General features: G+C 45.4%; 50 protein-coding genes, 1 tRNA gene and 1 pseudogene (2 of these 52 cut by a window edge). 26 read left to right on the forward strand and 26 right to left on the reverse strand.

The window, feature by feature from the left end; all coding sequences use genetic code 11:
* Positions 1-145: the 3' end of a nicotinamide phosphoribosyltransferase domain-containing protein gene (locus CUS_RS07920; RefSeq protein WP_002849341.1), read on the forward strand. It extends 1376 nt beyond the left edge of the window; only the last 145 of its 1521 coding nucleotides appear in the window; its start codon lies off the left edge, out of view; it ends in the stop codon at positions 143-145.
* Positions 146-229: 84 nt separating this feature from the next.
* Here the strand turns inward: CUS_RS07920 and CUS_RS07925 are convergent, their stop codons facing one another.
* A complete protein-coding gene (locus CUS_RS07925; RefSeq protein WP_002849460.1) occupies positions 230-1396 on the reverse strand; it encodes an MFS transporter in 1167 nt (388 codons plus the stop codon).
* Positions 1397-1409: 13 nt separating this feature from the next.
* Positions 1410-3857 carry a beta-mannosidase gene (locus CUS_RS07930; RefSeq protein WP_002849293.1) on the reverse strand — a complete coding sequence of 816 codons (2448 nt, stop codon included), beginning with the start codon at positions 3855-3857 and terminating at the stop codon, positions 1410-1412.
* A gap of 140 nt (positions 3858-3997) precedes the next feature.
* On the opposite strand from CUS_RS07930, the gene CUS_RS20635 reads away from it, so the two are divergent.
* Both CUS_RS20635 and CUS_RS07935 read left to right on the forward strand, forming a co-directional pair.
* Positions 3998-4129 (forward strand): hypothetical protein, encoded by a 132-nt coding sequence (locus CUS_RS20635; protein WP_002849405.1) that lies wholly within the window; start codon positions 3998-4000, stop codon positions 4127-4129.
* 10 nt (positions 4130-4139) lie between these two features.
* Entirely contained in the window at positions 4140-5489 is a 1350-nt protein-coding gene (locus tag CUS_RS07935; protein WP_242831546.1) for a recombinase family protein, read from the forward strand.
* A gap of 9 nt (positions 5490-5498) precedes the next feature.
* Here the strand turns inward: CUS_RS07935 and CUS_RS19160 are convergent.
* Positions 5499-5798, reverse strand: a pseudogene (locus tag CUS_RS19160) (sigma-70 family RNA polymerase sigma factor); the annotation flags it as partial.
* 279 nt (positions 5799-6077) lie between these two features.
* Here CUS_RS19160 and CUS_RS07940 point away from each other — a divergent pair.
* From CUS_RS07940 to tsf, 4 genes are all read left to right on the forward strand, one after another.
* Positions 6078-6950: a sporulation initiation factor Spo0A C-terminal domain-containing protein gene (locus CUS_RS07940; RefSeq protein WP_002849314.1), complete on the forward strand. Its 873-nt coding sequence runs from the start codon at positions 6078-6080 to the stop codon at positions 6948-6950.
* Positions 6951-7013: 63 nt separating this feature from the next.
* On the forward strand, positions 7014-7313 hold the full coding sequence (locus CUS_RS07945; protein WP_002849188.1) for a YlmC/YmxH family sporulation protein: 300 nt from the start codon (positions 7014-7016) through the stop codon (positions 7311-7313).
* 203 nt (positions 7314-7516) lie between these two features.
* Positions 7517-8245 (forward strand): 30S ribosomal protein S2, encoded by a 729-nt coding sequence (gene rpsB, locus CUS_RS07950; protein ID WP_002849321.1) that lies wholly within the window; start codon positions 7517-7519, stop codon positions 8243-8245.
* 92 nt (positions 8246-8337) lie between these two features.
* Positions 8338-9255, forward strand: coding sequence for a translation elongation factor Ts (gene tsf, locus CUS_RS07955; RefSeq protein ID WP_002849514.1), 918 nt, complete (start codon positions 8338-8340; stop codon positions 9253-9255).
* Between the two features lie 365 nt (positions 9256-9620).
* Here the strand turns inward: tsf and CUS_RS07960 are convergent, their stop codons facing one another.
* The 10 genes from CUS_RS07960 to dprA form a co-directional block, all read right to left on the reverse strand.
* Positions 9621-10082: a CPBP family intramembrane glutamic endopeptidase gene (locus CUS_RS07960; protein WP_227945405.1), complete on the reverse strand. Its 462-nt coding sequence runs from the start codon at positions 10080-10082 to the stop codon at positions 9621-9623.
* A gap of 419 nt (positions 10083-10501) precedes the next feature.
* The gene (locus CUS_RS07965; RefSeq protein ID WP_002849457.1) at positions 10502-12214 is read right to left on the reverse strand and encodes an ABC transporter substrate-binding protein; all 1713 of its coding nucleotides are present in this window, start codon (positions 12212-12214) and stop codon (positions 10502-10504) included.
* A gap of 16 nt (positions 12215-12230) precedes the next feature.
* Positions 12231-12983 (reverse strand): ABC transporter ATP-binding protein, encoded by a 753-nt coding sequence (locus CUS_RS07970; RefSeq protein ID WP_002849503.1) that lies wholly within the window; start codon positions 12981-12983, stop codon positions 12231-12233.
* Entirely contained in the window at positions 12977-13759 is a 783-nt protein-coding gene (locus CUS_RS07975; protein ID WP_002849256.1) for an ATP-binding cassette domain-containing protein, read from the reverse strand. The genes CUS_RS07970 and CUS_RS07975 overlap by 7 nt, the downstream gene beginning before the upstream one ends.
* Position 13760: 1 nt before the next feature.
* Positions 13761-14579 carry an ABC transporter permease gene (locus CUS_RS07980; RefSeq protein ID WP_002849492.1) on the reverse strand — a complete coding sequence of 273 codons (819 nt, stop codon included), beginning with the start codon at positions 14577-14579 and terminating at the stop codon, positions 13761-13763.
* Positions 14569-15513: an ABC transporter permease gene (locus CUS_RS07985; protein ID WP_002849280.1), complete on the reverse strand. Its 945-nt coding sequence runs from the start codon at positions 15511-15513 to the stop codon at positions 14569-14571. The genes CUS_RS07980 and CUS_RS07985 overlap by 11 nt, the downstream gene beginning before the upstream one ends.
* Complete coding sequence (locus CUS_RS07990; protein ID WP_002849225.1) at positions 15510-17255, reverse strand: ABC transporter ATP-binding protein; 1746 nt, start codon at positions 17253-17255, stop codon at positions 15510-15512. The genes CUS_RS07985 and CUS_RS07990 overlap by 4 nt, the downstream gene beginning before the upstream one ends.
* The gene (locus tag CUS_RS07995) at positions 17252-18973 is read right to left on the reverse strand and encodes an ABC transporter ATP-binding protein (RefSeq protein ID WP_037276925.1); all 1722 of its coding nucleotides are present in this window, start codon (positions 18971-18973) and stop codon (positions 17252-17254) included. Before CUS_RS07995 ends, CUS_RS07990 begins: the two co-directional genes overlap by 4 nt.
* 111 nt (positions 18974-19084) lie before the next feature.
* Complete coding sequence (locus CUS_RS08000; protein ID WP_002849247.1) at positions 19085-19717, reverse strand: TetR/AcrR family transcriptional regulator; 633 nt, start codon at positions 19715-19717, stop codon at positions 19085-19087.
* 480 nt (positions 19718-20197) lie between these two features.
* Positions 20198-21064, reverse strand: a complete 867-nt coding sequence (gene dprA, locus CUS_RS08005) for a DNA-processing protein DprA (RefSeq protein ID WP_002849332.1) — start codon at positions 21062-21064, stop codon at positions 20198-20200.
* Positions 21065-21228: 164 nt separating this feature from the next.
* Here dprA and CUS_RS08010 point away from each other — a divergent pair, with 164 nt between their 5' ends.
* The 11 genes from CUS_RS08010 (at position 21229) to CUS_RS08060 (ending at position 36839) form a co-directional block, all read left to right on the forward strand.
* Positions 21229-23928, forward strand: a complete 2700-nt coding sequence (locus CUS_RS08010; protein WP_037276926.1) for a glycoside hydrolase family 2 TIM barrel-domain containing protein — start codon at positions 21229-21231, stop codon at positions 23926-23928.
* Between the two features lie 238 nt (positions 23929-24166).
* Entirely contained in the window at positions 24167-25168 is a 1002-nt protein-coding gene (locus CUS_RS08015; protein WP_002849198.1) for a hypothetical protein, read from the forward strand.
* A 13-nt stretch (positions 25169-25181) separates the two neighbouring features.
* The gene (locus CUS_RS08020) at positions 25182-26015 is read left to right on the forward strand and encodes an alpha/beta hydrolase (protein WP_002849289.1); all 834 of its coding nucleotides are present in this window, start codon (positions 25182-25184) and stop codon (positions 26013-26015) included.
* A 151-nt stretch (positions 26016-26166) separates the two neighbouring features.
* The gene (locus CUS_RS08025) at positions 26167-26457 is read left to right on the forward strand and encodes a hypothetical protein (RefSeq protein ID WP_002849454.1); all 291 of its coding nucleotides are present in this window, start codon (positions 26167-26169) and stop codon (positions 26455-26457) included.
* A gap of 248 nt (positions 26458-26705) precedes the next feature.
* Positions 26706-27770: a hypothetical protein gene (locus tag CUS_RS08030; RefSeq protein ID WP_002849339.1), complete on the forward strand. Its 1065-nt coding sequence runs from the start codon at positions 26706-26708 to the stop codon at positions 27768-27770.
* Between the two features lie 156 nt (positions 27771-27926).
* Entirely contained in the window at positions 27927-29963 is a 2037-nt protein-coding gene (recJ, locus tag CUS_RS08035) for a single-stranded-DNA-specific exonuclease RecJ (protein WP_037276927.1), read from the forward strand.
* 3 nt (positions 29964-29966) lie between these two features.
* Positions 29967-32258 carry a RelA/SpoT family protein gene (locus tag CUS_RS08040; RefSeq protein ID WP_002849325.1) on the forward strand — a complete coding sequence of 764 codons (2292 nt, stop codon included), beginning with the start codon at positions 29967-29969 and terminating at the stop codon, positions 32256-32258.
* 7 nt (positions 32259-32265) lie between these two features.
* Entirely contained in the window at positions 32266-32910 is a 645-nt protein-coding gene (locus tag CUS_RS08045; protein ID WP_002849516.1) for an MBL fold metallo-hydrolase, read from the forward strand.
* Positions 32910-34388 carry a coproporphyrinogen dehydrogenase HemZ gene (gene hemZ, locus CUS_RS08050; protein ID WP_002849236.1) on the forward strand — a complete coding sequence of 493 codons (1479 nt, stop codon included), beginning with the start codon at positions 32910-32912 and terminating at the stop codon, positions 34386-34388. Before CUS_RS08045 ends, hemZ begins: the two co-directional genes overlap by 1 nt.
* Positions 34366-35730: a 23S rRNA (uracil(1939)-C(5))-methyltransferase RlmD gene (gene rlmD, locus CUS_RS08055; protein WP_002849212.1), complete on the forward strand. Its 1365-nt coding sequence runs from the start codon at positions 34366-34368 to the stop codon at positions 35728-35730. The genes hemZ and rlmD overlap by 23 nt, the downstream gene beginning before the upstream one ends.
* Positions 35731-36236: 506 nt before the next feature.
* On the forward strand, positions 36237-36839 hold the full coding sequence (locus tag CUS_RS08060; RefSeq protein WP_227945420.1) for a site-specific integrase: 603 nt from the start codon (positions 36237-36239) through the stop codon (positions 36837-36839).
* A 247-nt stretch (positions 36840-37086) separates the two neighbouring features.
* On the opposite strand, the gene CUS_RS08065 is transcribed toward CUS_RS08060, so the two are convergent.
* Positions 37087-37179: transfer RNA gene (locus CUS_RS08065), tRNA-Ser, on the reverse strand.
* Positions 37180-37518: 339 nt separating this feature from the next.
* Between CUS_RS08065 and CUS_RS08070 the strand changes: the two genes are divergently transcribed.
* From CUS_RS08070 to CUS_RS18575, 3 genes are all read left to right on the forward strand, one after another.
* Entirely contained in the window at positions 37519-37815 is a 297-nt protein-coding gene (locus CUS_RS08070) for a hypothetical protein (protein ID WP_002849433.1), read from the forward strand.
* Between the two features lie 117 nt (positions 37816-37932).
* A complete protein-coding gene (locus CUS_RS08075) occupies positions 37933-39891 on the forward strand; it encodes a fructose-bisphosphatase class III (protein ID WP_002849238.1) in 1959 nt (652 codons plus the stop codon).
* A gap of 73 nt (positions 39892-39964) precedes the next feature.
* The gene (locus CUS_RS18575) at positions 39965-40633 is read left to right on the forward strand and encodes an SGNH/GDSL hydrolase family protein (protein WP_002849438.1); all 669 of its coding nucleotides are present in this window, start codon (positions 39965-39967) and stop codon (positions 40631-40633) included.
* Positions 40634-40667: 34 nt separating this feature from the next.
* On the opposite strand, the gene CUS_RS08085 is transcribed toward CUS_RS18575, so the two are convergent.
* The 7 genes from CUS_RS08085 to CUS_RS08115 all read right to left on the reverse strand — a co-directional run bounded on the left by CUS_RS08085 (position 40668) and on the right by CUS_RS08115 (position 47727).
* Positions 40668-41345 (reverse strand): YoaK family protein, encoded by a 678-nt coding sequence (locus CUS_RS08085; protein ID WP_002849501.1) that lies wholly within the window; start codon positions 41343-41345, stop codon positions 40668-40670.
* Entirely contained in the window at positions 41342-42286 is a 945-nt protein-coding gene (gene metA / locus CUS_RS08090; protein WP_002849281.1) for a homoserine O-acetyltransferase MetA, read from the reverse strand. Before metA ends, CUS_RS08085 begins: the two co-directional genes overlap by 4 nt.
* A gap of 79 nt (positions 42287-42365) precedes the next feature.
* On the reverse strand, positions 42366-42947 hold the full coding sequence (locus CUS_RS08095; protein ID WP_002849448.1) for a GNAT family N-acetyltransferase: 582 nt from the start codon (positions 42945-42947) through the stop codon (positions 42366-42368).
* Positions 42948-42992: 45 nt separating this feature from the next.
* Positions 42993-43457: a hypothetical protein gene (locus tag CUS_RS08100; protein ID WP_002849275.1), complete on the reverse strand. Its 465-nt coding sequence runs from the start codon at positions 43455-43457 to the stop codon at positions 42993-42995.
* A gap of 137 nt (positions 43458-43594) precedes the next feature.
* Complete coding sequence (gene glyA / locus CUS_RS08105; protein ID WP_002849346.1) at positions 43595-44842, reverse strand: serine hydroxymethyltransferase; 1248 nt, start codon at positions 44840-44842, stop codon at positions 43595-43597.
* Between the two features lie 117 nt (positions 44843-44959).
* The gene (locus CUS_RS08110) at positions 44960-46231 is read right to left on the reverse strand and encodes an ABC transporter substrate-binding protein (protein ID WP_002849458.1); all 1272 of its coding nucleotides are present in this window, start codon (positions 46229-46231) and stop codon (positions 44960-44962) included.
* Positions 46228-47727, reverse strand: a complete 1500-nt coding sequence (locus tag CUS_RS08115) for a sensor domain-containing diguanylate cyclase (RefSeq protein WP_002849435.1) — start codon at positions 47725-47727, stop codon at positions 46228-46230. The genes CUS_RS08110 and CUS_RS08115 overlap by 4 nt, the downstream gene beginning before the upstream one ends.
* A 361-nt stretch (positions 47728-48088) precedes the next feature.
* Between CUS_RS08115 and CUS_RS08120 the strand changes: the two genes are divergently transcribed.
* Positions 48089-48505, forward strand: a complete 417-nt coding sequence (locus CUS_RS08120; protein ID WP_002849298.1) for a hypothetical protein — start codon at positions 48089-48091, stop codon at positions 48503-48505.
* Positions 48506-48683: 178 nt separating this feature from the next.
* Here the strand turns inward: CUS_RS08120 and CUS_RS08125 are convergent, their stop codons facing one another.
* Positions 48684-49667, reverse strand: a complete 984-nt coding sequence (locus CUS_RS08125) for a P1 family peptidase (protein ID WP_002849196.1) — start codon at positions 49665-49667, stop codon at positions 48684-48686.
* Positions 49664-50674 (reverse strand): tyrosine recombinase XerC, encoded by a 1011-nt coding sequence (locus tag CUS_RS08130; protein WP_002849283.1) that lies wholly within the window; start codon positions 50672-50674, stop codon positions 49664-49666. Before CUS_RS08130 ends, CUS_RS08125 begins: the two co-directional genes overlap by 4 nt.
* 203 nt (positions 50675-50877) lie before the next feature.
* Between CUS_RS08130 and CUS_RS08135 the strand changes: the two genes are divergently transcribed.
* The 3 genes from CUS_RS08135 (at position 50878) to CUS_RS08145 (ending at position 53541) form a co-directional block, all read left to right on the forward strand.
* The gene (locus CUS_RS08135) at positions 50878-51630 is read left to right on the forward strand and encodes an exodeoxyribonuclease III (protein ID WP_002849409.1); all 753 of its coding nucleotides are present in this window, start codon (positions 50878-50880) and stop codon (positions 51628-51630) included.
* 166 nt (positions 51631-51796) lie between these two features.
* Positions 51797-52498, forward strand: coding sequence for a metallophosphoesterase family protein (locus CUS_RS08140; protein WP_002849427.1), 702 nt, complete (start codon positions 51797-51799; stop codon positions 52496-52498).
* Between the two features lie 311 nt (positions 52499-52809).
* Complete coding sequence (locus CUS_RS08145; protein WP_002849222.1) at positions 52810-53541, forward strand: alpha/beta hydrolase; 732 nt, start codon at positions 52810-52812, stop codon at positions 53539-53541.
* 38 nt (positions 53542-53579) lie between these two features.
* Here CUS_RS08145 and CUS_RS08150 read toward each other — a convergent pair whose 3' ends face one another.
* Both CUS_RS08150 and CUS_RS08155 read right to left on the reverse strand, forming a co-directional pair.
* Positions 53580-54944, reverse strand: coding sequence for an MATE family efflux transporter (locus tag CUS_RS08150; protein ID WP_002849253.1), 1365 nt, complete (start codon positions 54942-54944; stop codon positions 53580-53582).
* Positions 54941-55504, reverse strand: coding sequence for an NUDIX hydrolase (locus CUS_RS08155; RefSeq protein ID WP_002849446.1), 564 nt, complete (start codon positions 55502-55504; stop codon positions 54941-54943). Before CUS_RS08155 ends, CUS_RS08150 begins: the two co-directional genes overlap by 4 nt.
* A gap of 288 nt (positions 55505-55792) precedes the next feature.
* On the opposite strand from CUS_RS08155, the gene CUS_RS08160 reads away from it, so the two are divergent.
* Positions 55793-56944 carry an alanyl-tRNA editing protein gene (locus CUS_RS08160; protein ID WP_002849379.1) on the forward strand — a complete coding sequence of 384 codons (1152 nt, stop codon included), beginning with the start codon at positions 55793-55795 and terminating at the stop codon, positions 56942-56944.
* A 41-nt stretch (positions 56945-56985) separates the two neighbouring features.
* Here the strand turns inward: CUS_RS08160 and CUS_RS08165 are convergent, their stop codons facing one another.
* Positions 56986-57671, reverse strand: the 3' portion of a protein-coding gene (locus CUS_RS08165; protein WP_037276928.1) for a hypothetical protein. It continues 490 nt past the right edge of the window; only the last 686 of its 1176 coding nucleotides appear in the window; its start codon lies beyond the right edge, outside the window — the gene reads right to left on this strand; the stop codon is at positions 56986-56988.

The raw sequence follows: 57671 nt of genomic DNA on the forward strand, positions 1-57671 counted from the left end.
CGGTGAACTTGCCTACAAGGACGGCTACGTTGGCAGCAATATCCCCGACGGCAACCTGCTTGAAACTGTCTTTAAGGACGGCAGGATAGTCAGGGAATTTACCCTCAGCGATATAAGAAACAGGCTCAACAACAACGCTTTCTGAATAACAAAACGGCGGTCTTTGCGGACCGCCGTTTTGCTGTATATGTTTGATGCACGCTGTTAAAATAATTTCGTGCATCTGCGCTTATGAGATCTCTTTTGACTTCTTTACCGTGAATTTCAGCACATAAAGCAGCAGGCAGAACATCACTGCGCTTATCGGCAGCACGACTATTGCCTTGCCGTATCCCGCTTTTTCTACCAGTCCACCGAAGAATGCGTTGAAGCCGATGTCGAAGAATGTTGCAATGCTTAATACCATGCCTGTTGCAGTGCCGGCTTCGGCAGGGTCGTAAAATTTGCCTATCAGCATGACAAGCATCGGGTAAATTATCGAAAATGCCACTCCCGATGCGCCCACCAGCAGCATACCGCTTTTGCCCAGCGCGATGCCTGTTGTGTAAAGTCCTGCGCCTGCCGCTGACCATATCAGCAGGCTTCTGAAAATGCCTATCCTGTCGATAAGCGGTGCGAATACCAGCCGCCCGACGGTTATCCCGCCGAAGAAAAGAGAAAGGTAGAATGCCGATATCTGCACCGTGAAACCGAGATATTCGCTGCCGTAAGATGTCAGCCAGTTCATAAGCCCGTGTTCTGCAACGAAGTAACCGCCGCATATCAGTATCAGCAGGGGACTTGCGGGTTCTTTAAGCATCTTAAAATATCCGCCGCCGCTGCTTTCAGGCTTTTCGGGGTCGGGCAGTTTCAGCGTCACCAGAAGTGCCAGACATATCAGTGCCGCTGTAAGCAGTATGGCGTTGGCGATGTGCCAGTATCTCAGCTTATCGGCAAATCGTCCGCCGACATTCTGTGAGAAGGTTATGCCTGCCCCTTGCAGAAAGTTGAAAATGCTCACCAGCATCGCAGGCGATGCAAAAAGCAGGGGAGTGATGATGTTGACCGATGTGGATATCATAGTCGAGCCGCCCATCGAGAATATCATGGCTATCAGCAGAATGTAGTAATTCTCGGTGAAAACGTAGGTCGCCAGTGCCGCAGCCCAAAGCAGCAGCACCCCGCCGATGAACCTCTTGCGCGGCATTCTGTCAGAGAGGTATCCGCCCACTGACAGAAACAGCAGATTGCCCACGTAGCTTATCATTATTATCCTGCCTGCCTGCGGTTCTGTCAGCGAAAATGAACTGCGCAGCTGCGGCAGAAATACGCCCCTCAGCGAGTCTGATGCCGCAGTTATGGTCATAATAAGCCCGCAGAACAGCACCGCAGTTATTTTTGAGTTTTTCTTTTCCATCAGCTGCCACCTGTCAGTAGTTTTGTATTTGCAGCTGTGATCTCAGCTGTTCGGCAGTCATGTTTTCGGGCAGCTGTGACTTATCTGCTGTTATGCTGACTTTCTCACTGCCGTGAATATCGAACCAGTTATCTGAAAAAATGCAGTCATAGTCTTTCAGTGACAGGCAGACGCTCTTAGCGTAATTGTCAGATGTCAGTCCTATTTCAAAGATGTCGCCTCTGTCATGTACTTCTGCATTTATCTTGCTGGGAAGGAAGATAAATTCCTTTGGTCTGACGAACAGTGTCGTGCCGCCGCTTATGACTTCGCCGTTCTTTATCAGCTTGTATTCGAGGTATTTTGTTCGTCTGTCCTCGCGTTCTGCAAGTTCGGCAGAGTAGTCTGTCATGCACATTTTCTTTGCTGACATCGCTTTGATGATGCCCCTGCATTCGCCCTTGCAGATGATACTGCCGTCATTCCCGCGCAGATTTTCAATTATAGTAAGTTCTTCATCGTTCAGCGTATCATTGGTGACATATAGCGCGGGCTTTGCAGGTTCGCTGTCATCACAGCTGAGGAGTATCGGCGCATGGAATTTCCTTGCGTAATAGTGCAGGGCTTTCCATCGCCCGAAATAGTCGATACTCGACCATGAGATGACAGGATTTGAGTCGTTTACCTGCCAGTAAGCCGAACCCATACAGCGACCTCTTGCGCGGCGCATATGTTCAACATTTGAGCGTATGCAGTCAGCCTGAACTATCTGCGAGCAGTATATCAGCCGCCTGAAATCGTATGGGTAGTTGACCATCTGTGCCAGATAGTACATTACTTTTTCGTTGCCCTGTGTACATTTCTGGTGCGCCTGCATGACATTTCCGCATAAGTCCAGGTCACCCTTGCTCTCGTCTGCAAAATACAGGCAGGTCTTTATGTCGGGCAGACTTTCAAAACCGTATTCCGAGCAGAAGCGGTAGTGGTACTGTCTGAAAGCCTCAATGGGCTTGAAATTGTGCCATACGTCCCAGTAATGCTTGTCGCCTGCTTGGGCGGAGTCGGGATCGGTACCGCCGCCGCCCGATGATGGTGAGGACGGCCAGTAGAAGGTTTCGGGGTCAAGTTCACTGAGCATAGAGGGTATGATGTCCTCGAAAAGCCGCAGATAGTCGGCTTTGCACTGCTTGTCATCAGCCCAGCCCCAGTATCTCCATGCTGATTCTATCTCGTTGTTGCCGCACCACATGCCGAGAGAAGCGTGATTTCTCAGCCTGAGGATATTGTCTTTGAACTCAGCGCGTACAGTACTTTCAAACTCAGGTGTCAGCAGGTAAGCCGAACATGCGAACATGAAGTCCTGCCAGATGATAAAGCCGTTCTCATCGCACCAGTCGTAGAAATATTCATCGGGATAATATCCGCCGCCCCATACTCTTATGAAATTATAGTTGGCAGCCTTGCAGTCATCCAGCAGTTTAACGGTACGTTCTTTTGTACAGCGGGTAACTATCTGGTCTTCGGGGATATAGTTTGCACCCATAGCGAATATCCTGACACCGTTGTTTATAAAGCAGAACTCCTTGCCCCATTCATCTTTTTCCTGTGATATGGTCAGCGTGCGCAGACCTATACGCTTCGTTACGCTGTCAAAGATATGTTCGCCGCAGTACATCTCAACTGTACAGGTGTAGAGCGGCTGTTCGCCCAGACCTCTGACCCACCATAGTTTTGGGTCATCTATCACGACCTCAGCTTTGCCCTCCTCGATCGGAAAAGTCTGTGAGATGCCGTCGGGGGAGGTGACAGTAAGCCTTGCCGATATCTTTTCCGGCGGGTCGGTTTCCAATATGTCCATATCAGCTGTACAGCAGAGGGTAACTTTGCCGCCCTCATGCTTCTGGGTGAAATAAATGCTGTTTATCCTGCCCTTGTCAAAAAAGCAGAGCGAAACGTTACGCCATATGCCCATATCAGGCAGTTTTGGACCCCAGTCCCAGCCGAACATGCAGTGTGCTTTGCGCAGATGCGGATAGCCTGCCATTGAATGTTCAACGCCGATAAGCGGGCGTTCTTTCTGCTTCTGACGGATATACTCGTTTGGCGAAAACAGTTTTACCGTCAGAATATTGCCTTTTTCTTTCAGTTTTCCGTTGGCATCGTATTCCCATATGCGGTGCATGTTGTCGGTCTTGCCCAGCAGTTCACCGTTAAGGCAGACTTCTGAAAGCGTGTCGATGCCGTCAAAGCGAAGTATCTTTCTGCCGCAGTCAAGCAGCTGGCTGTCAACATCGAAAGTTTTTTCAAATGTGCAGCCGTTGTCACAGATGTCTGTGGATATATATTCGTTCTCACGGTAATATGGGTCGGGGATAACTTTATTTTCGATAAGTGTTTTGTATAATGAGCATGGTACATCGGCGGTATAGGTCTTTTCTCCGCTCTTCAGCGACCAGCTTTTATTTAGATCAAGTCTGTACATATTCAACTTCCTTTCGGCTGATACTTTTTAGATATTATATCACTCAAAAACACTGTCGTCAATAGATGTATACGATTGCAATTCGTTAAATTTCTGATTATTTTTTGTATATCTGCCAATAATTTTTCTGAGGTGATAACATGTTAAGAATAAACAGAACAGTCGGCAGGGACGGCAAGCCTATGGCAGAGGGAAGACCCGCTGAAAGCGAAGCGCTTCGCCTGCTTTTAAATGAGATATCAGCACGTATCATAAGTACAGATGAAGAATAAGGACAAGCGCATGACAGCGCTCTATATAAGGGTATCGACCGATGCGCAGTTTGAAGAGGGTTATTCTGTTGATGCACAAAAGGAAAAGCTGGCACAGTTCTGCAAGCTGAAAGATATCGAAAACTATGGATTTTACATCGACGGCGGCTGGTCTGGAAGCAACATCGAGCGGCCTGAGATAAAACGCATGATAGATGATATACTCGCAGACAGGATATCCGCAGTGGTGGTATATAAGCTGGACAGACTTTCACGTTCGCAGAAAGACACAATATTTCTGCTGGAAGATGTGTTCATACCCCATAACTGCGCCTTTATATCGCTGAACGAGAATTTCGATACCTCGACTCCGTACGGTAAGGCTATGATAGGAATACTGTCAGTGTTTGCACAGCTTGAAAGGGAAAACATACGTGAACGTACCCGCATGGGCATGTATGAAAGAGTACGTTCGGGACTGTGGATGGGCGGCGGGCGTGTGCCTTTCGGGTATGACTATGACCGTGAGAAAAACAGGCTCGTACCAAATGAAAAGGCTGAACAGGTCAGGCAGATATATGACCTTTATCTGCAAGGCTATTCCACCACACAGCTTGCCGCCATGTTCGATGTTTCGGGCGACCAGCATATCTCTGCCATTCTTGACAGGATGACCTATCTCGGAAAGATAAGTTTTCGCGGCGAGGTCATCGAGGGCACGCACGAGCCGATAATTGATGAAGTCACATGGCTGAGGGTCCGGGAAGAGCGGAAGAAGCGCTCGAAAAACAGCGGCGGGCAGTCGGCATACCTTTTGACGGGACTGCTGGTGTGCGGAAGGTGCGGCGCTAAGATGCGATATCAGAAATGGGGCAGGGGACTTAAGATATACTGCTACTCTCAGCAAAAGAGCAAGCCCTCGCTGGTAAAAGACCCGAACTGTGACAATATCAGATATGATGCCCGCGAGGTCGAAGAACTGGTGGTGAAAGATGTCTTTGAAAAGACAAAAAATATTTCTGCCGATAAGAACGGCGCTTCTGTGAATGTGACTGCAAGGCAGGTCTTAAAACAAAAATATGATGCCGCCGCCCGCAAGATAAAGCGCCTGTATGACCTGTATGCCAATGACGAGAACGAACTTCTGCTTGAAACCATAGAGGAGAACAAAAAACAACTCGCAGAGATAGCCGAAGCCATCAAAAGGGAGGAGAAAACAAATTCAGCGGCACGCGAACTTGAGTACAGACGAAAAACACTCTATGACTTGTGCGGTCTGTGGGACGCAATGACGCTTACCGAACGTCAGCGTGCGCTGCGCACCTGCATCGACAGGATAATACTTGACGGTGAAGATATAGATATAGTATACTCTCTGTGATTTTCGACTGCCCAATGCTGTTGGCACAGCGTAGGTAGAAAACTTAACATTCAGTCCAACATCAAAATTATCGATGGCTTTTATCAGCCCTACTACACCGACCTGAAAAAGGTCATCGGGACTTTCCTTGCCCGAAGAGAACCGCTGGAGAACGCTCAGTACGAGCCGTAGGTTGCCTTTGATAAGTTCCTCTCTTGCATTTTTGTCGCCGCATGCTGTCCGCCTGAGAAGTTCCTGTTTTTCGTTTTCGGTCAGTACCCTGAGCGTACTCGTATTGACACCGCTTATCTCTACTTTGTTATACTGCATTTTTTACACTCCGTTCCTTTTTTATGGGAATATTTTTCCCGTTTTTCGGGAAAATATTCAACATTGTTCAAACAATAGTGTAAAGTGTCGGAAAAAGAAACAATTGTTATATGATATGACACTAATTGTAAAACTTTGTGCCGAAATATTGATTTTACAGTAAAAGTCTGTTATAATCAAAATGAACGTGTCAGATGGAATGGTGGTAAAAAATAACGTGGTTATCCCGCTGACACACCACAAAAACGGCGGTTTTACAGAACTTAAGGTGGTTGGCGTATGGTGCTCAATTATCCTTTTGTTTACAGCATTTTCAGCTGGTGTGCTAAAGGGATAGTCATAAATAATAATAGTAAGATAGGAGTGTCACCCGTGCTGATAAAGGAAAGACTTCTGTTCGTAAAGGATAATGAACACGAATTTGAAAACCTGATAGAAGTTATCAAAGACCGTTATGAACTGGATTTTTGCGGGTACGACTATTCGACGATCAAATGTAAGGCAATGAACATGGATTCGGATCATATCATTTGTTCTATGGAAGGGATAGAGAAGAATGATTTCTGGAATATGGTGCCAAGTCTGCCCAAATTGACAGTACTTTACAAAGAGTGCAATATAGAGCAGATAAGGTTCTTTAATGATAAGAACATAGGCTGCTATTTTACTGTGGAAAATGATAAGTCAGAAATCGAAAGACTGTTCAATATAATATGCAGCGATGTGAAGTACAGGTACAGAGATTTTTATAACAGGATCAATAATCTTATCTATACTACCTTTGTTATAAACGGCACAAAATATTTTGAAGGCTATTCGCTGATCGTCGAAGCTGTTGTGCTCATATTTTTCGGAGATAACAGATCTGTTATGTCATCGGGCGAGATATATCGCTGTGTAGGCAGCAAGGCTGAGATCTCGGAAGCTGCGGTAGAGGTCGCACTGAGAAGGTGTATTGCACATATCTGGCAGCATAAAGAAATATTCAACAGGACAGATCTTCTGACTGATATAATAGACAGTCCTGCGCCGCCAACGAATACTAAATTCCTGTATGCAGTTGCAGACAGACTTTTCTTCAAATACAGAAGTGATTTTTACCGCTATTACGAAGCTATGAAAAACGATCAGGAAAAGAGTGGTAACCGATAATGATTCCGCATATACATGGATAACGTGAGTAAACAGTCAGTCAGACTGACAGGGGGGATATCCGTGATATGTAGTTTTTCATCGCTCAGAAACAAGGAAGTAGTCAATGTAAAGACAGGTGAGAAGATCGGTTTTGCAGATGATATCGAGTTGGACACAGCCGATGGCAGGGTCATATCGATCATAATCTACGGCAGAATCAGGGCGATGGGTCTGATGGGACGAGATGATGATGTGGTCATCAGGTGCAGTGATATCAGGCTTATCGGGGAAGATACCATATTGGTCGATGCTGGTGATACAGCAAAACCCTCAAAAGAAGCAAGATATAAAGTTGATAATTTGTTAAAAACAGAGAAGTGAAAATGCTTGCATTTTTTCTCTGAATGTGATATAATATTCAGGTAATTCACACGGACGGCTTTTAGCTTTTGGTCCCTATGCGCAATGGCATCACAGGTGCTATGTGCCTTACGGCATCATGCGGGGTTTGAGCGGATATGGCTGTTCGGAGGTTATGTAAACCGTATCAACGGAAATTTTAAACCAAACAGGAGGTTACTACAATGGCAGTAGTATCAATGAAGCAGCTTCTTGAAGCAGGTGTACACTTTGGTCACCAGACAAGAAGATGGAACCCAAAAATGGCGCCCTACATTTTCACAGAGCGCAACGGCATCTACATCATCGACCTGCAGAAGACTGTAAAAAAGCTGGAAGAGGCTTATATGTTCATCAGAAACATCTCTGCTGAGGGTCAGGAAGTACTTTTCGTAGGTACCAAGAAGCAGGCTGGCGACTCTATCAAGGAAGAGGCGCTGAGAGCAAACGCACACTATGTAAACGCTAGATGGCTGGGCGGTATGATGACCAACTTCAAGACCATCGAGCAGAGGATCAAGAGACTTGAGCAGCTGCACGCTATGGAAGAAGACGGCACTTTCGATCTTCTCCCCAAGAAGGAAGTTACCAAGCTGAAACTCGAGATAGAGAAGCTGGAGAAGTTCATGGGCGGTATCAAGAACATGAAGAAGCTGCCGGGCGCACTTTTTGTTGTTGACCCAAGAAAGGAAAAGATCGCAGTAGCAGAAGCTAAGAAGCTGGGTATCCCGGTTGTAGCTATCGTTGATACCAACTGCGACCCTGACGATGTTGACTACGTTATCCCTGGTAACGATGACGCTATCAGAGCTGTTAAGCTGATCGCAGGCTGCATGGCTAACGCTATCATCGAAGGCAGACAGGGCGAGGACGCAACTGCTGAACAGGCAGAAGCTGCTGAGGACGCTGAGTAATAATGAATTCTTCAAGGCAGACAATATGTGTATTTGTCTGCCTTGTTGTGAGTATATCACGGCATAAATATTAATTAACGGAGGTTATTAAAATGGCAAACGTAACCGTTCAGGCTATAAAGGAACTTATGAGTATAACAGGCGTTGGCATGATGGACTGCAAGAGAGCACTCGTTGCTGCTGACGGCGATCAGGATAAGGCTATCGAAGCACTGAGAGAAAAGGGTCTGGCTACACAGGCTAAGAAGAGCGGTAGAGCTGCTGCTGAGGGTACTGTAGCTGCTCTTGTAAAGGATGGCGTAGGCGTTCTGGTCGAGATCAACACTGAAACTGACTTCGCTGCTAACACTGATGATTTCAAGGCTTTCGCTGCAAGTGTTGCTAACACCATCGTTGAGAAGAACCCTGCTGATGTTGACGCTCTTAAGGCTGCTACCATCAGCGGCGGCGACAAGACTGTTGACGAAGTTCTGACTGAACTGGCAGGCATGAAGATCAGAGAGAACATCGTTATCCGTCGTTTCGTTAGACTGGAAGGCACTATTGCTTCTTACGTTCACAACGGCGGCAGCATCGGCGTTCTGGTAAAGATGGACACCGATATCAAGGACGATGCTGTTCTGGCTGTTGGTAAGGATGTTGCAATGCAGTCTGCTGCACTGAACCCTGCTTATCTGAAGCGCGATCAGGTACCTGCTGAAGTTCTCGACAAGGAGAAGGAGATCATGATGGCTCAGATGGCTGAGGATCCTAAGATGGCTAACAAGCCTGAGCAGGTAAGAGCTAAGATCGTTGAAGGCAAGGTAGGCAAGTACTACAAGGAGAACTGCCTGCTGGAACAGGCTTTCGTAAAGGACGACAAGGTTTCTGTTGAAGAGTATGTTGCAGCTGAGGCTAAGAAGCTGGGCGGTAGCATCACAATTGCTGATGTTATCCGTTTCGAGAGAGGCGAAGGCATCGAGAAGAAGGAAGAGAACTTCGCTGACGAGATCGCAAGCATGATCAAGTAATTTGTCGATCACTGTAGCGATCCAACTATTTAAATTCACAAAATCCGGTCGCAAAAGCTCGGATCTATGGATTTTGTCTGAATTTTAAGGCGGATTGCTATAATATACCTTATTGCAGAAAATGGGCATGATATATTTTTGAAAATAAGGCTGTGCGACCGAAATGGTCACACAGCCTTATTTGTTGTATTATTAATCGTGGTTATCCCGCTGACACACCACAAAAACGGCGGTTTTACAGAACTTAAGGTGGTTGGCGTATATCTTTCCCCCGCCACAGGCGGGGGAAAGATATACAACGCTCAATTATCCTTTTGTTTACAGCATTTTCAGCTGGTGTGCTAAAGGGATAGTCATATTATTAATTATAACATACAGCATAACAGATCCCAGTAAGCATGCAAGATTATCGCTGTTAAAATATTTCGGCTCTTTACAAATGTCCAGCTGAAGATCAAACTCAGAGCGATCAGCTGTAAGAATACAATATTTGTCATATATGTTACAAATATGCCTTCTCTGATCCATATCGGAAAATGTATCAGCAGAAACATAACTGCATTGCCTGAAAAAACGACCCAAGTCCTGCGGTCTTTCAAAGCTGAATTCAACAACAGTCCGCGAAATACCATTTCTTCTGTTATGCCTGCGAAGATCGCGCTCAATGCGGCTTCTGCATTAAATGATCTGTTTATCACGATGGTGCCGTTCTGATAATAATTGGGGATCAGGAACCACGCTGTAAACAGTATGATAAAGATACACATCGGTATATAATCAACTGCTTTTTTGGAATTTCCGAGAAGTTCGCTTTTTTTGAAAAACATTTGATCGCTATATCTCAGAATAAGTAATAGAGCGGGAATAAACCAGAACAATATTTTACATATGATCTCTTTGATGATGTCAATGTAAACGTGATTTGTCTGTAATTCCAATTTCGGAACGATCACACATTCCAGAATTGCCCACAACACATACAACACAAGATAATAGCTTGCGGCAATGAGCCGTACATTTTGTTTCATAAATTGCCTCCTAAAAAATATCTCTATGAGCAGACTGACTGTATGCTCTTATGTTATATATTATACCATATCTCTTCTGAAAAAGCAAACATTTTACCGAAAGCGATGGCTAATGACTTATGATTCGGCAAAGAATAAAAACCTACCTGTAGAAAGAACAGCCCCGAAAAAACTTGTGAGCAGTTTTCGGGGTTTTGTTCATTTTTCTGTTTATGATATCAGTTCAGCTTTATAGCGGCTACATCAACATGGTTGGGAATGCTGTTGAATGTGTATGAAGCGACCTTATCACTGTTATATACCACATACTCGTTTCTGTAATTGAGCGGTATCACAACACTGCTCTCGTTGGCGGAGTTCAGCGCCTTTGTGTATATATCCTGTATCTTTTCATTGTCATCATAAGTATAAAGACCTTTGATAAGTTCCTTCGCTTCTGTTTCTGACATTGTGGCAAGTGCCTTAGCTACCTGCGGGTCGGTTGAGTAGATGCCGTCAGCCGCAGTGTAGTCGGTCGATGGGTACATGTTTGCTACAAATGTGTAGGGGTCATATGGGAACCAATAGCTGATGTAAGCAGTCATCTCATAATCTACCTGCGAGAATATCTTGTCAAAGAATGTCATCAGGTCGAGCGGTTCGGTCTTTATTTCGATCCCGAGTTCCTGCATTGTCTGCTGATAGTAGAGTACCACATCATCATACACACCCGTTGCAGGGTAGGTGATGGTGTAGGAAAGCTCTGTGCCGTCCTTGTCGCGGACACTGTTGCCGTCTGAGTCTTTCCAGCCGTTGTCTTCCAGCAGTTTAACCGCACCGTCAAAGTCAAATTCGGGAGTTTTGGTATTATACTTGCAGAAAGGCATATCCGACGGCATTACCGAGTCGGCAGGTGTGCGCAGTCCCGAATACATATTTTCTGCAACGGAAGATTTGTCTATCGCCATTTGTATAGCAGTGCGAACGTTAATGTCATCAAGACCTTTTACCTCGTCATTGAGTGCGATAAACTCTGTCACAAAGTTGAAGTCGGAAACTTCGCCCTTTATGCCGTCAGTCTGTGAAAGTTCAAGATAAGAAGCCGCATCAAGCGTTTCCGAACCGATGATAAAGTCCACTTCGCCCGCTCTCATTGCAGTAACCTTTGATTCGGGTATCACTTTTACGGTGAAGCTGTCAGCATCGGGGGCATCTCCCCAGTAATTCGGGTTTTTTACGAACTTGTATTCAGTCGCAGTGTCATTTACACTCTCAAACATATACGGACCGGTACCGGGTGTATGCTCCATAAGGTATTCTTCGTTTACAGAGCCGTCATCATTAAAAGCGGCAGGTGCGAGGATACCTCTGGGCATATCCATCGCAAGGTCATTCAGCACGTTGTAGTAGGGGCGTGAAAGGTGGAAAGATACAGTGTAGTCGTCATCTGCCGTGACTTCCGTTACCAGCGTGTCAAGCTGACCGTAGTTGGTGCTTGCACCAAGAGTCGGGCGCATGTTGTCAAAATACAGCTTGACTGCCTGCGCGTTGAAGTCGGTGCCGTCGTTGAATTTTACACCCTCGCGCAGTTTGAATGTGTATGTAAGTCCGTCATCGGAGGAATTCCACTCTGTAGCAAGGCATGGAACATATTCGCCGTCCTTGTATTTGACCAGCGGTTCATAGAAATTGTTGGCGTAGTAGGTATTTTCATACACCATCACACCCTGACCGAATCCCATTGAGAACGGTGCGCTCTGTGCGATGGTAATGTTCTTGCCGCCGTCAGCAGTTGTATCACTGTCGGCAGGCTTGCCGCTGTCAGTAACACTTTTTGCTGTCGCCGTACTGTCAGATGTTTTCTGAGATGAGTCTTCCGATGAACTGCCGCAGCCTGCGAACATCGTCAGTGACATTATCAGTGCCATTATCATTGTGGTTTTTCTTTTCATAATACTTACTCCTTTACTATATTTGCAGGGCTTGCCGCTTGTATTCGGCTGCCCTTACAAGTTCTTTTGAATAGTCTTCTTTAAAGTCAAGAAAACTTTTTGGCCGATCAAGCGTTTCGATTATATTTCCCGAACGCATGACATATATCCTGTCAGCCATGAACATGGCTGTATCAAGATCGTGGGTTATTATCAGAAATCCTGTTTCAAGTTTTTCACGCAGCTTTTTCAGCATAGTGAGTATACATCTGCGCAGCGTCACATCAAGTCCGCTGAACGCCTCGTCAAATATGATATATTTCGGCTCGGCTGCAAGGGCGCGGGCGATGCACAGCCTTTTCTGCTGACCGCCCGAAAGTTCGGTGACTTTGTTTTTCAGCTTCTCTTTCGGAAACTTCACCATATCACACAGTTCTTCGATGCGCCTTGCTCTCTGTACCTTCTCCATTTTTATCAGCAGTTTCAGCGGCTCGTCAATTACCTGACGAGCGCTTTGATGCGGGTCAAGGGAGCTTGCAGCGTCCTGCATGACCAGCTGTATAAGTCTTCTATCTGTTTTAGCAGATATTAGGTCTGAATTGCTGTCATCAAGCAGTATCCTGCCGCTGTCGGGCTTTTCTATAAGCGAGAGCATTCTTGCAAGCGTGCTTTTTCCGCTGCCGCTTTCACCGACTATGACTGTGACTGCATTATCTTTAATTTCCAGTGAAACGCCGTTCACAGCAGTCTGCTGACCGTATTTTTTCGTTACATTCTCCGTTCTCAGCATACGTCCTCCCTGAAAAGTACGCTTGCCGCCGCAAGTTCGTGTGTGTACTCTGTTTGCGGCGATGTGAACACATCGAGAGTCTTGCCCTTTTCGATTATGTTCCCCGACTTCATAACGGCGACTTTGTCGCAAAGCCTTGCCGCAACACCGAAATCATGCGTGATAATTATCATTGACATACCGTTCTTCCGCTGTTGTTCAAGCTGTTTCAGTATCATGTATTCACTGGCGGCATCGACTGCGGTGGTGCATTCATCGGCAATAAGCAGTTCGGGCTTTTTCATAAGTGTAACTGATATCATCACACGCTGTAACATACCGCCCGAAAGTTCATCGGGATAGCTTTTCAGTATCTTCTTCATATCAGCAAGATTTACACTTTTCAGTGCGCTGTCAAGCTGTTCGTAAAATAACTGTTTCGCATTTCTGCCTTTGAGTTCAAAGCCCATTTCTATCTGCTTGCCAAGACGCATCATAGGAGCAAAAGCTGTCATGGGGTCTTGCATTATCATTGCTGTCTGTTCTCCGCGCCAGCCTCTAGGCATATTTCCTTTTTTGCTGAGTATCTCTTCATTTTTCCATAAGATGTTTCCGCCGATATCGAACATACGTCTGTTCAGCAGCCCCATGACCGCTTTCGCGGTAATGCTCTTGCCGCTTCCGCTTTCGCCTATAAGACCGAGCGTTTCGCCCTTGCCGACTTCAAAGCTGATGCTCTTTACCAGCCTTTCTTTGGCAGACCTTGCTGTTATTTCAAGTCCATTTACTTTAAGCATGTCAGTTCTCCTTTGGGTCGCAGATATCGCGAAGTGCTTCACCGAAAAGATTGAATCCTGCCGCCGCAAAAAGAATGCAAAGTCCGGGATAAACGATAAGTTCGGGGTGGCTGAACACCAGCTTGTTTGCACCCACCAGCATAGCGCCCCATTCTGCTGTGCCTGTTTCAAGTCCCAGACCAAGAAAAGCATAGCTTGATATCATGATGATAACGCCCGAAAGCCCTGTGCTGTACAAGACCAGCAGGTGCGGAAAGATATTCGGTATGATGTGCCGTATGATGATACGCATTTGTGAACAGCCCGACATTCGGCAGGTGATGATATACGGCTTGTTCTTTTCGCGGATAACATATGTCCTGACCACTTGTGCATTCCACACCCACATCGCCGCAGCGATGGAGATAACTATGCTGAGTGCCTTTGACTCGAAAAGTCCCACAAGGGTCATCGCCACAAGAAAGGGCGGCAGTGCCATGAAGATATCCGAAACTATCACAAACAACCTGTCAACTATACCGCCGATGTATGCACACACTGTCGCAAGCAGAACACTTATCACAGCTATAGCCGCAATCGTCGGAAGTGCGATCGACATCGAAACTCTTGCGCCGTATATCAGTCTGGAAGCGATACAGTGCCCCATATCATCAGTCCCCAGCGGATACTTTTCGGACGGCTCTGCAAATTTCTGCATTATGTTTATCTTTTCCGGGTCATTGGGGGCAAACGCAGGTGCAAACACCATGACCGCAAACACTGTCAGCATCATCGCAAGCCCTATCACAGCCTGCGGTTTTCGCAGTATCTTATGTATCATACACACGCTCCTTTGTATGCTTTTTCGGGTCAAGTACTGCATTTATGATCTCTGCAAGAAAATTTACCGCAACAAATATCACGGCTATGACAAGCACGCAGGCGTTGATGGTAACCGTATCTCTTGAACCCAGTGCTGTTACCAGCATCGAGCCGATGCCGGGTATGGAAAAGACAAATTCTATCATTGCACTGCCTGCGATGGTAAATCCGAAACTTTGTCCTAAAAGTGTCACAAGCGGCGGAAGTGCATACCTGCTGACCATTCCCGCTATCTTTATCTCGGATATTCCCCTCGCCCTTGCATACATTACAAAATCGCTGTTGTAGCCGTCAAGGAGCGAAGAACGAAATACCCTGATATTCGCGGCAGATGTTGGTATCGCCACCGCAAGTGCGGGGAGTATGAAGTCTTTCAGGTCATCTGCGCCCATTATGGAAAACAGCGGTATGTTCACCGCAAAGGCAAGCATCAGCATGAATCCTATCCAGTAATTCGGTACAGACATACATACTATCCCGAACAGATAGATGCTTTTGTCTGCGATACCGCCTTTTCCTGATGCCGACCATACCCCAAGCGGTATACTCAGCAGTGCTGTGAACAACAGTGCCATCGACGCAAGTTTGAGTGTAGGCTGAAGAGATGCTGACAACTCGTTTATGATAGGTTTTCCCGTATTGTAGGAATTTCCGAATTCGCCGCTGACAGCCTTTGACAGCCAAGCTGCATACTGCTTTGCGAGCGGCTGGTCAAGACCAAGTTCATGCCGCACCTGTGTGACCTGTTCGGCAGTCGGACGGGTGAACCTGCGTACTGCCAACGCCTGTGCCGCATCAACAATCGAAAGACTTGTGTAGAAGAAGGTCAGCAGAGTTACGCCGAAAAGCACTACCGCAAGCACCAAAAGTCTTGAAAGTATGCGCTTTATCATGTTTTCTGCCCTGCAATGTGCCAGCTTTCAGCTTGCTGACGCTGGGTTATAAATCTCGAATAGATACCGTCCTGCGCCGCAAGTTCAGCATGCGTGCCTTTCTGAACGATGTGTCCGCCGTCAAGCACAAGTATCTGATCCGCCTTGCGGACAGTTTTCAGCCTGTGGGCTATCATGATGATGGTCTTGTCTTTCATGAGTGCTTCGATAGCCGCTTGCAGTCTGTCTTCGTTTTCGGGGTCAACGTTGGCAGTGGCTTCATCAAGGATAATGATGGGAGAATTTTTCAGTATCGCCCTTGCGATGGATAATCTCTGCCTTTCACCGCCCGAAAGGGAAGCGCCGCCCTCTTCCAGCACTGTTTCATAGCCGTTTGGCAGCTGCATGATGAAATCGTGACAGCATGCTTTTTTCGCCGCTTCAACGACCTGTTCGCGGGTGGCATTCGGTCTGCCGAACTTTATATTGTTTTCCACCGTATCGCTGAAAAGATAGACATTCTGGAAAACCATACTGATATTCTTCATAAGGCTGTCAAGGGTAAAGTCACGCACATCTTCTCCGCCTATCGTCACCTTGCCGCCGTTTACGTCCCAGAAGCGGGCGATAAGACTGCACATGGTAGTTTTGCCCGAACCTGACGGTCCTACTATAGCGGTAGTGGTCTTTTGCTTTACATTAAAGGAAACTCCGTCAAGTATTTTCCTTTCACCGTAGGAAAAGCTGACATTTTCAAAGGCGATATCATGCGTTTTCGGAACGATATCTCTGCCGCCCTCGTCCATGACCGGTACATTGTCAGTTTCATTAGCCTTGTCGATAGAACTTTCTGCTATGCGCAGAGTTGCAATGCTTATGCCTGCACTTTTCATCTGCTCAAACACCATGAATGCCGCCACGAACATCATCATAGCATCAGCAAGTCCCATAGTTCCGTTTACATAGAGTGCCGCAGTAACTATCATGATGATGACCGCAAACAGGTTCAGTACTATCTGCTGGAATATCTGATAAGGTGTCATCTGTTTTTCGATGGCAAGGTTTTTATTACAGCTGTCCTCTATCGCACTATTTACTGCACTGCCAGCCTTTTCGCCCAGATGAAAACACTTTATGACGCTTATGCCCTGCACCGCTTCGAGGACTTTTTCGACAAGCGTTTCCTGTGCACGCTGTCTTTCGGGAGCGCTTTTGCGCGAATGCTTTTCCTGTAAAGAGGTAGTCCATATGAACGCCGCCATACCGATGAATACTATTATGCCTATACGCCAATCAAACAAAAGCACCGACAGCGCAAATACTACGGAGTTGATAAAACCGCCAAGCACCGTTACCAGCACAACGGGCGCTGTGTTCTCAACATCGGTGAGGGTCGTGGTGGTTATGGCTGTCATCTGACCCAAGTTGTTTTTGTTGAAATACCCCATCGGGACTGAGCGCAGCTTATTGCCTATCGAGATACGCTTGTTCGCAACCATGAAGTATCCCGCGTGTACTCTCTGAAGCTGAGAAAAAGTGTTCAGAACTATCCTTCCACCAATACTCAGTATCATGATACCAAAGGCATAAAGCGCAGTCCTCTTTGATGTATCGCCGCTTGTCAGTGCTTTGAGCACAACATACACTGCCGCAAATTGCAGTGCATAGAATATCGAATGAAGCAGTGCAAGTACGATGGATCTTTTGATATTTTTCTGTTCACTGCCTGCAAAATCCCATATTTTTTTGAATGCGCCTATCATTCTGCCGCACCTCCTTTTGTGCCTGTGTGAGCCTGCCACATGCTGCGGTAAAGCTGTGAATGTCTCAGCAGTTCATCATGTCTGCCATGTGCGGAAACTGTGCCGTTTTCCATGACGATTATGTTATCCGCATCGGTTATGGTGGAAAGTCGGTGGGCTATGACTATGACAGTCTTGCCCTGAACGAGCTTTGCTATAGCGCTCTGTATAACGGCTTCGTTCTCAGGGTCGATGTATGCAGTAGCTTCATCGAGTATCACTATCGGCGCATTTTTCAGCATAGCCCTTGCGATGGCTATACGCTGTCTTTCTCCGCCCGAAAGATGCCCGCCTGCACTTCCGACCACTGTCTGATAGCCCTTGTCCAGACCTCTTATAAATTCGTCACAGCCTGCCGCTTTTGCCGCCGCCACGACTTCTTCATCTGTTGCGCCCGCTTTGCCCTTGCGGATATTTTCCATGACCGTTTCATCAAACAGGAAGTTGTTCTGCTCAACATAAGCTATCTGTTCTGCCTGCACTTCAAGGGGGATATCACTTACATTCTGTCCGCCGATGATAAGTTCGCCGTCCGTAACGTCCCAGAAGCCCGCTATCAGTTTTGCAACAGTAGATTTACCGCTGCCCGAATGCCCTACAAGTGATGTGACTTTGCCTTCGGGGATAGTAAGGTCTATATTTTTCAGTGCATCATTTTCGTTGTCATAGCTGAAAGTTACATTTCTGAATTCTATCGTATTTCCGTTCATTTTTGTCACTTTTCCTGTTCTGTTTATCTCACGGCTTTCAAGCACTTCGTTTATCTGTCCCATAACGGTGCTTACCCGCGCGATATTATCTGTATAATTCATAGCGGCGATAAGCGGTTCAAGCAGACCGAGCGAAAGAATTATCATCGTGACGAAAGCGCCTGCTGTCAGACTTCCCGACGCATAGAAAATAAATCCGAAAGGCAGTACTGTCAGCAGTACTGACGGTGTTATGGCATTATAGGCTGACATAGCCCACTGTGCGCTCTTCATCCAGCCGTAGAAAAACGCCGCATTTTCGTTGACTGCCGTTTCATATTTTTCGTAGGAACTTTCACTCCGGCTGAACGCCTTGATGACCTCGATGCCGCCCATATATTCAACGATAGCATTTGTCATCCTGCCGCCTATCTCCACCGATCTTCCGTAGTTCTCGCCGTAGCTTTTCATGGTGGTGCTCATGACTGCCATTCCGACAGGAATAGTTATAAGTGATATTAGCGCGAGCCGCCAGTCCAGCGTGAACAGGTACAGCAGCATCAGCAAAGGCGCGAGGACATTTGCTGTCATCTCAGGCAGAAGATGTGCCAGCGGGACTTCTATGCTCTCGACTCTGTCAACGATAACTTCCTTGTAATGACCCGAATGAGAACCGAGTATCGTTCCCATCGGCATTTTTGTGAGTTTTGATATCAGTCTTTGGCGTATCTCTTTCATCGTGAGATAGGTAGCTGTGTGGGAAATACTTGTGGATATGCCGTTAAATATACCCTTTGAGATATATCCCACAGCCGCAGCCGCGCACCACATCACAAAGAACGACATATCTTTCTCTTCGTGCCCTATCATAGCCGTGACCATTTTTGCCACCGCAAAGTATGGTACCATTCCGCATGCCACCGAAATGACCGCAAGCACGACCGAACATACATATTTTCTTTTGTATGACCCGGCATACTGCATTATCATACTAAATGGCGAATTTTTTTTCTCCAATCCATACACCTCTCTGCAATAAGTTTGTTGAACCTAACTTTAGCCCGTAAGATAAGGCAATGCTTTGCGGCATTGCCTGTCATATCACGGATTGAACAGTTTATCCCAGCCGTGTGAGAAAAAATCCTGCAACTGTGATATATGCACCTGTGCTTCTTCTTTGCTCATATCGTGGCGGATGACCTCGAAAAAACCGTACATATATGAGCTGCAAAGCTGATGTATAAGCAGTTTTCCTGCACGCCCCGATGATATGACATCATTCCCCGTGTCTTCGATGTATTTGAGGGTGTATTTTTCATCAAGTTCTGCGATATCCTCGATGAATCTGCCGTACTTCGTTCCCTCAGCGCAGCATATCAGCAGCTTGAACGCATCGAAACTGTCATACATAAGGTCAATTATGCTCTGCATGTAGCCCTTATGTTCATTTTCAAACTCCTCATCGTGGAACAACTCGCGCTGTTCTTCGACAGGGCGCTGACTGTACCCCTGCATATGCTGTTCAAAAAAGTCAGTTAGTTCTTTCGCCTGCTTTTCGACCAGCGCACAGAACAGCCCCTCTTTGTCCTCATATCTTGTATAGATAGAACGCGGGGTAGTACCTGCATTTTCTGCGATAGTCCGCATCGATGCACCGTTATAGCCGTTAGCCAGAAACTCCTGCATAGCACATTCAAGCAGTTTTTCGGTAACGCCCTCGACTCTGTTAGCCATAAAGCACCTCCTATATTTGCAACAGTAATGTGAAACAATGTTGCGCAACGATGTTTTAAAATATATCATATTACTTTTTATTTGTCAATAGGCATTCATATACTTTAAATAAACTATAAAAATTTATTATAGTTGAAAATAATTGTGAGATCAATATAATGGTAAATGCTTTCAAGAAAATGCTTCAGAGGTTTTTGAAACCAATATTACATGCAAAAAAGAGTGCCATACACCTTAACGGTGCATGACACTCATTCATAGCATCTGTCTGAAAAATCATTTATGGTTATCACGCTGACACACCACAAAAAACAGCGATCTAGCAGAACTTAAAGTGGTTGACGGATATCTTTCCCCCCGCCGCAGGCGGGGGAAAGATATCCTGCGATCAATTATCCTTTTGTTTACCGCATTTTCAGCCGGTGTGCTAAAGGGATGGTCATAAAATCATTTGTGAGTACCGACCAAAAACATTCGTTTTTATAATTCTGTCAGTATATCTTCCGGCGAGTATGCAGGCGATGCGCCATCGCGAAGGAGTGAGGTCTGTCCTCTGAATTCTTCTGCAAAGACATCACAGGGCGGTATTACGAAAATATCTTTACCCTGGTCGAGTGCGTGGCTCGCAGTGTTTAGTGAGCCGCTCTTTTCACTTGCCTGCACCACCAGTACAGCTTTTGCAAGACCGGCTATCATACGGTTCCTGATGGTGAAATATGTTCTGTCAGGGCTTTCCAGCGGCGGATATTCTGAGATGACTGCGCCGTTGTTTGCAATGGCTTCTTTCAGCTGACCGTTGCCGCGCGGATAATCGTAGTGTATCCCGCAGCCAAGCACCGCGACAGTCTTGCCGCCTGCGTTGACAGCGCCCCAGTGTGCTGCACTGTCTATGCCTTTGGCAAATCCGCTGATTATCGGGTGACCTTCTTTGGCAATGTCGGCGGCAAACGCACCTGCTACTTTTATCGAATATGGCGTTGCGCTTCTGGCACCGACTATAGTAAGTGCGTGCTTGTTTTCAAGTACATACGGACTGCCCAGACAGTAGAATGCCAGCGGCGGGCTATCGATGTGTCTGAAATTTTCGGGGTAGCCATCATCGGTGCGGGTTATGATGTTGATGTCGTTCTTGTCACAGTAATCATATACTTCTGCGGCAAAGTTCAGATCAAAGGCTTTGGCTTTTGCAGTCATCTCATGCGGGATATGACTGTCACTGCCCGATATCAGAACACTGTACAGTTCGGCAGGGTCGTCGTAGACCTCAAACAATTCCTGTACCTTAATGTCACCGGGCTTGAAGATAAGTGACAGTGCAAATAACGCTTCTCTTGATGTCATATTCATAATATCACCCCTTGTTCGGTTTTGTTTTATCTTATTGTATCATATATTTTTGTGGATTTCAACATATTTTTCTATTATTCGCTTGAAGTAGAAAAATTTAATTGAAATAACAAAAAAAATGTGATATAATATATTTGCATTTCAGTGATAGGAGATGGTGTGTTATGATAAATAAAATCGACTTGTGCGGGGCTTGGGAACTTGCACTTGACTATGACTGCAAAGGTGAAAATATTCAATATAGCGAATATATTAATTTGCCCAATACAACTTCAAATGCACGCAAAGGCAAACCGAACAACAAGCGTGAAACAGGTTACCTGACCGATACATATAAATTTGAGGGCTGGGCGTGGTTTAGGCGTATGATCGATACAAGTGCCATGGATTGTTCAGCACTTGAACTTTTCCTTGAACGTACCAGGATAACTGAGGTCTTTGTTGACGGGAGATCACTGGGCGTACAGGAGAGTTTTGTTGCGCCTCATGTTTATGACTTGACAGAGTATATCGGAACAGGTGAACATGAACTTGTCATAAAGGTGGCAAATGTCGGTTATAAAACAGGCGGCGGTCATATGACTTCACCTGACACCCAGACCAACTGGAACGGCATTGTCGGCAGGATAGAACTTATCGGCTATGGCAAAGCACACTGCAAGAATGTGGTGCTCAAAACCGATATCAGTTCAATGACTGTCAGTGTAACTGCTGATATTGTCGGCGCTGAAGAGGGAAGTGCGGTCATTTCACAGCTGGGCTTCCGTGACGTCATGATCCTCGGTCAGCCTGCAAAGTTTGCTTTTTCAGACGGAAAACTGGAAGCTGTTTACAATCTTTCAGCTGAAAGCAGACTTTGGAGCGAGTTTGACCCTGTTCTTTATGAACTTTGCATCGACATTGACGGCGATAAGAGCAGACATACCTTCGGCATCCGTGAGTTCGGGACTGACGGCGGAAAGTTCACTATAAACGGCAGAAAGACTTTCCTGCGCGGAAAGCATGATGGTCTTATCTTCCCGAAAACAGGCTTTGCTCCATGTGATGTTGACGAGTGGCTGCGCGTAATGGAGATATCCCGCTCTTTCGGCATCAATCACTACCGCTTCCACACTTGCTGCCCTCCCGAAGCTGCCTTTGTCGCGGCTGACATGCTGGGTATCTATATGGAACCTCAGCTTCCATTCTGGGGGACTATCTGCGCTGCTGACGAGGAAAACTATAATGCTGAGGAACAGCAGTTCCTTATTGACGAGGGCTTTGCTATGCTTCGTGAATTCGGCAACCACCCGTCATTCTGCATGATGTCGATGGGCAACGAGCTTTGGGGCAGTAAAGAACGTATCAACGAGATAATGGGCATGTATAAGAGCATCGATGACAGGCATCTTTACACACAAGGCTCGAACAATTTCCAGTGGTTCCCTAATGTGGTAGAGAACGATGATTTCTTTGTGGGCGTAAGGCTCGCTAAGGACAGGCTAATTCGCGGTTCGTATGCGATGTGTGATGCTCCGCTGGGGCATATACAGACAGACAAGCCAGCCGCAAACCACAGCTATGACAGCGTTATAAGACCTCAGAAACATGCGGACTCTGCCGAAGTTTCAGAGGACGGCACTGTTCAGATACAGTTCGGAACAACAATGAAGAAAGTTAAGGCAAGTGATGCCGATGCTGATTTTATCCCTGAGATACCTATCGTTACCCACGAGATAGGTCAGTTTGAAACTTACCCGAACTTTTATGAGATAGAGAAGTACACAGGTTCGATCAAGGCGCGTAACTTTGAGATCTTCCGTGAAAGACTTGAGGAAAAGGGGCTTGGTCATCTGGCTAAGGATTATTTCTACTGTTCGGGGCAGCTGGCTAAGGCTTGCTACAAGGAAGAGATGGAGTCTGTTTTCCGTTCCGAACTGCTGGGCGGGTTCCAGATACTTGATATCCAGGACTTTTCCGGTCAGGGAACTGCGCTGGTGGGCATGCTCGATGCTTTTATGGATAACAAGGGCATCATCGCCCCCGAAGAGTGGAGAGAATTCTGCAACGATGCGCTGGTTCAGGCTGTCTTTGACAGCTACACACCTCTTTCTGCGAGCAGTTTTGATATCGGCATAAGGGTCGTGAATTTCCGCCCCGACAGCCTTAAGGGAAAGAATGTCAGCTGGTCGCTGAAAGCGGAAGACTTTGAGAAAAACGGCAGTATTCACATAACCGAAGACGGTAATTATTTCAGCGCTGAACATTTTACTGTTGAACTGCCGAGTGTCGATAAGATCACCCGCGCTGAACTTTCGCTGTGCATTGACGGCACAGATATCCGCAACCATTATGAACTTGAAATAATACCAAATGTCAGTGAAGTCGATGCAGACTGCATCTTCACCGAGATCAACGGTAAGGCGGAGGAAATGCTCAGAGCAGGCGGGATCGTCATTCTCTTTAAACAGAGCGAAAATTCCATCGAAGGCTTCTATTGTCAGGACTTCTGGTGCTACCCGATGTTCGCGGGCATCTCACGAATGATGGAAAAACCTGAGCCTGTCGGCACGATGGGGCTTGTGATAGAAAATGACCATCATGCACTTGCGGGTTTTGACAGCAAGCGGTACTCTACACCCGCATGGTGGGATATCGTGCAGAATTCCCGCTGTGAGATACTTGACGGCAATGCTGACGGCAAGCATGTCATAGTCCGTATGATAGATAATTTTGAACGCAACCATGACCTTGCACTGGTATATGAATATGACTGTATGGGCGGAAAAGTCGTGGTTTGCAGCAGTGATATCGAAAAGCTGAAACAGTCTGCTGAGGGCAGAGTGTTCATCAAATCGCTGACCGATTATGCGGCAGGCAGATAGTCTTGTGCTATTTAACAAAAATTGCGGCTGAGATTTGTTGCTAGTGATGAAAGTGTATTTCAGCTTCTTTAAAATGTTGAAATCTGACAAAAAGTTATGCTATAATTATAGCAAACAACAAATTTATTCCTACATTCAGCGCTTACATACACTGTGCTTTTTGCGGCGGTGAGTGCTGAATGATGTGAAATTTATGTCGTTTACTATAGGTATATGGAAGTAAAGGTGGTGTAGCTTTATGTCTGAAACGACAAAAATTAAGGTGTATAAGTATAAGAATATTGCAGGTGCGCTTGCGGTAGTGCTGCTGGTACTGGTCGCGGTATCGACTTCGTGCAGTCCTGATGCGTCTAAGAGGAAAGCGGCTAAGCAGACTGATACTGAGGTATCTTCTGCCGAAGAGATCGAGCCTGAAAACGAAAAAATCGGCAAAAGGCTGACTAAGAACTATATCTATAAGGAAATGCAGAACGGCACTGCACTTTACAACGGGCTTCTTTTACAAGTAGACGGTCAGCACCCTTTCAAGGGGCAGACAAACAATACCGAGTCGTTGTATTCGTTCCTGTTTGACAGTAACGGCGAACAGGTCATGGCAGCAAGCTACCCCAGTGATGAAGCACTGCCTGAGATGCTGCGATCGCTCAGTGCAATGGCGGTCGATTTTGAAGGGCAGTCGGGCGGAAACGGTATGATCATGGTCACATCGCTGATACCCGCTGATGATGGTGCGCAGAAAACAGATGAAGCATACATCGGTTCGTCTGCTGACCTTATGGTGTTTGACGGCGAATCGTATCTCGAATTTACGGGTACAGAGGATTTCGCGTGGATACCCCATAACTGCTATAAATACGGTTTTATCATGCGCGGCAGTGACAGACTGAGATATATCGGCAAAGAGGCTGCTGCGGTCATAAGATATATGTCGCAGACAGACGGTTCGGCTGATCTGGAGAAATTTCAGGCTGATGTAAAGGGGTATTCCTTTGAAGAACCGCTGTTTCTGACAACAGATGACGGCATAGAGTATGCAGCATATTTTGTCCCGACCGAAGAGGGCACTATAACCACAAGCGTTCCTATTCCTGTGCGTGAGGACGAAAGCGAGTATACACATATCATATCAGGCAACAATGATGATGGATATATAGTCATCGTGAATATGTCGGATAATACCGACTCAAATATTATAAATGTTGATTCGGGGGCTGAAAGTTTACCCGAAGCTGATCAGTAAGGAGAAGATCACAATGGCAAAGGAAATCATAGAACTGAAAGTTGATTATGAAAAAGCAGGTATAAAGGATATTGGCGATAAGCCTACCCTTGAATGCTACTACAGCACACTGACCGAAGAGATCGGCAGAAAGAAGCATCGTGCGCTGATAATCTGTCCGGGCGGCGGATATGACTACTGCTCTGAGAGAGAAGCAGAGCCTATTGCATTCAGGTTTATCGCACATGGCATCAGCTGTTTTGTACTGAGGTATACCTGTCAGCGTGCTTTCCCGCAGGACGCTCTTGAGTGCGCGGCTGCTGTAAAATATGTGAGGGAGAATGCTGCAAAATACGACATTGATCCCAATAAGATAGCTGTAATGGGCTTTTCGGCGGGCGGACACCTTGCCGCGACTATGGCAAATCTTTGGAACAGCGAGATATTGACAAAACCGCTCGGCTGCACACCTGAGGATATCAAGGTAAATGCTTCTGTGCTTTGCTATGCAGTGCTGACCAGCGAACCTGAGTTTACCCATGAGGGTTCGATACAGAACTTGCTGAGAGGCAGAGAGAACGATCAGGAACTGCGTGATTTTCTGGCTATGGAGAAACGTGTCGGCGCACATACACCGCCCACTTTCCTGTGGCACTGTGCAGATGATGGCTGTGTAAGGGTGCAGAATTCGCTGTTCTACATGACTTCTCTTGCTAAATACTGGATACCTTTTGAATCGCATATATACGAGCATGGCGGTCACGGTCTGGGTCTGTGTGATGAAACTACTGCCACATGGGAGGGGCATATCCAGCCTGTTGCAGCAGCATGGGCAGATGCAGCTATCAAGTGGCTCCTCAGACTTTGAGAATTTAACATAGTTTTAAATAATGCTGAAGAATGTGAAAACGAACTAAAAAACGATTTATAGGTTATAATTTACGAAATAGGCATTATCTGCGAAAAAAAGTATGATTAAAACCGCAGTCATGTAAACAAAGAATGATAAGGATTTCTTTATGAGCAATAATTTAAAACCGTATGATATAAACTCTTTCGGTAAGGTATATTCTCCACGTGAACGTTTTGAGATAATGAATGAAAATTACAGCAAAATGTGCCTTGAGTATGCAGGAGTATGCCGAAAATATAGAAAAATAATAGATGATTATTTAAAACAGATTTTGAAATTACATCGAAGTATCGTAGGTCTTAATAATAAAATATGTGAGAAAAATCGTAAGATCAGGGATTTACAAGCTGAAATCGATAAACTGAAAGAAACTTTAGATAATCCTGTTGATCTATGACTAATGATATGTAAGTTCTGATGATCTGCTGTTTTACTTTTAATCTTAGCAGATACATTATAGATAATTACATATTGCGGACTCATTACTATCGTTTATGTGAAATTATTGTTTTGAACATGTTGAAGCACTTGAAGAAATCCTATAATTCCCAAAAACAGCCTGATGTCATGTGACTTCGGGCTGTTTTTAACCAAAAAGGTGTTTTTTGCATAATATGTACTATGATGATAATGGGAGGTACACTTATGTCAGAAAAATACTTTTTGGGCTGTATGACAGCACAGGGCTTTTCGACCGAGTTCGGCAGACTTATCGGTGAGGGCGACCGCTTTACTTATATCCTGAAAGGCGGCGCGGGTACAGGCAAGTCTTCGCTTATGAAGAGGGTAGCCGCTGAGTTCGAGTCTGACGAACATGTGGTCAGGTTCTACTGTTCCTCTGACCCCGCTTCACTGGACGCTGTATGGCTGGAAAAGTCCGATGTGCTTATGGTGGACGGAACTTCTCCGCATGTTTTTGACCCGACTTACCCCGCCGTAAAGCAGGTCATAGTTGATCTTGGCGAGCACTGGGACAGCGAAAAACTTATCCGAAATAAGGCGGATATCATTGCTGTCACCGACAAAAACAAGTCACTGCTGGCAAGGGCGAAACGATTCACGACAGCACTTTCAAATGTCTGCGGCGACAGCTTCAATTGTGCGCAGGGCTGTATCGATGAAGAAAAGCTGAACAGTTTCCTGAACAGATTTTACAAGAAGATACTTCCGAAAAAAGGAAACGGAAACGGCAGAAAAGATATCCGTCAGCTTTCGGCACTTACCGAATACGGCTGGCTTACCATGACCGAAACGCTGGAAGTTTATCAGGATATATATATGCTTCGCGATGAACACTTTGCCTGTTCGCACCATATCTGTGAACGTGTGGCGGCAGAGGCTTCGCGGCGCGGTTTTGATGTGATACTGTGTCCGTGTCACGGGCTGAACAATACAGCATATGAACATGTCATGATCCCCGAACTGGGTCTTGCACTTGCATCGGCAACTCCGCTGAATGACTTGCATATCGAAAGTGCTAAGCATATCAACCTCTCGCGTTTTTATGATAAAATGGCTGTACAGCGTTACAGGGGCAGACTTAAAATGAACAAACTGACAGCGGGAAGCCTTGCTGAGGAGGTATATGGAACTATCAAGGCGGCGAAAGATGTCCATGACGAGATAGAAAAATATTACATTGAAGCTATGGATTTTGAAGCGCTCGACAGACGAACAGATAAGCTGATAGCTGAGATAAGAAACAGATAATGATGATATATCCCCCTTGTAACAAAGGGGGATAATTGTTTAAATTGGCTATAAATTTTGACGATCGGGAATTATATATGAAAGTAATTGCCCTTGAAAAAAACGGTCTTTCGTGGTATAATAAAAAGAAAATATTTTAAAATGGGGGTAGTGTTTATGAACAGATGGAGGATAGGTAAGGCGGACAGTTCTAAGGTCGCGGAGTTTGATCAGAAGACCGACCTTAACAGGCTGACGCTGGAAGTTCTTTCCTCTCGCGGTTACAACGATCTTGACAGTATCGTGGAGTTTTTCACCGAGCAGGAACTTGAAGATCCTTTTGCCATAAAGGATATGGACAAAGCGGTCGAAACAATAAATGCGGCTGTCGATGCTTACGAACTTATCTGTATTTACGGTGACTATGACTGTGATGGCGTTACTTCGACTTCTATTCTGTTCAGCTACCTGGAAAGTACAGGCGCGAATGTAATGTACTACATACCCGAACGTGATGACGGCTATGGTCTTAATGTCAAAGCGGTCGAAGAACTGGCTGAAAAGGGCGTAAAGCTGATAGTTACGGTAGATAACGGTATATCTGCCATAAATGAAGCCGAAAGAATATATGAACTTGATATGAAGCTGGTAGTGACCGATCATCACCAGCCCGGTGAAGAACTGCCGAAGGCTGAAGCTGTGGTTGACCCCCATCAGACAGATTGCCCCAGCAAGTTTAAGGATCTTTGCGGCGCGGGTGTGGCTCTCAAGCTGTGTGCCGCGCTGGACGGCGGCAATTATGAAGCGGTCATCGAGCAGTATTCCGACCTGTGCGCCATCGGTACTGTGGCTGATGTAGTCCCGCTGAACGGTGAGAACAGGACGCTTGTGAAGACAGGTTTCAGATATCTGCCCAACACCGAGATAATTGGTCTGGATATGATGCTGGAAAAGCTGAATATCGACAGGGGACACATAGTTTCCGACCATGTGGGTTTCAGAATAGGACCTGTTATAAACGCATCGGGCAGATTCGGTTCGCCCATAACTGCTGTCAAGGCACTGTTAAGTGAAGATGATGAAGATGCTGAAAGCTACGTTGATACGATGATCACCCTTAACAACATGCGCAAGACCAGCGAGCAGGAGATACTTAAAGATATCCGTGAGTTTATAGACAGCGACCCGACCGTACTTGAACACAGGGTCATCGTACTGGCAGGTAAAGGCTGGCATCACGGCATAATCGGCATAGTTGCATCAAAGATACAGGATAAATACGGCAAGCCTACAATTATCATAACTGACGAGGGCAACGGTGAAGCAAGGGGTTCTGCGAGATCGGTCAAGGGGCTGAATATGTTCCTGTGCGTCACCTACTGTAAGGATCTGCTCACGAAATTCGGCGGTCATGAATGTGCGGCAGGCTTTTCGCTGAGATCTGAGGATATAGAAGCATTCAGGCAGAAAGTTTATGAATATTCTGCAACGCTTGAAAAGCCCGCAGTAAGAACACTTTACGCTGACAAGGTGCTCATGCCTGCGGATATCAGTGTTGATATGGTCAAGGGGCTGAATGTTCTCGAACCGCTGGGTGAGGGCAATCCGCGCCCGCTTTTTGCCATACTGGGCGCTAAGGTGACGGATATAGTCGGGCTGAAAGAGAATGCCCACACGAAGTTCACATTTGTCTATGGAGGACTCAGGGCACAGGCGCTGATGTTCGGGCATGACCCAACCAAGCTCTGCTTTACTAAGGGCGATAATGTGGATATGCTGGTACAGCTGGAGATAAACAGCTTCAATAACAAGGAGTCTGTTTCGATAAAGGTCGAGGATATCAGGCTGAGCGGTGTGAAGCAGGAAAGATATATCGCCGCAAAAGATACTTACGAAAAACTGATGAGTGGTGAAGAATTGCCTGTGAATTTCGTAAAGAAGATAATCCCCGAACGTAATGAACTGATAATGGTATACAAATACCTCAATGCTGTCAGAGAAACTTCCATGGACACATTGTTCATGCGCCTTTCAAGCGACAGTATGAATTACTGCAAGTTAAAGATAATCATAGATATATTCAAGGACAAGGAACTTATCTCTTATGAAGGATCTTCAATGAGGATAAAGCTGCTTCCTGTTTCAAAGAAGGTAGATCTGGAAGAATCGGACACGCTGGTAAAGTTAAGATCAATGATTGGAAAGGTGGAATGAGTTATGGCGGAAACAAATCGATCCAATAGTGATGAGGTACCTAAAAAGAGCAAGTACGAAATGGCAGAGGGCGGGCTGCCCATACCTGCTTATATTGTAAATGCGAGCAAACGGGTATATACCATTGATATGATAATCCAGAAGGTCATCGACAGCGAGAAGCAGTATGACCTGTCGAAGATAGTTTCGGCTTATGAATTGGCTGAAAGTTATCATCACGACCAGAAGCGTGAGTCGGGAGAACCGTATATCTCCCACCCGATAGCGGTAGCCTACATACTGCTCGAACTCGGTATGGACACCGACACAGTCTGTGCGGCGCTGCTGCATGATGTGGTGGAGGATACCGATTGTACGCTGGAACAACTCCACAAGAAGTTCGGCATTGATGTGACGATGCTTGTAAACGGCGTCACAAAGCTGGGTGCGGTGGAGATATTTACCAAAGATGAGCAGAAGGCTGAAAACATCAGAAAGATACTCCTTGCCATGAGTGAGGATATAAGAGTCATCATAATCAAGCTGGCGGACAGGCTGCATAACATGCGTACGCTGAATTTCTGCCGAGATGACAAGCGCAGGACAATAGCACGCGAAACTATGAATATATATGCGCCTATCGCTCACCGACTGGGGATAAGGTCGATAAAGGACGAACTGGAAGACCTCTCGTTCTTCTATCTTGACCCGTTCGCACACGAAGAGATAGAACAGCAGATGGCTATGCGCCGCGACAGCCGCGAAGCACTTGTTGAGAGCATCAAGGACAAGATAGCTGAAAGGCTCGCAAAGGAATTTGACCCTGCACCTAACGTATCGGGGCGTGTTAAGAGCATCTACGGCATATATAAGAAAGTCTACCGCGATGGCAAGGATATTGACGAGATATACGACCGTTATGCTGTGAGAGTTATAGTGAATACAGTCAACGAATGCTATAACGTGCTGGGCATAATACACGATATGTTCAAGCCGATACCCAACCGTTTCAAAGATTATATCTCGACCCCTAAAGCGAATATGTACCAGTCGCTTCACACAACAGTCATCGGCAGAGAAGGCATACCGTTTGAGGTGCAGATAAGAACATGGGATATGCACCGCCTTGCAGAATTCGGTATCGCAGCGCACTGGAAGTACAAAGAGGGTGTAAAGAGCAGCGCTAAGGATGATAAACGCCTTGCGTGGATAAGACAGATAATCGAGAACCAGAAAGAGTCTAATGATGTCGAAGAGATAGTCCGCGCGATAAAGAGTGACCTTTCACCTGAGGATGTTTTCGCATTTACACCGAAAGGCGATATGATAACACTGCCTGTCGGGGCAACAGTCATAGATTTCGCTTATGCGATACATACCGAAGTCGGTCATAGAATGTGCGGCGCAAAAGTCAACAAAAAGATGGTGTCATATGACCATGTGATAAGCACAGGCGAGATAATCGAGATACTCACCTCAAATGTACCCGGACATGGACCTAACAGGTCGTGGCTCAATATAGCAAAGACCAATGAGGCTAAATCCAAGATACGTTCATGGTTCAAAAAGGAACGCCGCGAAGAGAATATCTTTGAGGGCAGAGCCGCACTTGAAAGAGAATTCAGAAAACATATGATACGTGTTCCTGAGGACGAACTGGAAGAGTTCCTCAGACTGGATATGAAGCGCCATAATTGTGAAACGCTGGACGATTTCTTTGCTGCCATCGGTTATGGAGGCGTTCAGCTGTCAAAGCTGATGCAGAGGCTGAAAGACTCTTACAACAAGAAGTACGGCGAAAAAGCGGAAGAGCAGGACGAGCAGTCGCTCATAAAGCCTGTCAAGTCATCATCGGGCGTGGTGGTAGACGGCATCAACGATTGTGTGATAAAGTTTGCACAGTGCTGCAATCCGCTGCCAGGTGACGATATAATCGGCTTCATTACAAGAGGTCACGGCGTATCGGTACACAAGAGCGACTGTGCGAATTACGTAAATCAGGTCAGCAAGGGCGAAAACCTTGACCGTTGGGTAAAGGTAGTCTGGGAAAAGGGAAGCGGCAAGAGCAGCAACACTTATTTCAAGACCACACTGGATATCGTTGCGGTGGACAGGATAGGTCTGCTGGCAGATGTATCATCGGCACTGGCTATGATAAACGTTTTCATATATGAATCGACTTCGCGTGAACTGAAAAACGGCAACGCACTCATGTCGATAACAGTCAGCATAGCAGGTATGGAACAACTTAAGAATGTGATAAGCAAACTGCAAAAGATAAAGAATGTCATCTCCGTTGAGAGAAGCGGAAAGTAGGTCAATAATGAGAGTTATCAAGTTAAAACCATTGAGCATCTGCGAAACCAACAGCTACATCGTTATCAGCAGCAGCGGCAACGCTGTGCTGATAGATGCACCTGCTGAAGCAAATTATATACTTGAAGAACTGGAGTTCTACAAATGCAAACTTAAGAAAATATTTCTCACACACGGGCATTTTGACCACATAGGTGCTGTAGCGGATCTGGTGGAGAAGACAGGCTGTGAAGTCTACATACACCCGCTGGACGAAAAAATGCTGCGAAACGGCGACGCTATGCTGGCAGCACATTTCCGTTCAAGAGGATACAAGACCTATAACGGTGATGTGACTCTGTTCACTGAGAACGATATCCTCAGACTTGACGAGCTGGAATTCGATGTGCTTGAAACACCCGGTCATACACCGGGCTCTGTCTGCTTTATCTGTGGTGAAGTTATGTTTACCGGCGATACACTGTTTTGCAGGTCGATAGGCAGGACAGATCTTGAAGGCGGCGACCACGAACAGATGAAGAAGTCACTGGCGAAGATAGCCGATCTTGGCGGAAACCTTACTATCTATCCCGGTCATATGGGCAATACTACACTCGATCAGGAGAGAAGGATGAACCCTTATCTCAGAGAATATTCGGGCGGTGGCTTTTAATGACACTTATCCTCAGCGGCAATGATTATAAGTATGAACTGGAGGGTGTGCTCAAACTTTTTATCCCTGCAACTCAGTTCAGACATATTTCGTCAGACAGGATAGAATGTGCAAATGACGAAGACTTTGTATTTGCAAGAGCAAAGCAGACTGAAAAGCACGTTCTGCTGTATATAATATGCAGATACAACGGCGAGGTAGGGCGAAAAGGCTTATTGCTCGATAAAAAGGGCGGAAACGAAAAATTTGACGAGGAGTTGTGCCTGTCGCGGATACTGTACAAGATACTTTCTGAGATGACAGGTATAGTGCCTAAGTGGGGCGTGCTAACAGGCATAAGACCTGTAAAGCGGGTCAACACATGGCTGAACGAGGGCTGTGATAAAGAGGAAGTCTATGATCGGCTTCAAAATGAGTATCTGTGCAGTAAAGAAAAGTGCGATATAGCCTTTGCTACAGCTATGACGCAGAAGCAGATACTCGATGCACTGGATAAGAAGTCGTTCAGTTTGTATGTTTCGATACCGTTCTGCCCGACAAGGTGTTCATACTGTTCGTTTATTTCGCAGACACTTGACAGCGGCAGAAAACTGATACCCGAATACATAGACAAGATGTGCCGCGAGATAAGGCATACCGCGCTTATTACGAAAAGGCTCGGCTTGAAGCTGGAAACTGTGTATTTCGGAGGTGGTACTCCGACATCTATAGAAGCAGAACAGCTTGGTGCGTTAATGAAGTGCATCGAGCATTGTTTTGATATGTCGGGCGTGAAAGAGTATACTGTCGAGGCAGGCAGACCTGATACTATTACAGAGGCAAAGCTGAGAACTATCAAAGAAAATGGCTGTACACGCATCTCTATAAATCCTCAGAGTCTTAACCCCGCTGTCCTTGAAGCTATAGGGCGCTCACATAGCGTTGAACAGTTCTATAACAGCTTTGAGTTAGCCAGAAAGATCGGTTTTTCTTGTATCAATACTGATGTTATCGCAGGTCTGCCAAACGATACTGTCGAGAGTTTTGATGATACTATCGACAAGCTGATCGAATTGTCACCTGAGAACTATACTGTCCACACACTTTCGATAAAGCGTGCGGCAGTCTTAAATCATGGCGACAAGACGGTACTCAAAAATCCGACTGATGACATGGTCGAGCATGCGACAAACAGACTGTTTGAAAGCGGGTATTTGCCGTATTATCTGTACCGCCAGAAGAATATGGTGGGAAATCTGGAAAATATAGGCTGGTCGAAGCGCGGCTTTGAGAGTCTGTACAACATCTACATAATGGAAGAAGTGCAGACGATCATTGCAATAGGTGCAGGGGCTTCTACCAAGCTGGTCGATCACCCTGACAGACTTGAACGTGTTTTTAACTACAAATTTCCGCTGGAGTACAATAAGCATTTTGATCTTATGCTGTCGCGAAAGGATGTAATTGAGGAGTTTTATGGAAGATCTCAAAAAGAATGATATAATACCTCTTGAAATAACTGATATTACCAACGAAGGCAACGGTGTCGGAAGATACAACGGCATAGCAGTCTTTGTGCCGTCAACAGCGGTCGGTGATGTTATCGAATGCCGTATCGTTAAGGTGAAAAGTTCGTTTTGCTATGGCAGAGCAGAAAGCTATACAGTAAGATCTGATACTCGCATCGAATCTGACTGCCCTGTCAGCAAACTCTGCGGCGGCTGTTCTTTCAGGCATATCATTTATGAAGAGGAATGCCGCATAAAAGATAATTTCATACGTGAGTCCTTTGAGAGGATCGGCAAACTCTCACCCGAATATCTGCCTTTTTCAGGTTGTAAAGATATTGATCTTTACAGGAATAAGGCGCAATATCCTGTGGCTGAAACAGAGGGTAAAGCTGTCTGCGGTTTCTATGCAAAGCGTTCACACAGGGTAGTTGAATTTACAAGGTGCAGACTTCAGCCAAAGATCTTTTCTGATATAGTCGATAAGATCATCAGCTATGTCAACACTCGTCATATCCCTGCTTATGATGAAGTCAGATTGAGCGGACTTTTAAGGCATATCTATTTAAGACGCGGTGCAAATTCAGGCGAGATCATGGTCTGTCTTGTGGTCACAAGCATAAAAAAAGCTGGTGTGTTTGATGATCTTGTTCCTGCTCTGCTTGATTCATTCAGTGATATAAAAACTGTTCTGCTGAACGAAAATCCCAGAAATACTAACGTTATTCTCGGTGAGAAAATGAAATATCTTTATGGCGATGGAAGCATCAAGGATACAATGTGCGGTAATACCGTGTCTATATCGCCTTTATCTTTCTATCAGGTCAATACACATCAAGCAGAACTGCTTTACGCTATGGCTGCCGAACTTGCAGGATTGTCTGAAAACATGACTTTGCTTGACCTTTATTGCGGAACAGGTACTATCGGCTTGTCGATGGCGCGGCAAGTAAAAAAACTTATCGGTGTAGAGATAATCCAGCCTGCTATCGACAATGCTGTTGTAAATGCTAAAGCAAATGGGATAGAGAACGCTGAGTTCATATGCGGCGATGCAGGTAAGATAGCAAAACTTCTTTATGAACGCGGTGAGCGACCCGATGTTATAATTGCCGACCCCGCCCGTCGCGGCTGTGACGGGGAATCGCTGGAATATATGGCAAAAATGTCCCCGGACAGGATAGTCATGATATCATGCAATCATACAACCGCCGCCAGAGATTGTGCGATCCTCGGTGAACTGGGCTACAGCTGCGATAAAGTCATGGGATTTGATCTTTTTCCGAGAACTACGCATGTGGAGTGCGTGGTGTTGATGTCAAAAGAAAAGTAAATAGGTAGCCGAGAATGGCTTAAAACAAAGGGATTCCGAAAGATGGCTCGATTACGAGCTTCCTGCCGGGATCCCTTTTAGTTGTTCTGTAACAACAGTTCTGACTACTGAAAAACACATAGTCGAGACTATGAAACTACTTTTTTGAGAGTTGAGACAATAGAACTGTTGCATAAAAGTTGTTCATAAAAAGTTTTTGGTATGCGCATACCAAAAAGTATTGACCAAAAAAACAGAAAGTGTGATATACTATGCAATAGTTAGATGTATATCTTGCCAAGGGGGTTAAGCCATGAACGACAATAACAATAGGATAAATACTATTTACTCTTATTTTAATGCGATAAGAGGAAACAATACCCCTGGTTAATACGAGACAACTCTTGCGGTCCTGAAAAAGACAATGGATCAGGAGTCTTCTGCAAATAGGGAGTTCGATGATTCTGAATTATATGAACTCATGCGCAATGTTGCAGATGAGTTTGGAGTTCCAAATCCGTTTACCGATGAAAGTCTTAGAGGGTCACAGATACGAAACTGAAATCAAGCTCGCAATGCTGTTAGGTTTAAGGCGAGGGGAAGTATTAGGCTTGAAATATAGTGATGTGGATTTTGCAAGGCATACAATAGCTATACAAAGACAGGTCAGTACAATTAAGGACGATACCAAAACAGACAATAAAAGTTATTATGGCTTGAAATGTTTAAAGAGTGAAAGCAGTAACAGAGTTCTTTCAACAAGTCCGGAGATTGAACAGCTTATAAAACGTAAAAAAGCATATAACGATTTACAAGCACAGAAACTTAGTGAAACATATTCAAGTCTTGATTTGATTTGTTGTGATGAAGTTGGAAACGTACTAAGTCCACAAACACTGTATCATGCTTTTAAGCGTATATTAGAGAAATGTGGTTTACCTACAAACACACGGTTTCACGATTTAAGACACAGCTATGCGGTATTGTGCATTGATTTGAATGTACCAATTAAAGTATTAAGTCTGGAATTAGAACACAGTTCAACAGCTGTAACCGATTCAGTGTATGCTGATAGTACCAGAGCGAAACAGGAATTAGCAGACTTGGTTAGTAATGCGCTTATCATTTGATTAGCAATATGACAGGCAATTGATGTTAACTTATTATCAAAAAATTTAAAAATCAAGTGTAAATAAATGGTATGATATATTATCTTGTTCGCATGGTTCGTTTAGCAAAAAGTCGTTCTTTTAGCAGAATGATTAGCAAATTGATTAGCATAGAAATCTAGTCACTTAGTCGGGTAATATTACGGACACTTGTAATTGCTTTAAAAACAACAAAAGACCCCGTAAACCAAAGTTTACGAGGTCATATTGGCGGAGAAGGAGGGATTCGAACCCTCGATGAGCTATTAACCCATACACGAGTTCCAGTCGTGCGCCATAAACCGGGCTAGGCGACTTCTCCATTGTTTGATTTTGCGTTGTCTCTCACAACAGTATCTATTATAGCACAGATGGTCTGATTTGTCAACCCCTTTTTTCAAATTTTTTCGTTTTTTTGCATTATTTTTTTTTGACTCTCTTTGATCAGATAGAAACATAAAAATTGCCTACAGATAACTTTGCCTATCAAGTATAAAATCATGAATGTATATCAGATGTACACGATCAACAGACAATGTTTTTTACTGCACATTTTATCCGAAAGCGTTTTCGGAAATTGCGAAAATTAGTTAGTATAACAATTGAATAAATTAACATTTCGTGATATAATCATAGCATAAGCAAAAAGGAGGACACAGCCATGAAGTACAAAGAGAAAAAATATACAGATGTAGCAGAGGTAAACTCAAGCGGTATCGTCTTTATATCAGGTGAAAAACTGGTTTTTTCTGAGTGCGTTGGCGAAAATAATACCTGTGTCGGTGAACGTGATATAGATGCCGAACCTCCGTATTTTGAGTTCTATACATCAGATAAGCCGACAAGGATAGTCTTTGACAGAAAAGGTCTTCTGAGTGATACGGTCAATCAGCGCGAGTTTGTAAAGATGCAATGTCTTATTGCCGATGCAGGCTTTTCGACCCTAGACCTTAGCTGAACGATGAGCTTCGCATAAAGCAAAAAAAATTCAGCTTATCGGAACTTGAAATTGACTGTTTATTTATAGAGAGTGGGAATAGGGTAGTATACTTACCTTAGAAAAGAGTGACATTTTATGGACAAAAAATACTTACAGCTGTTGGCAAAGGAGTTCCCGAATATAGACAGTGCCGCCAGCGAGATAGTTAATCTGTCAGCGATACGCAGCCTGCCAAAGGGGACAGAATACTTTTTCAGTGACATGCACGGCGAGTATGAAGCCTTTCTGCATATGCTGAAAAGCGCGTCGGGCATGATAAAGATAAAAATAGACCTGACACTCGGCAAGACAGTTTCGTCAGCCGAAAGGGAAGCGCTGGCGGCTTTGATATACTACCCCGATAAAGAGCAGAAACGCTTGAAAAAGGCAGGTATACTTGATGATGAGTGGCGCAGACTGACTATCTACAGGCTGATACTGGTGCTGGAAGCTGTATCGGCAAAATATACCCGTTCGCGTGTGCGAAAAAGAATTCCGCAGGATATGGTCTATATACTGGATGAACTGCTGAATGTCACCGACGATGTCATCAAAGAGTATTACTACGATGAGATAATCACAACGATACTCGATACAGGCATCGCAGACCACTTTATCAACGAACTTTGCAAGGTCATTCAATCGCTGGCAATTGACAGCCTTCACATAATCGGTGATATCTTTGACAGAGGTCCACGCGCCGATATAATATTGAATGAGTTGATGAAAATGCACGACGTTGACATACAGTGGGGAAATCACGATATCTCCTGGATGGGTGCCGCATCAGGAAACAGGGCACTTATAGCCAATGTTATCCGCATCTCGATGCGATACAATAATTTTGATATACTTGAAGACGGATATGGGTTAAACCTGCGTGCGCTTGCGGTTTTTGCGGGTGAAGTCTACAAAGACGATGATTGTGCGCTGTTCATGCCGCAGACACTTGATGACAACATTTATGACCCTGTAGATACTAAACTCGTTGCCAAAATGCACAAAGCTATAACCATCATACAGTTAAAACTTGAGAGCCAGCTGATAAAACGCCACCCTGAATGGGAAATGGACGGACGAGATGTATTCGGAAATATCGATCCTGTCAACGGTTCAGTTGAACTGAACGGTGTCAGATACGAACTTTTGGATAAGAATTTCCCGACAGTCAGCAGGGAAGACCCTCTTGCGCTGACCGATGAAGAGAATGAGTTGATGACAGTGCTGACAAATTCCTTCATGCACAGCGAAAAACTTGCTGAACACATGCGTTTTCTCTACTCCAACGGTTCGATGTATAAGACAATAAACGGAAATCTGCTCTTTCATGGCTGTATACCGATGGACGAAAACGGCAAACCACTGTCGCTGACTATAGAGGGTGAGCAATATTCGGGCAAAGCGATGCTCGATAAACTGGACGAGGTGGCTAACAAAGCATACTTTCTTCACCCATGCGATGAAAAAGAAAACTCGGCAGATATGCTTTGGTACCTTTGGTGCGGACCTAACTCACCGCTCTACGGAAAGGATAAGATGGCGTTTTTTGAACGCTATTTTATTGAAGACAAATCGACACACACCGAGAATTACAACGCCTACTACCATTTTTCCGAGCAGGCAGATGTCTGCCGCTTCATACTTAGAATGTTCGGGCTTGACCCCGACAGAGGGCATATCATCAACGGTCACGTACCTGTCCGCATAAAAAATGGTGAAAGCCCTGTCAAGGCAGGCGGAAAGCTGTTTGTTATAGACGGAGGTATCTCGAAGGCATATCAGAAAGCAACGGGTATCGCAGGATATACGCTGATCTACGACAGTCACAGCTTGAATCTCGCACAGCATCAGCCGTTTATTGCAGGTGAAAGTGAGCACACTCCGACTCTCAGCATGGTGGAAAGGCTTGAGCGCCGCGCAAATATATCCGATACCGACAAAGGTGCAGAACTGCTTGGTAAGATAGATGACCTCCGTGAACTGCTGAAAGCGTACCGCTCAGGCACGATCAAGCAGAAACAGGGACGCAGACCCAACGGCAATTGCATTATATGAACAGATCATAGATCCATTTTTCTCGAAATGGAGCGGATCATTCATACACAAATAACGTGAAAAAGGCGAGAAAATGACTGTTTCAATATACGGCGACTCAATAAGTACATTCCGTGATATGAACCCCGAAGGTCATATCATATATTACAATACAGACAACTGCATGCGTCATGGACTGGCTGATGTGAGCGATACTTGGTGGGGAAAAGTGCTGAGTGAGTTCAGATGGGAACTTCTGGTGAATGCGTCCTATTCCGGCAGTCGTGTTTCCGGGGATAGTTTTCCGTCAGGGTGCAGCCCGCAGCGCATGAAATACCTTAAAAGTGCCCAAATGCCTGATATCATACTTGTCTATCTGGGCTACAATGATTTCGGCTTCAGCGTACCTCTGACATCAGATAAAACTGATGACGAAATGAGTTTTAAAGGCGCTTACAGACTGATGCTCAGGCGGCTTAAAGATAGCTTCCCCGACTCAAAGATCATTTGCGGAACTATTATGCAGAATTACATTTTCTACCGCCCCGACCTTTCAGAAAAGCTGAACAAGAACAGTGCCGGTACTCCGCTGGAAGCCTACAACGAAATTATTCGGGAGGTTTGCAGTTCAGAAAAAGTTCTGCTTGCAGACCTTCATGGCACAGGCATATGCTGTGATACTTTGTCGGACATGCACTGCACCAAACGCGGTCACCGGGAGATGGCAGAAGCATGGATCTCTCAACTGAAAAAACTGGTATGAAAAAAAGACGGGAAACAGCGTATTTCCCGTCTTTTTATTCATCACTGCAATTATCGTTTCCGTTTACTTTCAGAACAGCCAGTGCGCATGCTTGTCCTACAATACATAAAAACACCGCTTTAAGTCCGATCACTCTTGTAATGACCGCACCAAACCCTGCGCCGATTATAAATATACCTATTATGCCAAAATATGAAAGTGCCTTGCGTAATTCAGTGCTATCCTTTGACTTAAAGAAATTAAACAGGCTTTCGCTGCCGCTTCGCAGATTTCCCGTACACATCGTGGTAGCATAAGCATTTCCGTTGAGCCGTCTGAATCCTTCTACCTGCATAGCACAGGTCAAAGATACAAGAATATTAGCAAGATCGTTGCGGCTGTTCGTAATAAAACCGACTGCCGCGAGTATAGCCATTTCAACCAGAAGTGTGAGCTGATGCCAGTGAACTTTCGGAGCATCATTGAACCGCCATTTTATAAGCTCTACTGCGATAACGCCGATAACAAAGGATAAAATAGGTATCAGATAGTGTACAGCTTCTCTGAACTCCCCATCAGTCAGCCGAAGTCCCATCAGCACGATATTACCTGTCTGTGCGTTGGCAAAAACTCCATCGCGGCAGATGTAGGTATAAGTGTCCAAATATCCGCCCACAAAACTCAGCAAAGCGCCTACTTTGAAATTTTCGGCAACATGTCTTGACGTGCTCATATATTATTGCCGGCTTCGATTATAGGCCGCAGATCAGCAAGGTCATATGGAGTTCTCTGGTAAACGCAATAGTTCAGCCAATTTGAGTAGAGAAGATTTGCTGAACAACTCCAGTTAAAAATAGGCTGCTGATAGGGGTCATTGCCGGGAAAATAATTGTATGGTATCTGTATTTTCTGCCCTTTGCGGACATCTCTGAAATACTCTTTAGCAAGAGTTTCCCTGTCATACTCCCAGTGTCCCAGCTGGAAGAACAATCTCTCACTGCTGTCACAGACAAGCTGTACCCCGGCTTCATAGGACTCTGCCAGAATAGTCAAGTCAGAAACCTTTACAATATCTTCATGACGAACTTCTGTATGGCGCGAGTGCGGGCAGTGAAAAACATCGCCAAAACCTTTGAGTATCAGACTTTCGGGGTGCTCAATGTGATGCTTGAAGTTGCCGAACATCTTATTATCCAGCGGATATTTCGGTATGCCGTAGTGATAATACAGTGCCGCCTGCGCACCCCAGCAAATGTGGATAGTGGAGTAGACATGGGTCAGCGACCAGTCAAGTACGCGGCATAATTCCTCCCAATAGTCCACCTGTTCATATTCCAGAAGTTCTATCGGTGCACCGGTGATGATAAGTCCGTCATAACGGTTATCCTTAACTTCTTCAAAAGACTTATAAAACGCAAGCATATGTTCCTGCGAAGTGTTTTTGGAAACATGACTGCTCATTTGGATAAGTTCAATATCGACATGTAAAGGCGTGTTACTTAACAACCTGAGAAGCTGTGTTTCGGTGGTGATCTTATCAGGCATCAGATTGAGAATAGCAATGCTAAGCGCACGTATATCCTGGTGCTCAGCTCTGTCGTTTGGAATAACAAATATTCGTTCTTTTTCCAGCGCCTTAAAAGCGGGAAGATCATTTGGTATTTTAATTGGCATTTTTAGATCACCCTTTTTTGTTGAAATTTATACGCGATTATGTGTAAAGATGCTTATCTTGACACATATTTTCGATAAGTCAAAATCTGATATTTTTAGCGTACCATTCAGGCTTTGTCATTTTGTAGACCTTTGTTTCAACTTCATGACCGCCTTTGTTTTCAAGCACTTTCTTTGAAGATCCACACTGCTTCATACCGCACTTTTCAAGCACACGACCGCTTGCTTTATTGTCAGACATGTGTTCAGCGACCACAGTATCAAAGCCCACCACAAAAAACAGATAAGCCAGCACAGGTTCCAATGCTTCGGTCATAAGACCCTTGTTCCACCAGTCCTCGCCAAGAACATAGCCTATTTCTGCCTCACTTTTGTCGGTGTCCACGCGAATAACTCCGATACTGCCGACAGGTTCGCTTGTTTCATTCAGCACCATCACCCAGTCGAAGTTATCAGTCCTTCCTGAAAGTTTGGTGCGTTCAACACAGAATTTTGTGCTGACTTCAAGGTTTTCATGCGTGTTCCATGTGAGATATTTCGTCACGTTTTCGTTTGATGCCCAGTTTTTATAAATGTACTGCGCATCACTCAGCTTAAATGCCCTCAGCTTCATGCGCTTAGTTTCAAAAGGCTGAGTGCCGATCAAATTCAACTTTTCCAATGATATCACTCCTATAAGTCGATGTAAAGGCGTATCACTTGTCACTTACTTGCCGCAGCATTTCATGACTGTTTTGACATTCCTTTGCAGGACTACATCGCCGTTCTTCTCATCAACTCTTATTATTTTATCGAAACCGTGATATGCGAAAAATTTAAGCGTTGTCAAGTTGCCTGACTTAACAATAACAGACATGTTATCATATCCCATATATGCCGCTTGATTGATGGTGTATTCCAGCATCATACCTTTATATTCACTTTCTGTTTCCATATCGGCATACAAGTCTGCAAGATACAGTTTGCGAAGTGCTGTAGTCAGCACTTCATCGCCCATATCAAACACAATAACAGATGCGGCTTTGATCGACTCACCGTCATCAAGTGCGAAAACAACGCCCTTGTGTTCAGCCAGTATTTTCTGTGCCTCTGACAGTTTGTTCCAGCCTTTCAAGCTATTCAGCTTGTCAGAACTTTCGGGCAATATTTTTATAAATGAAAGCCTTATCATGAGCGTCGGGCACCTCCAACAAAAAAGCGTCCGCCCACGGACGCCGAACTGCTTATACGAATATTATAGCATATTCCACGTATATTGTCAAGTATAAAAAAGCCCGCAGAACCGTTCTGCGGGCTTGTAATTATTGCTTATTCGTACAGGGGATACTTCTTGCAGATATCTGTTACCATACCGCGAACCTTTTCAGCGTTTGCGTCAAAGTCAGAAGCAGTCAGATAGATGCACTCAGCTATAACATCCATATCCTCTTCTACCAGTCCTCTTGTAGTAACTGCGGGTGTACCGATGCGCACGCCGCTGGTCACGAACGGGCTCTGAGGGTCGTTAGGTATAGCGTTCTTGTTAACAGTGATGTATACCTCATCCAGCTTGTTCTGCAGTTCCTTGCCTGTGATGTTGAAAGGTCTGAGATCAGCCAGCATCAGATGATTGTCAGTGCCGCCCGAAACAAGTGCAAAGCCCTTGTCTACCAGACCCTTAGCAAGTCTTTGAGCGTTCTTTACGATCTGCTCACCATAAGCCTTGAATTCAGGCTTGAGAGCCTCACCGAAGCAAACAGCCTTACCTGCGATAACGTGCATCAGAGGGCCGCCCTGTGTACCCGGGAATATAGCGCTGTTTATCTTCTTAGCCAGAGCCTCATCATTGGTCAGTATCAGACCGCCGCGAGGACCTCTCAGAGTCTTGTGAGTTGTTGTAGTTGTAATGTCAGCGAAAGGAACAGGGGATGGGTGCTGACCCGAAGCTACCAGACCTGCGATATGTGCCATATCTACCATGAAATATGCACCGATGCTCTTAGCGATAGCAGAGATCCTCTCGAAATCGATGATCCTTGGATATGCAGATGCACCTGCAACGATCAGCTTAGGCTTAACTTCCTGTGCCTGCTTCTCCATAGCATCATAGTCGATGAAGCCGTTGTCATCAACGCCGTAAGGAACGAAGTTGAAATACTTACCGGAGATATTGACAGGTGAACCATGTGTGAGGTGACCGCCGTTATCAAGGCTCATGCCCATAACGGTGTCGCCGGGCTGGAGCAGTGCGAAATAAACTGCGGTGTTAGCCTGTGCGCCGGAGTGAGGCTGAACGTTTGCAAACTTTGCGCCGAACAGCTTGCATGCTCTGTCAATAGCGATCTGTTCAACGATATCAACGTCCTCACAGCCGCCGTAGTATCTCTTTCCTGGATAACCCTCAGCGTACTTGTTTGTCAGCACGCTGCCCATAGCTGCCATAACAGCAGGCGAAACGATGTTCTCGCTGGCGATAAGTTCGAGATTTCTTCTCTGGCGAGCCAGTTCAAGACCCATAGCATCGCCGACTTCTTTGTCGAATTCGGATACGAAACCGATAGAATCAAGCATTTTCATAGTTTTAACTCTCCTTGTTAAAAAATTTATCAACACAAATTATTATACAATATTTTTCTGAAAATAGCAAGTGTTTTTCACAAATTTTTCCGAAAAAAACATTTTTTTATCCAAATATCATTGTGCCATCGCGTATTTCTCGCTGTATTTTTCGTACAGACCTTGTGCCGCTTCCTCTGATGTTGCCTTGTTGAACACATAAAGGTTGCTGGCATCGATGAAATCATTAAAGAGGGTACTGTTCTCAATGAGCGAATTCATCGAACTTATGTACTGATTGTTCTCCATGACCAGCGAAGCCTCATATTGCAGACCTGAAAGTTCGCCGATCTCATCGAGGTAATCCCTTGCTGCTGCGCTGATCGGTATACCTTTCTCTACGCCCTGATACTTTGCCATTTCACTGCTGTTCAGCATGTAGTCGAGCAGTATGGCGGCTTCTTGCGGGTGTTCTGTATTTTTGCTTATCGCGTATAAAGTCGCAGGCTTAGCATACCAGCCTGTGCCGCTGGGCATACCCTCGATGACCGGGTAATCCGCCGCCACAACTTCCTGACCGTCAGCAATGACATTTTTATAGAAATTCAGCGCATCACTGACCCAGCCGACAGAACCCGCATACTTTCCGTTCTGCATATTGAATCTCTGGTAATCCTCTATAAGCGGTACTACTTTTTCATCGACCAGCCGCTTGTAGAATTCCATCATTAGCTGAAAATCTTCTGCTTTGAATGTGATCTCATTATTATCATTGTAGAAATGCTTGCCGTTGTTCTGTTCGGCATAAGCTACCAGTGTCAGCCACATACTTTTATCGGCGCATGCCATGGGGTAGACACCGTCAGGGCTCATTATTTTTGCCGCCTCAAAAAGGTCGTCCCATGTCTTGGGCACAGCCAGACCATAGCTGTCATAAATGGTCTTGTTGATGTACATTGTTTCTGCGTTCATCGCGATCGGTACAGCGTTCAGCTTTCCTCCGCGAATGCCGTATTCAAGCACATCGTCGGGGAAGTTTGAGAGATCAACTACATCTGAGAGCGTTGAGATGTCATAATATCCGTCACCCTCAGGTGAATATTGGTTCAGCCAGTTGACGTTTATCTGCATGACATCGGTTTCTGTACCTGATATCATTCTTACCTGATTTCTCGCTTCATAGCCCGACCATTCCGAATAGCTGCACTTGACTTTTATATCGGGGTGCAGTTTCTCGAATTCCTCTATCGCTTCGAGCGTATACTCGCTTCGGGCGTCGTTGCCCCACCAGGAAAGAGTTATCTCGGTCTGCACATTCTGGTCTACCACTACGTTTTGTGTTTCACCACAGCCCGCAAGTTCTGCCGCCAAACAGATCGTCAGAGCCAGTGCCGGTATACGTTTTTTCATTCTGCATCACCGCTTTCTCCGTCATAGAAAGTGAAGCCGTCCTTGCCGCTCTTCTTAGCTCTGTACATAGCTTTGTCGCAGGCTGAGTAGAGTTCTTCAAAACTTTTGCCGTCCTTAGGGTAAAGCGCCGCGCCTATACTTGCAGTCACCTGATAGCCGTACTCAGCAGCGGTGCTGTTGTCATGGAATGCCTTGTTAAGAGCCTCGCATCTTTCCTTTATATGTGCGATGAACTCATCATCGTCTTTGCTTGCAGTATTCACAAGCACACAGAATTCGTCACCGCCGATACGCCCCAGATAATCATCGTCCGAGAACACCTGACGCAGCACCCCTCCTGTGCCTGCCAGCAGCTTGTCACCCGCCGCATGACCCAGTGTGTCATTTACCCTTTTGAAGTCATCTATATCGAGTATGACCATAGCACGCCGCTCGCTGTCTAGGGAATTTTGCAATGTTGTGCCTGCAAGTTCCTCAAAAGTCAGTTTATTCAGTATACCCGTCAGCCTGTCGGTAGATGCTTTGTTGTCAAGTTCTGATACCATAGCCTTTACAGGCTTTGTCAGCAGCCAGCTGAGATACATGCCCAGCGTCGCAGCCAGCACCATCGCGATAACGCCTACCATATAGATATAACGTTTCATCACATTTTTCTCAGCAAGTATCTGCTGTGTGGGAATGTAGCATACCACGTACCAGTCATTACACTTATTGACCGACACCAGATAGTCGTTATCCATAGCTGTCGCAGAGTCATGCCCCTCTATGCGTTCACGTATCTCTGATTTCAGCGGTGTGCCGACTTCGTTGCCGTTTTTCGAGTACAGTGTGTTGTAATTTCCATCTACCAGTTCTATCTGCATACCTGCCAGCGTTTCGGGATTGTCAAATACACCGCTCAGTTCATTTGCGTAGAAAGATATGAACAGTACTGCATTTTTATGCACCTGCTTTACATAGTAGATGCGTCTGAAATCTCCTTCATATCCCGTGAACCAGCCATCGTGTAAACGCTGGTTGGTTATCATCGCACTAAGATCTTCAAACATATGCTCACCGAACAGCGACATCGAACCGTTTGATATCTTACCGACCGTCCTGTTATTTCTGTAGACTATCCCGTAGTCAACGAAATTCTCCATTATACACAGGTTGAACAGCTTGTCGGAGATGACTTTTTCGGTGTTTATAGCATCATATTCGTCATTGTCGGGGCTGGTAGCGTCATAAGTATATGACTCTTCCTCACCGAAAGCCAGCGTCGCGATGGTTTCCATGCGGTTCATGTAACTTTCCAGATTCAGCTTCATCTGAACACTGAGCGACGAAGTCATGGAAACCACCTTGTTTTTCAGTACAGTGTCCGTCTTGTTGACGCTGAGCACCATAACTGCGACAACAGCAGCCATGACCAATATTGCAAAACCGAGCATCATAGCAGTCTGTATCTTGTGTACCGCTTTGATATGCCCGCGTCTGTGTGAATTGTTAACCATTCTGTAAGTACCCCTTTGATAGTTCAGCAGATTAGTATATTAGCAAAAATATTCATTTTATTCCAACATATATTATAGCAGATATCTGCTTTTTTGTCATTAATAAACGAATAAAAAATCAAAATTTCGGCTATTTCTAACAATCTAAAGGTTGCTCTTTGTTTATTTCTTACAAATTGATTTACAATTCACTGTATGTGTTGACATAATTAACTATTTAATTCAAAGGTGCAAAATACATCTTTCAGATATATTTATGGAGGAAACGGTCAGAAATATTGTGACATTTCTATTGACACCGCATGAATTCCGTGATATAATTTCACTGATACAGATCACAAATTATGAAAGGCGGTAAGATATGGATCCGTTAGCGGCAAATAAAAGCATTGATGATATTGCCGAAGAAGGCAACAAACTTTTTGATGAAGAAAAATATTCTGAGGCTATCAGGATATGGCTGAAGGGATTGGATCTTCTGGAACGGCCGCTCAACGCTCAAAGTGAGGCTGTGTGGTTTCAGGCATCTATTGCAGATGCGTGGTTCATGCTTGAAAATTATGAGAAAGCATACCCGTATTTGCTGGAAGCTGCATCCAATATCAGCGGTGCGGGTCAAACAGATCCGTTTGTTATGCTGCGTCTGGGACAGTGCTCACACGAATTGGGAAAAGAAGATGCCGCAGAATACCTGATGCGCGCTTATATGCTTGCAGGTGAAGAGATATTTGAAAACGATGATGATAAATACTTTGAACTGATAAAGGATCTGATCTGACAGATCGTGTTAACTGTATCTCATTTATAGCAACAATAATGCCCCCGAGCGTTTCTTACACTCGGGGGCATTATTCATTCTGAAAGTAACATCTATAGCAATCCAACTATTTAAATTCACAAAATCCGGTCGCTAAAGCTCGGATTTATGGGTTTTGTGACCGGATTTTGTCTGAATTTTAAGACGGATTGCTATAAAATGGCAGGTCTTTGGCTGAGTAAAGACCGTAAGCACTCTCAGCGCTGTATACTGCACATTTTATAGCCTCGCTGATGACCTCTGCGGCTATCACGCCGACCGCATCTATATCAGCTTCAATATCACCCGCAGACAGCGCATAAATGCTGTCGCCATCTGCCGAAGTGTGTACAGGTGAGATGCTTCTGGCATAACCGTCATGTGCCATGCCTGCTATTTTGCACAGCTGTGCCTTATCAAACTTTGCATTGGTCATCACGGCAGAGATAGTGGTATTATCAGCAAACTTGTTCTGTACAGGAGTTATATGCTGTGTCATAAATTCTAACGAGTCTGCAAAACCGCTGTTGTCTGCGTTCAGCATGCCTGCTATTTTTTTAGCCGACTTGCTGTCAAATACATCACCCAGCGCATTGAGCACTGTCACCGCACCTATCTTAAGGTCACCTATCTGTACAGCGCAGCTGCCTATACCTGTTTTCATACAGTGCTCCATTCCGCAGGATTTGCCAACAGAAGCGCCGCAGCCCGCCCCAAAATTGCCGTCGCGGTAATTCGGCGCATCAAGCGCTGCTTTTGCCGCAGCATAGCCCATCGCTTTATCGGGACGCACACTGCCGTCACCGACCGTGAGGTCAAATATATCCGACTGTACCACCAGCGGAACTTTTGTAATGCCTACTTCCAGTCCGATGCCGCGTTCTTCCAGCAGTGCCATAACACCGCCCGCTGCGTCCAGTCCGAAAGCGCTTCCGCCGCCCAGTACCACTGCATGAATGGTCTGCGCAATGGCAAGCGGGTCCAGCAGAGCAGTTTCCCGCGATGCAGGTCCGCCGCCGCGAATATCAAGCCCTGCACTCATTCCGGCGGGGCATACAAGTACGGTGCAGCCTGTGGCAGCTTTCTTATCTTCTGTCTGACCTATCCTGATATTATCAATGTCGGTTATCGCTATCCGTTTCATTCTTCATCGTCCTCGCTGTTTTTTCGGTGCTTTCTGATATGCTGATCTGCCAGCGGGTTAGCGTTTGCGGCATCACGTAAATTCTGGCTTGTAAGGTGAGTGTATATCTCGGTGGTGGCAAGGCTCTCATGTCCCAGAATGTCTTTAAGCACAAGCGTGTCCACATTTCCGTACTGATACATAAGCGTTGCAGCTGTATGGCGAAGTTTGTGTGTCGTTATGCCAAGGTTTCCAAGTCCTGCTTTCTTAAGGCTTTCCTCAACGATATACTGTGTCATTCTCCGCGATATGCGCGTGTTTCGGTTCGACAGAAACAGCGCCTTATCGGTTGTCTGTACTGCGCTTCTGCGCGGCAGATAAGCCTTAAGTGCTTCAACACAGGCATCATTCATATAGACTATACGCTCTTTTGAACCCTTGCCGAATAAACGCATCGTTCCGTTCTCAAAGCTGATATCGTCCGTATTCAGCCCGCAAAGTTCGCTAAGACGCATGCCGCAGTTCAGGAAAAGTGTTATCATACAGTAATCACGCTCATAATTTGCAGATTCTACAGCTGCCAGCAGCTTCTGCGCATCGCCAAGTGTCAGGTATTTCGGCAGAGTTTTCGGCAGTTTCGGAAGTTCCAGCTGTTCTATTGGGTCGGAACTGATAAGCCCCTTTTTCAGATGAAGATAAGAATAGAACTGCTTTAGCGCCGATGTCTTGCGCGCCCTTGTCTTGATGCTGTTGCCGCGTTCATCAGCGAGCCATTTTAAATAATTGTAGGCATCTATCAGCCTTATTTTTTTTATATAATCAAATGGAACTTCTGATATGGCTATGTCTTCAAATTCGACCTTGTTCGGGTCAGCATCATTGTGGTTGATAAGCAGATAACGCAGAAATGTGCGCAGGTCGATATAATACGCTTCAACAGTGCGGTCGCTCCTGCCTTTTACCAGCCGCATGTATGTAAGATAATCTGCCAGATAATCAGGACAGTCGTTCAGATACTCTTTTTTCATAAAAACACCCGTTCATAATATTTGCAGTCAATGACCGCATGATCCCTGTTATCAAAATTATACATCATCGCGCCCGAAAAGTCAATGCTGTAATAAATCACACATAAAATATACGATTTTAAGTTATTGCATTTTTTTTCGGGCTATGTTATAATTACACAAAATGAAAACGATTAAGTTAAGTACTTACGGAGGTCCATATCATGAAACTTATATCATGGAATGTAAACGGTTTCAGGGCTTGTCTTCAAAAGGGTTTTGAGGATTTTTTCAAGTCTGCTGACGCTGACATCTTTTGCATACAGGAAACAAAAATGCAGCCCGATCAGGCTGATTTTTCACCCGAAGGCTATCATAAATACTTTCACAGTGCTGTGAAAAAAGGCTATTCCGGCACAGCGGTCTACACAAAGAACGAGCCGAAAGCTGTAACATACGGACTGAACGGCGCTCACACTGATGAAGGCAGAGTCATCACATGCGAGTATGACGATTTTTATTTCGTATGCTGTTATGTGCCCAACGCTCAGAATGAACTAAAGCGGATCGATTACCGCATGGAGTTTGAGGACGATATGCGCGCATATCTTTGCGGACTTGATAAGTTAAAACCCGTGATATACTGCGGCGACCTCAATGTTGCCCATGAGGAGATAGACCTCAAAAATCCCAAGAGCAATGTGGGAAATGCCGGCTTTTCAGATCAGGAACGCGGCAAATTCACCGAACTGCTCGCAGCAGGTTTTGCAGATACTTTCAGGCGGCTTTATCCTGAAACAACAGGTGTTTATTCATGGTGGTCATATCGCTTCAACGCCCGCAAGAACAACGCAGGCTGGCGCATCGACTATTTTGTTGTTTCCGAAAGACTTATGGACAAAGTCGGTGACTCAAAGATACTCACTGATGTTATGGGCAGCGATCATTGTCCTGTTCAGCTGGATATAACGATCTGACATAGTTTCATATTTTTGCACAAGCACAGCGGTCATTTACGTGGTTATCCTGCTGACACACCACCAAAACAGCTGTTTTGCAGAACTTAAGGCAGTTGGCGCGTGGTGCGCTAAAAGGATAGTCATAATTATTTATACGGTATAGTTTGGGTGAGGAGGTAAATTTATGGTGCTTGTAACGGGAGATATACATGGCTGCGCCGATATCGGCAAGCTGACTGCTAAGGCAAATCCGATACAGAAAGAGATGACAAAGGAAGATTTTCTGATAATTGCGGGTGATTTCGGGCTTGTATGGAACAATGATGAAGAAGATCTCTGGTGGCGCAAATGGCTTGATAAAAAGCCGTACACCACGCTTTTTGTTGACGGCAACCACGAAAATTTCGATCTGCTCGATGACTATGAAGTCACTGAGTTCAACGGCGGAAAAGTCCACAGGATAGGGGAGAGCATCTACCATCTTATGCGCGGCGAGATGTTTGAACTGCAAGGAAAGCGCTTTTTTACGATGGGCGGTGCTGAGTCACACGATAAGGAGTTCCGCACACTCGGCACTTCTATATGGACACAGGAAATGCCATCTGATGAAGAGTATATCCACGCTATCGAAACGCTGGACAGGATAGGCTGGCAGACAGATTTTGTAATTACTCACTGTGCGCCGACACCGATACAGTCAGAGATAGCGGCAATGCTGGGTTTCCCTGACGTGTATCCCTCAAATCGGCTGACGGATTTTTTGCAGCAGGTGCGCGAAAAGCTGGAATTTCGCGGCTGGTTTCACGGACACTATCACACCGATCTTACTTCGACGATCGACCCGCGCGTAAACCTTTTGTTCAACAATATCCTACAAATAGTCTGACGATCCTCATTACCTAAAAAAATGAATATCCTTCACCATAAACTATACCAAAAGCATCATAAGATCACTATAGCAATCCGCCTTAAAATTCAGACAAAATCCGGTCGCAAAACCCATAAATCCGAGCTTTAGCGACCGGATTTTGTGAATTTAAATAGTTGGATTGCTATATAGCAATCCGCCTTAAAATTCAGACAAAATCCGGTCACAAAACCCATAAATCCGAGCTTTAGCGACCGAATTTTGTGAATTTAAATAGTTGGATTGCTATAAAAGAACTTGATAAGAGATCAACAACGGAGGCAGGAAAAATGACAAATTATCAGATCGATACATCTATTATAGATACACCGCGCGGCAATATACACTGCACCGAATATATCCCGAAAAATGGTGGTGACTCTGCTGTGATACTAAGTCACGGCTTTAATTCATGCGCTGATGATCTTGCAGATGTGGCTAAGAAGTTGGCTGAATGCGGCATATATGCAGTATGCTATGACTTCAACGGAGGGGGAGTCTGCTGTAAAAGTACAGGTAAGACAACTGATATGAGCATTCTGACAGAACAGGCTGATCTGCGCGACATGATATCGCTTGTCAGGTCACGTACGCAGATAAAAAATATATACCTGTATGGCGAGAGTCAGGGCGGTTTTGTTTCAGCGCTGACTGCACCTGAATTTGCTGATATAGAAGGGCTTTTTCTCGTTTACCCAGCATTCGTTATACCGAATGACTGGCTGAAAAAGCAGGAAAGTGAGTTGCAGGGTGAGTTTGATTTTATGGGCGTTAAGCTGACAAAGACCTATTTTGACGGCGTTCCGCGCTACGATGTCATAGCTAAAGCGGCAGAGTTTACAAGACCCATCAGAATATGGCATGGTGCTGCCGACCCTGTAGTCGCTACCGAATATTCACTGAAACTTGTGAAAGCATGCAATAAATGTGAACTTACTGTATTCAGCGGACTAGGTCACTGGTTCCCGCCTGAGTACAGAGAACGTGTAGCTTATGAGATCGCAGCAGCTATCATAAAATAGATCACACCCGATGCAAAATGTACTGCATCGGGTTTTTTTTACTCTTTTGAGTCATCATTAAGTTTATTGTAGACTGTCAGCCGCATTGTGATATAGCTGGCAAGTCCGCCTACCATGTTGGAGATGGGTTCTGCGATGAAAACACCTTTAACTCCCATACCAAGACGCGGCAGTATCAGTGTAAGCGGTATCACGATGATGACTTTTCTCAGCAGCGAGAAAAATATCGCACGACCTGCCGCTCCCAACGCCTGAAATGTTGACTGCCCCGCAAACTGGAACGACATAAAGACAAATCCGAAGAAATACAGCTTTATTGCGTCAACTCCAGGTCCTAAGATCGCGCTGTCGCTTGAAAAGATCCTGAACCAGAACTGTGGGAAGATCACTATCAATAGCCATGCCGACACTGTGTATACCGCTCCCGCCAGAGTATTGAAGCGTATCGACTGCTTTACACGGTCATACTTTTTGGCACCGTAATTGTAGCCCATGATAGGCTGTGAACCGTTGACCAGACCGCTTATCGGCAGGAAAAATACATCGCGTACCGAGTTGAGTACCGTCATGATGCCGACATAAAGGTCACCGCCGTATGTCTGCAAAGTTGAGTTGCAAGCCGCCTGAACAAAGCAGGCAGTACCCTGCATCACAAAATTTGAAGTCCCCAGCTTGCAGATGTTTCCTGCAAGTCTACTGTCGAAATGGATATTCTGCCGTTTCAGACCAATGGGCGCTTTTAAGACAAGAAAACGCATTATCCAGACCGCTGAAACGATCTGACTGATGACGGTAGCCAGCGCTGCGCCTTTTATGCCCAGACCGAATACAAATATAAACAGCGGATCAAGCAGCATATTCAGCACCGCGCCGATGATCGTGGTGAACATGCCCGTTTTGGGAAATCCCTGAGCGCTGATATAGCTGTTCAGTCCTGTGGTCAGCATCGAGAAAACGGTCCCTGCCATATAGATACGCAGGTAATCCGCCGCGTATGGGTAAGAACTGTCGCTGGCACCCAGCAGGTAAAGTATAGGTCGGCAGAAAAGATAACCGCTGACAGTAAGCACAGCCGCCCCTGCCAACAGCATAAAGCAGGAACAGCCCATTATTTTTTCAGCACGCGACTTGTCGCCCGAACCGTTTGCCATAGAGAAAAGCGGCACACCGCCCATACCGAAAAGTGCTGCAAATGCCACGATAAAAGTTATCACAGGGAAAGTAAGCCCCACACCTGTTAGCGCTATACTGTCACCGCCGTCCATGTGTCCTATGTAGATGCGGTCAACCACATTGTAAAGCAGCTGTACCAGCTGTGCCAGCATAAGCGGCAATGCCTGCGAAAGAGTGAGCCGCCAGATGGCACCTTTTGAAAAATCACGATCCCTTACTGTCACACTCACTGCCCATCACCGCCACTTTGAAGATATTTTTGTATCATCATCAACTCTTCGAGGGCGATACAGTGCTTGAAACTGTTGGTCTTGACTGCTTCGATACAGTATTCAAAGTCCACCCAGCGAACACTGTCAACTTCTTCCTTTTGAAGAATGAAGTCTTTTTCGTCAATATCGCGCCACATCACAAAGACTTTTGAAACCTGCCTGTCATGAAATTCTTTTCCGAAAAATACATCGTCACTGATGATAGTACGTTTGCCGCAGCTTGTAAGTTCCTCAGCCAAAGCATCAACGCCAAGTTCTTCTTTCAGTTCTCTCAGCGCAGATGGTACGTAGTCAACGCCCGCAGGGATATGCCCCGCACTTGAAATGTCATAGCACGCGGGATAAGAAGATTTGTTTTCAGCGCGTTTCTGTAAAAGTATCTGCACTTTACCGCCACACTTTCTCAGCAGCCAAAGGTGTGCGGTGCGGTGGCGAATGCCCTTTGTGTGGGCATTCTCACGGTCGATGATCTCACCTGTAGGATCGCCGTTTTCATCGACGATATCCAGAAATTCCATATACTTACCTTCTTTATAACAAAACTATTTTTATTATAGCACTTTAACATCGGCTTTTCAAGTACGAAAGATGAATTTCAGCGATTGACTTTTTGAACTGCCCGTGTTACAATAAACATGTTTTAAATAATATGACTATCCCTTTAGCACACCAACTAAAAATGCGGTAAACAAAAGGATAATTGAGCGCCCCATATCTTTCCCCCGCCTTAAGTTCTGTATAGCCGCTGTTTTTGTGGTGTGTCAGCGGGATAACCACATTAAATAATAGTTAACGAGGTGTTTTGCATGACTGAAAGACTCTATGATAACAGCAAGCTGACGACTTTTGAAGCCACCGTCACATCATGTTCTCCTGCGGGCAAATACTATGAACTGACACTTGACAGATCGGCATTTTTTCCTGAGGGAGGCGGGCAGAAAGGCGATGTGGGACTGATAGACAGTGTTAAGGTCTTAGATACATACGAGAAAAACGGCGAGGTCGTACATAAATGCACTGCTCCCATAGAAGCGGGCATGCAAGTCTGTGGTGAGGTCGATGCTGATATCAGACTTCGCCGCATGCAGAACCATTCCGGCGAACATCTGCTTATGGGGGTTATCCACCGTAAGACAGGGTTTGAAAATGTCGGTTTTCATCTGGGTTCTGATGATGTGACACTTGACCTTGATGGAGTTATCCCGACGGAAACTCTCATCGAGTGCGAATTTCTTGCTAACAAAGCCATCGCCGCCGACCTGCCTGTCACCATTTCATATCCGGACAGCGAAAGTCTGAAAACCCTTGAATACCGCAGCAAGCTGGAAATGACTGAAAATGTCCGCATAGTTACCATTGAGGGTGTCGATGTCTGTGCATGCTGTGCGCCTCATGTGGCATCAACAGGTCAGATAGGCATTATAAAGGTTTTGTCGGCTGAAAGCTACAAGGGCGGCACACGGCTGCATATTCTCTGCGGTCTTGATGCTTTTGAACTTATCAGAAACCGAATGGACGAGCTTTCCGCTATTTCAAGGCTTCTTTCAGCAAAACCCGAAAAGATATTAGAGCAGACAAAGCGTTTGATTGATGAGAACGATGCGCTGAAACGTCAGCTTGCAGACATCGAGCAAAGGAAAGCTGCGCGTATCATCAGTTCACTCAGTAACAGCACGCGCGGCAGTTTTTGTGTTTTCACAGAGGGGCTGAACACCGCATCTATGCGTGATATCGCCAATGAAGCAGTCAAACTTACGGATGGTGCCGCAGGCATTTTTTGTCAAAACGAAAACGGCTGGAATTACATTATCGCTTCTGATAGTCTGCCGCTCAGAAGTATGTCTGCTCAGATAAATTCAGCGCTTAACGGCAAAGGCGGAGGTTCGGATAAAATGCTTCAAGGCAGTTGTATGGCTGAAAGAACTGCCATAGAAGATGTCATCAAAAAACTTCACTGACATAAAAAACAGCTTGGCACTGCTGTACCAAGCTGTTTCCATTATTTCTTGATGAATTTGTGTGAGTTCACATCGTAAGTTTCTCTGCTCTTTCTGCCCAGAACGATATACAGTATCAGAACCGCTACTGCAATGCCCGCAACTGCGCCGATAATTATTAATACAAGATTGTTTCTAACCGAACCTTTCTCCTTATCAGTATTTGAACTGTCTGTTGCATCTGCTGCCGATACCTCAGCTGAAGATGATACGGCGGCAGAATCTTCTACAGTGCTTTCTTCCGCAGGAACTACCGAAGTCACGGGTTCTGCCGGGATATCACTTTCAAGCACCTTGCATCTCAGTGCATAAAGGTCGGTGCATTTTATTTTACCGTTGCCGGTGTCACCCACATAAACTATCGAAACACATGACATGTCATCAGTGCCGTAGGCATCGACCATGTCAGCGTAGTCAAACAGTGCAAAATTTTCGTTGTATAGAACAGGGGATACCTTGCTCCATACAGTGCCGTTTTTAGCTTTGGGAGAAACCGTGTCATCAGTGCTCTGTAAAATGAATTCTACGGGAGCATTTGGGATATTTTCAGCCAGATCAGATTCAAACTGTGCTATGACCCATGTTTTATCAGTCATAGTGCTTGTGTCGAACTGGTCAACACCTATTGAAACGCTCTGCCCCCAGTTATCGGTTTCTTTAGGCTTGCGCGGGTGTACCCAGTTGGCAT

It is taken from the genome of Hominimerdicola alba 8 (assembly GCF_000178155.2).
Taxonomy (GTDB): Bacteria; Bacillota; Clostridia; order Oscillospirales; family Ruminococcaceae; genus Hominimerdicola; species Hominimerdicola alba_C.

Bases quoted from the DNA above. Each gene is read 5' to 3' on its own strand.
- CUS_RS08025 (WP_002849454.1), top strand. From the start codon at position 26,167: ATGAGCAATAATTTAAAACCGTATGATATAAACTCTTTCGGTAAGGTA.
- CUS_RS08160 (WP_002849379.1), top strand. From the start codon at position 55,793: ATGACTGAAAGACTCTATGATAACAGCAAGCTGACGACTTTTGAAGCC.
- CUS_RS08015 (WP_002849198.1), top strand. From the start codon at position 24,167: ATGTCTGAAACGACAAAAATTAAGGTGTATAAGTATAAGAATATTGCA.
- CUS_RS08100 (WP_002849275.1), bottom strand. From the start codon at position 43,457: ATGATAAGGCTTTCATTTATAAAAATATTGCCCGAAAGTTCTGACAAG.
- CUS_RS08110 (WP_002849458.1), bottom strand. From the start codon at position 46,231: ATGAAAAAACGTATACCGGCACTGGCTCTGACGATCTGTTTGGCGGCA.
- CUS_RS08020 (WP_002849289.1), top strand. From the start codon at position 25,182: ATGGCAAAGGAAATCATAGAACTGAAAGTTGATTATGAAAAAGCAGGT.
- CUS_RS08115 (WP_002849435.1), bottom strand. From the start codon at position 47,727: ATGGTTAACAATTCACACAGACGCGGGCATATCAAAGCGGTACACAAG.
- rpsB (WP_002849321.1), top strand. From the start codon at position 7,517: ATGGCAGTAGTATCAATGAAGCAGCTTCTTGAAGCAGGTGTACACTTT.
- metA (WP_002849281.1), bottom strand. From the start codon at position 42,286: ATGCCAATTAAAATACCAAATGATCTTCCCGCTTTTAAGGCGCTGGAA.
- CUS_RS07935 (WP_242831546.1), top strand. From the start codon at position 4,140: ATGACAGCGCTCTATATAAGGGTATCGACCGATGCGCAGTTTGAAGAG.
- CUS_RS07980 (WP_002849492.1), bottom strand. From the start codon at position 14,579: ATGATACATAAGATACTGCGAAAACCGCAGGCTGTGATAGGGCTTGCG.
- CUS_RS08120 (WP_002849298.1), top strand. From the start codon at position 48,089: ATGGATCCGTTAGCGGCAAATAAAAGCATTGATGATATTGCCGAAGAA.
- rlmD (WP_002849212.1), top strand. From the start codon at position 34,366: ATGGAAGATCTCAAAAAGAATGATATAATACCTCTTGAAATAACTGAT.
- CUS_RS08125 (WP_002849196.1), bottom strand. From the start codon at position 49,667: ATGAAACGGATAGCGATAACCGACATTGATAATATCAGGATAGGTCAG.
- CUS_RS08140 (WP_002849427.1), top strand. From the start codon at position 51,797: ATGGTGCTTGTAACGGGAGATATACATGGCTGCGCCGATATCGGCAAG.
- CUS_RS08030 (WP_002849339.1), top strand. From the start codon at position 26,706: ATGTCAGAAAAATACTTTTTGGGCTGTATGACAGCACAGGGCTTTTCG.
- CUS_RS08000 (WP_002849247.1), bottom strand. From the start codon at position 19,717: ATGGCTAACAGAGTCGAGGGCGTTACCGAAAAACTGCTTGAATGTGCT.
- glyA (WP_002849346.1), bottom strand. From the start codon at position 44,842: ATGAAAATGCTTGATTCTATCGGTTTCGTATCCGAATTCGACAAAGAA.
- CUS_RS20635 (WP_002849405.1), top strand. From the start codon at position 3,998: ATGTTAAGAATAAACAGAACAGTCGGCAGGGACGGCAAGCCTATGGCA.
- CUS_RS07930 (WP_002849293.1), bottom strand. From the start codon at position 3,857: ATGTACAGACTTGATCTAAATAAAAGCTGGTCGCTGAAGAGCGGAGAA.
- dprA (WP_002849332.1), bottom strand. From the start codon at position 21,064: ATGAATATGACATCAAGAGAAGCGTTATTTGCACTGTCACTTATCTTC.
- CUS_RS08135 (WP_002849409.1), top strand. From the start codon at position 50,878: ATGAAACTTATATCATGGAATGTAAACGGTTTCAGGGCTTGTCTTCAA.
- CUS_RS07960 (WP_227945405.1), bottom strand. From the start codon at position 10,082: ATGTTTTTCAAAAAAAGCGAACTTCTCGGAAATTCCAAAAAAGCAGTT.
- CUS_RS07965 (WP_002849457.1), bottom strand. From the start codon at position 12,214: ATGAAAAGAAAAACCACAATGATAATGGCACTGATAATGTCACTGACG.
- CUS_RS08010 (WP_037276926.1), top strand. From the start codon at position 21,229: ATGATAAATAAAATCGACTTGTGCGGGGCTTGGGAACTTGCACTTGAC.
- CUS_RS07990 (WP_002849225.1), bottom strand. From the start codon at position 17,255: ATGATAGGCGCATTCAAAAAAATATGGGATTTTGCAGGCAGTGAACAG.
- CUS_RS07975 (WP_002849256.1), bottom strand. From the start codon at position 13,759: ATGCTTAAAGTAAATGGACTTGAAATAACAGCAAGGTCTGCCAAAGAA.
- CUS_RS07985 (WP_002849280.1), bottom strand. From the start codon at position 15,513: ATGATAAAGCGCATACTTTCAAGACTTTTGGTGCTTGCGGTAGTGCTT.
- CUS_RS07925 (WP_002849460.1), bottom strand. From the start codon at position 1,396: ATGGAAAAGAAAAACTCAAAAATAACTGCGGTGCTGTTCTGCGGGCTT.
- CUS_RS08045 (WP_002849516.1), top strand. From the start codon at position 32,266: ATGAGAGTTATCAAGTTAAAACCATTGAGCATCTGCGAAACCAACAGC.
- tsf (WP_002849514.1), top strand. From the start codon at position 8,338: ATGGCAAACGTAACCGTTCAGGCTATAAAGGAACTTATGAGTATAACA.
- CUS_RS07940 (WP_002849314.1), top strand. From the start codon at position 6,078: ATGGTGCTCAATTATCCTTTTGTTTACAGCATTTTCAGCTGGTGTGCT.
- CUS_RS08060 (WP_227945420.1), top strand. From the start codon at position 36,237: ATGAAAGTCTTAGAGGGTCACAGATACGAAACTGAAATCAAGCTCGCA.
- hemZ (WP_002849236.1), top strand. From the start codon at position 32,910: ATGACACTTATCCTCAGCGGCAATGATTATAAGTATGAACTGGAGGGT.
- CUS_RS08070 (WP_002849433.1), top strand. From the start codon at position 37,519: ATGAAGTACAAAGAGAAAAAATATACAGATGTAGCAGAGGTAAACTCA.
- CUS_RS07995 (WP_037276925.1), bottom strand. From the start codon at position 18,973: ATGATAATGCAGTATGCCGGGTCATACAAAAGAAAATATGTATGTTCG.
- recJ (WP_037276927.1), top strand. From the start codon at position 27,927: ATGAACAGATGGAGGATAGGTAAGGCGGACAGTTCTAAGGTCGCGGAG.
- CUS_RS08075 (WP_002849238.1), top strand. From the start codon at position 37,933: ATGGACAAAAAATACTTACAGCTGTTGGCAAAGGAGTTCCCGAATATA.
- CUS_RS08040 (WP_002849325.1), top strand. From the start codon at position 29,967: ATGGCGGAAACAAATCGATCCAATAGTGATGAGGTACCTAAAAAGAGC.
- CUS_RS08085 (WP_002849501.1), bottom strand. From the start codon at position 41,345: ATGAGCACGTCAAGACATGTTGCCGAAAATTTCAAAGTAGGCGCTTTG.
- CUS_RS18575 (WP_002849438.1), top strand. From the start codon at position 39,965: ATGACTGTTTCAATATACGGCGACTCAATAAGTACATTCCGTGATATG.
- CUS_RS08145 (WP_002849222.1), top strand. From the start codon at position 52,810: ATGACAAATTATCAGATCGATACATCTATTATAGATACACCGCGCGGC.
- CUS_RS07970 (WP_002849503.1), bottom strand. From the start codon at position 12,983: ATGCTGAGAACGGAGAATGTAACGAAAAAATACGGTCAGCAGACTGCT.
- CUS_RS08155 (WP_002849446.1), bottom strand. From the start codon at position 55,504: ATGGAATTTCTGGATATCGTCGATGAAAACGGCGATCCTACAGGTGAG.
- CUS_RS08130 (WP_002849283.1), bottom strand. From the start codon at position 50,674: ATGAAAAAAGAGTATCTGAACGACTGTCCTGATTATCTGGCAGATTAT.